Source organism: Mesorhizobium sp. M0518 (assembly GCF_040321125.1).
Taxonomy (GTDB): Bacteria; Pseudomonadota; Alphaproteobacteria; order Rhizobiales; family Rhizobiaceae; genus Mesorhizobium.
Genome location: NZ_JAMYQY010000006.1, coordinates 110259 through 166593, shown reverse-complemented (window position 1 = coordinate 166593; position 56335 = coordinate 110259). Strand labels below are relative to the sequence as shown.

At 63.4% G+C, this 56335-nt stretch carries 54 protein-coding genes (2 of these 54 only partly in view); 18 read left to right on the top strand and 36 right to left on the bottom strand.

Going from position 1 to position 56335, the window contains the following annotated elements; genetic code table 11:
• The 3 genes from NKI66_RS11075 to NKI66_RS11065 form a co-directional block, all read left to right on the top strand.
• Positions 1-1117 carry the 3' portion of a GMC family oxidoreductase gene (locus tag NKI66_RS11075; RefSeq protein WP_023810092.1) on the top strand. The gene continues 512 nt to the left of window position 1, outside the view, so the window shows 1117 of its 1629 coding nt (coding positions 513-1629); its start codon lies off the left edge, out of view; its stop codon occupies positions 1115-1117.
• Positions 1118-1134: 17 nt separating this feature from the next.
• A complete protein-coding gene (locus NKI66_RS11070) occupies positions 1135-1443 on the top strand; it encodes a Dabb family protein (protein WP_023810093.1) in 309 nt (102 codons plus the stop codon).
• 152 nt (positions 1444-1595) lie between these two features.
• Positions 1596-2831, top strand: a complete 1236-nt coding sequence (locus NKI66_RS11065) for an MFS transporter (RefSeq protein WP_128303140.1) — start codon at positions 1596-1598, stop codon at positions 2829-2831.
• Positions 2832-2838: 7 nt separating this feature from the next.
• Here NKI66_RS11065 and NKI66_RS11060 read toward each other — a convergent pair whose 3' ends face one another.
• The 12 genes from NKI66_RS11060 to NKI66_RS11005 all read right to left on the bottom strand — a co-directional run bounded on the left by NKI66_RS11060 (position 2839) and on the right by NKI66_RS11005 (position 17409).
• Entirely contained in the window at positions 2839-3684 is an 846-nt protein-coding gene (locus tag NKI66_RS11060; protein WP_013529691.1) for an EamA family transporter, read from the bottom strand.
• Positions 3681-4583 carry an endonuclease/exonuclease/phosphatase family protein gene (locus tag NKI66_RS11055; protein WP_352722265.1) on the bottom strand — a complete coding sequence of 301 codons (903 nt, stop codon included), beginning with the start codon at positions 4581-4583 and terminating at the stop codon, positions 3681-3683. The genes NKI66_RS11060 and NKI66_RS11055 overlap by 4 nt, the downstream gene beginning before the upstream one ends.
• A 164-nt stretch (positions 4584-4747) precedes the next feature.
• On the bottom strand, positions 4748-6298 hold the full coding sequence (locus tag NKI66_RS11050) for a cation:proton antiporter (protein WP_352722267.1): 1551 nt from the start codon (positions 6296-6298) through the stop codon (positions 4748-4750).
• Between the two features lie 273 nt (positions 6299-6571).
• A complete protein-coding gene (locus NKI66_RS11045) occupies positions 6572-7636 on the bottom strand; it encodes an ABC transporter ATP-binding protein (protein WP_023810097.1) in 1065 nt (354 codons plus the stop codon).
• A gap of 30 nt (positions 7637-7666) precedes the next feature.
• Complete coding sequence (locus NKI66_RS11040) at positions 7667-8458, bottom strand: ABC transporter permease (RefSeq protein WP_023759707.1); 792 nt, start codon at positions 8456-8458, stop codon at positions 7667-7669.
• A complete protein-coding gene (locus tag NKI66_RS11035; protein WP_023810098.1) occupies positions 8455-9369 on the bottom strand; it encodes an ABC transporter permease in 915 nt (304 codons plus the stop codon). The genes NKI66_RS11040 and NKI66_RS11035 overlap by 4 nt, the downstream gene beginning before the upstream one ends.
• 63 nt (positions 9370-9432) lie before the next feature.
• Positions 9433-10539: an ABC transporter substrate-binding protein gene (locus NKI66_RS11030; protein ID WP_127290572.1), complete on the bottom strand. Its 1107-nt coding sequence runs from the start codon at positions 10537-10539 to the stop codon at positions 9433-9435.
• Positions 10540-10781: 242 nt separating this feature from the next.
• A complete protein-coding gene (locus tag NKI66_RS11025; protein WP_352440920.1) occupies positions 10782-11954 on the bottom strand; it encodes an iron-containing alcohol dehydrogenase in 1173 nt (390 codons plus the stop codon).
• A 17-nt stretch (positions 11955-11971) separates the two neighbouring features.
• The gene (locus NKI66_RS11020; RefSeq protein ID WP_023810101.1) at positions 11972-13360 is read right to left on the bottom strand and encodes an aldehyde dehydrogenase family protein; all 1389 of its coding nucleotides are present in this window, start codon (positions 13358-13360) and stop codon (positions 11972-11974) included.
• A gap of 191 nt (positions 13361-13551) precedes the next feature.
• The gene (locus tag NKI66_RS11015; RefSeq protein WP_023810102.1) at positions 13552-14922 is read right to left on the bottom strand and encodes a glutamine synthetase family protein; all 1371 of its coding nucleotides are present in this window, start codon (positions 14920-14922) and stop codon (positions 13552-13554) included.
• An 87-nt stretch (positions 14923-15009) separates the two neighbouring features.
• Positions 15010-16572, bottom strand: a complete 1563-nt coding sequence (locus NKI66_RS11010; RefSeq protein WP_023810103.1) for an amino acid permease — start codon at positions 16570-16572, stop codon at positions 15010-15012.
• Between the two features lie 18 nt (positions 16573-16590).
• Positions 16591-17409 carry an N-formylglutamate amidohydrolase gene (locus NKI66_RS11005; protein WP_023810104.1) on the bottom strand — a complete coding sequence of 273 codons (819 nt, stop codon included), beginning with the start codon at positions 17407-17409 and terminating at the stop codon, positions 16591-16593.
• Between the two features lie 144 nt (positions 17410-17553).
• Between NKI66_RS11005 and NKI66_RS11000 the strand changes: the two genes are divergently transcribed.
• The 3 genes from NKI66_RS11000 (at position 17554) to NKI66_RS10990 (ending at position 22865) form a co-directional block, all read left to right on the top strand.
• The gene (locus NKI66_RS11000; RefSeq protein WP_023810105.1) at positions 17554-18381 is read left to right on the top strand and encodes a MurR/RpiR family transcriptional regulator; all 828 of its coding nucleotides are present in this window, start codon (positions 17554-17556) and stop codon (positions 18379-18381) included.
• 192 nt (positions 18382-18573) lie between these two features.
• Positions 18574-19737: an efflux RND transporter periplasmic adaptor subunit gene (locus NKI66_RS10995; protein WP_023810106.1), complete on the top strand. Its 1164-nt coding sequence runs from the start codon at positions 18574-18576 to the stop codon at positions 19735-19737.
• Positions 19734-22865 carry an efflux RND transporter permease subunit gene (locus NKI66_RS10990; RefSeq protein WP_023810107.1) on the top strand — a complete coding sequence of 1044 codons (3132 nt, stop codon included), beginning with the start codon at positions 19734-19736 and terminating at the stop codon, positions 22863-22865. The genes NKI66_RS10995 and NKI66_RS10990 overlap by 4 nt, the downstream gene beginning before the upstream one ends.
• A gap of 61 nt (positions 22866-22926) precedes the next feature.
• Here NKI66_RS10990 and NKI66_RS10985 read toward each other — a convergent pair whose 3' ends face one another.
• The 6 genes from NKI66_RS10985 to NKI66_RS10960 all read right to left on the bottom strand — a co-directional run bounded on the left by NKI66_RS10985 (position 22927) and on the right by NKI66_RS10960 (position 28832).
• Positions 22927-23337: a GtrA family protein gene (locus NKI66_RS10985; RefSeq protein WP_023810108.1), complete on the bottom strand. Its 411-nt coding sequence runs from the start codon at positions 23335-23337 to the stop codon at positions 22927-22929.
• Positions 23334-24143 carry a ChbG/HpnK family deacetylase gene (locus NKI66_RS10980; RefSeq protein ID WP_023810109.1) on the bottom strand — a complete coding sequence of 270 codons (810 nt, stop codon included), beginning with the start codon at positions 24141-24143 and terminating at the stop codon, positions 23334-23336. Before NKI66_RS10980 ends, NKI66_RS10985 begins: the two co-directional genes overlap by 4 nt.
• On the bottom strand, positions 24140-25129 hold the full coding sequence (locus NKI66_RS10975) for a glycosyltransferase (RefSeq protein ID WP_023810110.1): 990 nt from the start codon (positions 25127-25129) through the stop codon (positions 24140-24142). Before NKI66_RS10975 ends, NKI66_RS10980 begins: the two co-directional genes overlap by 4 nt.
• The gene (locus tag NKI66_RS10970; RefSeq protein WP_023810111.1) at positions 25122-26285 is read right to left on the bottom strand and encodes a glycosyltransferase 87 family protein; all 1164 of its coding nucleotides are present in this window, start codon (positions 26283-26285) and stop codon (positions 25122-25124) included. The genes NKI66_RS10975 and NKI66_RS10970 overlap by 8 nt, the downstream gene beginning before the upstream one ends.
• A gap of 215 nt (positions 26286-26500) precedes the next feature.
• Positions 26501-27538: a zinc-binding dehydrogenase gene (locus tag NKI66_RS10965; RefSeq protein WP_023810112.1), complete on the bottom strand. Its 1038-nt coding sequence runs from the start codon at positions 27536-27538 to the stop codon at positions 26501-26503.
• A gap of 52 nt (positions 27539-27590) precedes the next feature.
• The gene (locus NKI66_RS10960; RefSeq protein WP_023810113.1) at positions 27591-28832 is read right to left on the bottom strand and encodes an acyl-CoA dehydrogenase family protein; all 1242 of its coding nucleotides are present in this window, start codon (positions 28830-28832) and stop codon (positions 27591-27593) included.
• 115 nt (positions 28833-28947) lie between these two features.
• On the opposite strand from NKI66_RS10960, the gene NKI66_RS10955 reads away from it, so the two are divergent.
• The 5 genes from NKI66_RS10955 (at position 28948) to NKI66_RS10935 (ending at position 32539) form a co-directional block, all read left to right on the top strand.
• Positions 28948-29763 carry an SDR family oxidoreductase gene (locus tag NKI66_RS10955; protein ID WP_023810114.1) on the top strand — a complete coding sequence of 272 codons (816 nt, stop codon included), beginning with the start codon at positions 28948-28950 and terminating at the stop codon, positions 29761-29763.
• Positions 29764-29801: 38 nt separating this feature from the next.
• The gene (locus tag NKI66_RS10950) at positions 29802-30287 is read left to right on the top strand and encodes a MaoC family dehydratase (RefSeq protein WP_023810115.1); all 486 of its coding nucleotides are present in this window, start codon (positions 29802-29804) and stop codon (positions 30285-30287) included.
• A complete protein-coding gene (locus NKI66_RS10945; protein ID WP_352722276.1) occupies positions 30284-31315 on the top strand; it encodes a phosphotransferase family protein in 1032 nt (343 codons plus the stop codon). The genes NKI66_RS10950 and NKI66_RS10945 overlap by 4 nt, the downstream gene beginning before the upstream one ends.
• Positions 31316-31479: 164 nt before the next feature.
• Positions 31480-32118, top strand: coding sequence for a TetR/AcrR family transcriptional regulator (locus NKI66_RS10940; protein ID WP_023810117.1), 639 nt, complete (start codon positions 31480-31482; stop codon positions 32116-32118).
• A 172-nt stretch (positions 32119-32290) separates the two neighbouring features.
• Complete coding sequence (locus NKI66_RS10935; protein ID WP_023810118.1) at positions 32291-32539, top strand: DUF680 domain-containing protein; 249 nt, start codon at positions 32291-32293, stop codon at positions 32537-32539.
• Between the two features lie 50 nt (positions 32540-32589).
• Here NKI66_RS10935 and NKI66_RS10930 read toward each other — a convergent pair whose 3' ends face one another.
• From NKI66_RS10930 to NKI66_RS10895, 8 genes are all read right to left on the bottom strand, one after another.
• Complete coding sequence (locus NKI66_RS10930; protein ID WP_023810119.1) at positions 32590-33639, bottom strand: Gfo/Idh/MocA family protein; 1050 nt, start codon at positions 33637-33639, stop codon at positions 32590-32592.
• A 64-nt stretch (positions 33640-33703) separates the two neighbouring features.
• Complete coding sequence (locus NKI66_RS10925) at positions 33704-34489, bottom strand: ThuA domain-containing protein (RefSeq protein WP_023810120.1); 786 nt, start codon at positions 34487-34489, stop codon at positions 33704-33706.
• Between the two features lie 76 nt (positions 34490-34565).
• Entirely contained in the window at positions 34566-34796 is a 231-nt protein-coding gene (locus NKI66_RS10920) for a hypothetical protein (RefSeq protein WP_023810121.1), read from the bottom strand.
• A 59-nt stretch (positions 34797-34855) separates the two neighbouring features.
• Positions 34856-35440 carry a sarcosine oxidase subunit gamma gene (locus tag NKI66_RS10915; RefSeq protein ID WP_023810122.1) on the bottom strand — a complete coding sequence of 195 codons (585 nt, stop codon included), beginning with the start codon at positions 35438-35440 and terminating at the stop codon, positions 34856-34858.
• Positions 35433-38426 carry a sarcosine oxidase subunit alpha gene (locus NKI66_RS10910; RefSeq protein WP_023810123.1) on the bottom strand — a complete coding sequence of 998 codons (2994 nt, stop codon included), beginning with the start codon at positions 38424-38426 and terminating at the stop codon, positions 35433-35435. Before NKI66_RS10910 ends, NKI66_RS10915 begins: the two co-directional genes overlap by 8 nt.
• Complete coding sequence (locus tag NKI66_RS10905) at positions 38423-38734, bottom strand: sarcosine oxidase subunit delta (protein ID WP_023810124.1); 312 nt, start codon at positions 38732-38734, stop codon at positions 38423-38425. Before NKI66_RS10905 ends, NKI66_RS10910 begins: the two co-directional genes overlap by 4 nt.
• 11 nt (positions 38735-38745) lie before the next feature.
• Positions 38746-39186, bottom strand: coding sequence for a hypothetical protein (locus NKI66_RS10900; protein WP_023810125.1), 441 nt, complete (start codon positions 39184-39186; stop codon positions 38746-38748).
• On the bottom strand, positions 39186-40439 hold the full coding sequence (locus NKI66_RS10895) for a sarcosine oxidase subunit beta (protein ID WP_023810126.1): 1254 nt from the start codon (positions 40437-40439) through the stop codon (positions 39186-39188). Before NKI66_RS10895 ends, NKI66_RS10900 begins: the two co-directional genes overlap by 1 nt.
• 269 nt (positions 40440-40708) lie before the next feature.
• Here NKI66_RS10895 and NKI66_RS10890 point away from each other — a divergent pair, with 269 nt between their 5' ends.
• The 7 genes from NKI66_RS10890 (at position 40709) to NKI66_RS10860 (ending at position 46297) form a co-directional block, all read left to right on the top strand.
• Positions 40709-41467 (top strand): SDR family oxidoreductase, encoded by a 759-nt coding sequence (locus NKI66_RS10890; protein WP_023810127.1) that lies wholly within the window; start codon positions 40709-40711, stop codon positions 41465-41467.
• Positions 41468-41575: 108 nt separating this feature from the next.
• Entirely contained in the window at positions 41576-41962 is a 387-nt protein-coding gene (locus NKI66_RS10885; RefSeq protein WP_023810128.1) for an SET domain-containing protein, read from the top strand.
• A gap of 177 nt (positions 41963-42139) precedes the next feature.
• The gene (gene rpsU, locus NKI66_RS10880) at positions 42140-42418 is read left to right on the top strand and encodes a 30S ribosomal protein S21 (RefSeq protein ID WP_023810129.1); all 279 of its coding nucleotides are present in this window, start codon (positions 42140-42142) and stop codon (positions 42416-42418) included.
• A gap of 138 nt (positions 42419-42556) precedes the next feature.
• A complete protein-coding gene (locus NKI66_RS10875) occupies positions 42557-43399 on the top strand; it encodes a tetratricopeptide repeat protein (RefSeq protein ID WP_023810130.1) in 843 nt (280 codons plus the stop codon).
• Positions 43400-43600: 201 nt separating this feature from the next.
• Positions 43601-44077 carry a DUF992 domain-containing protein gene (locus NKI66_RS10870; protein WP_023810131.1) on the top strand — a complete coding sequence of 159 codons (477 nt, stop codon included), beginning with the start codon at positions 43601-43603 and terminating at the stop codon, positions 44075-44077.
• Positions 44078-44170: 93 nt separating this feature from the next.
• Entirely contained in the window at positions 44171-44650 is a 480-nt protein-coding gene (locus NKI66_RS10865) for a DUF992 domain-containing protein (protein ID WP_023810132.1), read from the top strand.
• A gap of 210 nt (positions 44651-44860) precedes the next feature.
• Positions 44861-46297 carry an MFS transporter gene (locus NKI66_RS10860; RefSeq protein WP_023810133.1) on the top strand — a complete coding sequence of 479 codons (1437 nt, stop codon included), beginning with the start codon at positions 44861-44863 and terminating at the stop codon, positions 46295-46297.
• 12 nt (positions 46298-46309) lie between these two features.
• Here NKI66_RS10860 and NKI66_RS10855 read toward each other — a convergent pair whose 3' ends face one another.
• From NKI66_RS10855 to NKI66_RS10810, 10 genes are all read right to left on the bottom strand, one after another.
• Complete coding sequence (locus tag NKI66_RS10855) at positions 46310-47002, bottom strand: response regulator transcription factor (protein ID WP_023810134.1); 693 nt, start codon at positions 47000-47002, stop codon at positions 46310-46312.
• A complete protein-coding gene (locus NKI66_RS10850; protein WP_352751616.1) occupies positions 46999-49734 on the bottom strand; it encodes a DUF4118 domain-containing protein in 2736 nt (911 codons plus the stop codon). The genes NKI66_RS10855 and NKI66_RS10850 overlap by 4 nt, the downstream gene beginning before the upstream one ends.
• Before the next feature lie 54 nt (positions 49735-49788).
• The gene (kdpC, locus tag NKI66_RS10845) at positions 49789-50355 is read right to left on the bottom strand and encodes a potassium-transporting ATPase subunit KdpC (protein WP_023810136.1); all 567 of its coding nucleotides are present in this window, start codon (positions 50353-50355) and stop codon (positions 49789-49791) included.
• A 74-nt stretch (positions 50356-50429) separates the two neighbouring features.
• A complete protein-coding gene (gene kdpB, locus NKI66_RS10840; protein WP_128303165.1) occupies positions 50430-52523 on the bottom strand; it encodes a potassium-transporting ATPase subunit KdpB in 2094 nt (697 codons plus the stop codon).
• Entirely contained in the window at positions 52520-52717 is a 198-nt protein-coding gene (locus NKI66_RS10835) for a hypothetical protein (protein ID WP_352722284.1), read from the bottom strand. Before NKI66_RS10835 ends, kdpB begins: the two co-directional genes overlap by 4 nt.
• Before the next feature lie 25 nt (positions 52718-52742).
• The gene (gene kdpA / locus NKI66_RS10830) at positions 52743-54446 is read right to left on the bottom strand and encodes a potassium-transporting ATPase subunit KdpA (RefSeq protein WP_023810139.1); all 1704 of its coding nucleotides are present in this window, start codon (positions 54444-54446) and stop codon (positions 52743-52745) included.
• 21 nt (positions 54447-54467) lie between these two features.
• Positions 54468-54557, bottom strand: coding sequence for a K(+)-transporting ATPase subunit F (locus NKI66_RS10825; RefSeq protein WP_023810140.1), 90 nt, complete (start codon positions 54555-54557; stop codon positions 54468-54470).
• A 452-nt stretch (positions 54558-55009) separates the two neighbouring features.
• Positions 55010-55312 (bottom strand): DUF982 domain-containing protein, encoded by a 303-nt coding sequence (locus NKI66_RS10820; protein WP_023810142.1) that lies wholly within the window; start codon positions 55310-55312, stop codon positions 55010-55012.
• 257 nt (positions 55313-55569) lie between these two features.
• Complete coding sequence (locus NKI66_RS10815) at positions 55570-55794, bottom strand: alkylphosphonate utilization protein (protein WP_023810143.1); 225 nt, start codon at positions 55792-55794, stop codon at positions 55570-55572.
• A gap of 163 nt (positions 55795-55957) precedes the next feature.
• A protein-coding gene (locus NKI66_RS10810) for an NAD-dependent epimerase/dehydratase family protein (RefSeq protein WP_023810144.1) crosses the window boundary here: on the bottom strand, positions 55958-56335 show its 3' portion. The gene runs 435 nt beyond the window's last position; the window shows 378 of its 813 coding nt (coding positions 436-813); the start codon falls outside the window, past its right edge; it ends in the stop codon at positions 55958-55960.

The window sequence follows — 56335 nt, the reverse complement described above, 5'->3', positions numbered from 1 at the left end:
CAACGGCGCTGCCCAAGAAGGCGTCGGCTATTACCAGCTGACCCAGAAGGATGCCCGGCGCTCGTCCGCTTCAGTCGCCTATTTGAGGCCGATCCGCGCCCGCAAGAACCTGACCGTCCGAACCGATGTGCTGGTGACGCGCATCGTCGTCCAGAAGGGCCGCGCCATCGGCGTCGAAATTGTCGACAGACCGGGCGGCGAGAAGAAAATCCTGCGCGCCGAGCGCGAGGTGATCGTCTCGTCCGGCGCCATCGGCTCGCCGAAACTCTTGATGCAGTCGGGCATCGGCCCCGCCGACCATCTGAAGTCGGTCGGCGTCACGCCGGTGCACGACCTGCCCGGCGTCGGCTCCAACATGCAGGACCATCTTGATCTGTTCGTCATCGCCGAATGTACGGGCGATCACACCTATGACAACTACGCCAAGCTGCACCGCACGGCCTGGGCCGGCCTGCAGTATCTGCTGCTGAAGAAAGGGCCGGTGGCCTCCAGCCTGTTCGAGACCGGCGGCTTCTGGTACGCCGACCCGACCGCCGCCTCGCCCGACATCCAGTTTCATCTCGGCTTGGGTTCCGGCATCGAAGCCGGCGTCGAGAAGCTGAAAAACCCTGGCGTCACCCTGAACTCGGCTTTCCTGCGTCCGCGTTCGCGCGGCACGGTGCGGCTGAAGAGTGCCGACCCGGCCGACCACCCGCTGATCGATCCGAACTATTGGTCCGATCCCTATGACCGCGCCATGTCGATCAAGGGGCTGCGGCTGGCCCGCGAGATCATGCGGCAGAAGGCGCTTGCCCCTTACGTGCTGCGCGAGGTGCTGCCCGGCCCGTCACTCGCCAGCGACGACGAGCTGTTCGACTATGCCTGCCGCAGTTCCAAGACCGACCACCATCCGGTCGGCACCTGCCGCATGGGCCATGATGATATGGCTGTCGTGACGCCGGATCTGCGGCTGCGCGGCATCGAGGGCCTGCGCGTCTGCGACGCCTCGGTGATGCCGCGCGTGCCTTCATCCAACACCAATGCGCCGACCATCATGGTCGGTGAAAAGGGCGCCGACCTGGTCCTTGGCCGCGAGCCGCTGCCGCCGGCGGTGTTTTCCGGAAACCGGGCTGCTTAGCCACTGAGGAGTAAGACATGATCAGGCACTGTGTTTTCGTCAAGCTGCGCAACGATGTCGACGCCACCGAGCGCACGGCGATCCATGCCGATCTCGAGGCGCTGCGACAGGTGATCGACGGCATGGACGCAGTAAAATTCAGCGCCAATGTCAGCCCGGAGCCGTTCGCACGCGGCTTCACCCACGGCTTCACCATCGATTTCCGCGATGCTGCCGCGCGCGATGCCTATCTTGTGCATGAAGCGCACCAGCGCGCCGGCGCGCGCCTGGTCGCTGCCCTGGAAGGCGGCACGGACGGACTGCTGGTGTTTGATCTCGAAATCTAAACCTACCCTCAAGCCACGATCGAGTTCATCGACAGATGGCACCGGTCGGTCTCATCGCACCTTCCGCCATTCCTGCGGGCGTTCGATCAAATGAGCCACGCGAAAACGTGACCACCGGTCTTCCCTGAACTGGCCGATAATTCCCCCCATCGATGATGATGGAGGAAGATTTGCCCCTTAATTCGCAGCAGAAGAAGACCGTCCTTGCCTCATTCCTGGGCTGGACGCTCGATGCTTTCGATTTCTTCCTTCTGACATTCCTGCTCACCGATATCGCGACCGAATTCCACGCCGACGTGCCCGCGGTCTCCAAGGCGCTGTTCCTGACCTTGGCGACACGCTTCATCGGCGCGTTCTTCTTCGGCATGCTTGCCGACAAATACGGGCGCAAGCCGATCCTCATGCTCAACATCGTCAGCTATTCGGTGATTGGCGCGCTGGCCGCCTTCTCGCCCAATCTCGGCATGTTCCTCGCCCTGCGTGCTTTGTTCGGCATCGCCATGGGCGGCGAATGGGGGCTTGGCAGTTCGCTGGCCATGGAGTCCATTCCGCCGAGCGCACGCGGCATGGTCTCCGGCATCCTGCAATGCGGCTATCCGGCCGGCTATCTGCTGGCGGCGGTGGTCTATGGTCTGCTCTATCAGCAGACGATCGGCGGCTACACGATCGGCTGGCGTGCCATGTTCCTGCTCAGCTTCGTGCCGGCGCTGATCGTGCTCTTCATCCGCTCGCATGTGCCGGAATCGCCGGCCTTCGTCGAAGCGCAGAAGACCGCGAGACCGGGCATGTGGGAAACCCTGCAGAAACACTGGGGCGTCGCGCTCTATGCCGTCGTGCTGATGATGTTCTTCAATTTCTTCAGCCATGGCACGCAGGATCTTTATCCGACCTTCCTGAAGAAGCAGCATGGCTTCGATCCGCATACGGTGAGCTGGATCACCATTGTCGCCAATATCGGCGCCATCGTCGGCGGCCTGGCCTTCGGCGCGCTGTCGGAGAAGATCGGCCGCGTCAACGCCATCACGCTGGCATGCCTGATCGCCTTGCCGTCCATCCCGCTATGGGCCTACTCGACCACGCCGTTCATGCTCGCCATCGGCGCCTTCGTCATGCAGGTCGCGGTCCAGGGTGCCTGGGGCGTCATCCCCGTGCACCTCAACGAGCTTTCGCCCGGCGCGGTGCGGGCGACCTTGCCCGGCTTTATCTATCAGGCGGGCAATCTCGCCGCGTCCTATGGCGGCCCCTATCAAGCAGGAATCGCTGAAAGCGCCGGAGGCAGCTATGGCTATGCCCTGGCGCTGTTCGCAGGCGTGGTCGCCGTCTGCATCATCATCGTCATCCGCTTCAGCCCGGAACGACGTGGCCAGGTGATGACGGTCCTGACCTGAGCGGCGCCTAACCAAGCCTCAGCGCGACGACGCCGGCCACGATGCTGAGCGCGGCAGCACCGCGCCAGCCGGTCATTTTTTCGCCGAGAGCGAAGACCGAGATCATCATGGCAAACAGGATCGAGGTTTCACGCAGCGATGCCACCGAAGCGATCGGCGCCTTGGTCATCGCCCACATGACGATCCAGTAGGCGGCACCGCTGAGCACGCCGGTGAACAGCCCTGCCTTCCAGTCGCGCGCCAGCACCGGCAGCGCCTTCGGCCCGCGGAAGATGAGGCACAGCACCAAGGCGCCAAAAGCATCGCAGATGAACAGCCAGGCTGCATAGCTCTGCGCGGTTGCCGCCAGCCGCGCGCCGCTACCGTCGGACAGCGTGTAGCTGGCGATGAAGATAGAGGTGCCCAGCGCGAAGCCGACCGCGCGCAGATTGAGCTTCTCCAGATGCGCGCCGCCGCGAAACGACATCACCAGCGTGCCGGCCGACAACAGGAAGATGCCGAGCATGGCGAACGGGCCGGGGATTTCGGCAACGACGAACATGCCTCCAAAGGCCGAGAGCAGAGGTGCTGTGCCCCGCGCCAGCGGATAGGTCTGTGCGAAATCGCCGGCCTTGTAGGCGCCGATCAGGAACGTCCGGTAGCCCATGTGGAAAATGACCGAGGCGATGATGTAGGGCCACACTTCCGCCTTCGGCACTTCGACGAAAGGCAGCACCACGAGGGCCGCAGCGCCCATGCCGAGCGTCATCAGCGTGATCGACAGGAAGCGGTCGAGATGGACCTTGACCAGCGCGTTCCAGATCGCGTGCATGGCGGCGGCGGCAAGCACTGCGAAGAAGACGAAAAGCGTCATGTGGCAATTCCGGGCGTTTCCAGGTCGATGTCGACCCGCAGCGGAAAATGATCCGACGCAACCTCGCCGATGTCGGCACTGATCGAACGCACCCGCCCGGCGAACATGCCGCCGACGAAACAATGGTCGAGCCGGCGCTTTGCCAGCTTGCCGTCGATGGTCTTCACATGGGTGTGGAAGTCCGGAACCGGCTCCCCGGCAACGGCGGCGGCATCGACGAAACCATCAAGATAGGCGGCACCCCGATGGTAGGGCGTGCTGCCGACGATGCGGCGATATTCGGCGCTGCCCGGCTCCGTGTTGAAATCACCCATCCAGATCGCCGCCAGCGGGTTTTCCGGTTCCGCTTCGCCGCTGGTCCAGTTGCGCGTGGGCTCGTCGTCGACGCCGCTCCACGGCCCGCCATCGGACGGTGCCCGGCGATGCTCGGCCAAGAGATAGTCGATCTGCTCCAGCCGCTCCTCGGCCGCGATGTGGGCGAGATGCAGCGACAACACCCGCACCGGCCCTGCCGGCGTGCGGATCATGCATTCAAGCGCGGCGTTGCGGGTGTTGAGCGGCCGCTGCGTGCGGCGCATCGGCAGCGCATGCAGCCGCGACCAGACGATCGGCAGTTTCGACAGCACCATGGTGCCGAACTGGCGGCGCCGATTGACCAGACGGCCGTCGCGCCTTTCGCTGGCATCCATGTCGAAGGCCGGGCCGTAAACCCAGTGATGTTCGGGCAGCAGACGGGAAAGCAGCTCCGGCTGATCATCGAAATTGCTGCGCTGCCAATTCCGCTCCACCTCTTGAAGCGCAATGATGTCGGCGCCGGCAACGATGCGCGCGGCGCGCGAAAGATCGTAGCGGCCGTCGCCGCCGAACCCGTACTGGATGTTGTAGCTGACCAGCTTCATTGCTTATCCGGCTCAATTTCGTGTTGGCAGTAGCGGTTCGATGCCACGGTTGCAATGTGCAGGAGAATGGACGTGGCTTGGACCAGCCTTGCTTCACCGGGATCATGCACCGATCCCGAAGCACTTCGGTATCTTCCGTGCGCCGGAAAACGGCGTGCGATGCCTTATGTATTCAGCGGCTGGAACCGGCCGGGTGGCGACGCCGCCAGTTCGGTCCAGTCGATCTCTTCCTCAAGGCGATGATAGGCTTCGTCGCCAATCGTCCCGTTGCGGCGCAATTCCTCCAGCGCGTCGCGCTGGCTCTTGATCGCATAAAGACGCAAGCGGTCATATTCGGTCGCTGCCTGGGCATCGTCGGGATTTTTGGCGATCTTGCGTTGAGCGGCATATTGCTCGCGCACCGCGGCCGCCGCGTCCGATGTCTTGCCGCCCAATATGTCGAGCGCGGCCTGCATGACCACGACGCGTGCCTGCGCAACCTCGCGGTCGACCGTTTCGTCAGGGTCGAGATTTAGCAGGCGCAGCAGCGGCTTCAGGCTCATGCCTTGCAGCACCAGCGTGCCGAGCACGACCGTGAAGGCAGCGAGCACGATCGGGTCGCGGGCCGGGAATTCAGCCGGCAGGGCGAATGCCGCCGCAAGCGTCACCAAACCGCGCATCCCGCACCAGCCGATCAGCACGCCGCCACGAAACGACGGAGCGTCACGCTGACGATCAGCTACGCCGAAGCGGCCAAACCACCTGATGATCGCGCCGCACCCCAGCACCCAGATGAGGCGTGAAACGATGACGATGGCAAGCACTGTTCCGGCCAGGACGAACACATCGGTTTGCCCCTGCCCGGCAAGCCGGCCGACGATCGTACGCGCCTGCAGGCCCATCAGCACGAAGGCCAGCACATTGAGCACGAAGACCGCCGTTTCCCAGACCGAATAAGAGCTGATGCGGTTTCTGGCCGGCATGCGGCGCGGCGCGGTGCGGGCGATCGTCATGGCATAGACGACGATGGTGATGATGGCCGAAAGGCCGAGCCTGTCGGCCAGGATCCAGACCCCGAATGTGCCGGCAAATTGCACCACGGTGCCGCTCGCCGGGTCCTCGATCCGGCCCAGCGTTATCAGAGACACCCGGCCAAGCAGGTAGCCGGCCGCAAGACTGCCGAGCGTGGAAAGCAGGATCATCGGAACGGCGCTGCTCAGCAGAATGGAACCTGCTGCCGCCGAAATCGCCATCCGGTAAATCAGCAACGCGGTGGCGTCGTTGAGCAGGCTCTCGCCCTGCAGAATGGCAGTGATGCGGTGCGGCACCTTGAACTGGCCAAGCACGGCCGATGCCGCAACCGCATCGGGCGGCGCCACGATGGCGCCAAGCGCTATGGCTGCGGCGATCGGCAGGCCTGCCATCGCCCAGCCGGCCAGCGCAACCGTCGCTGTCGTGAAAAGGACGGCGCCAAGCGCCAGCAGCACAAGCGGCACCCTGTAGCGGTTGAGATCGCGCAGCGAGGTATCATAGGCGGCATCGAGCAGCACCGGCGCGATGAACAGGGCTAGCGCCAGTTCCGGATCGATCTCTATGGTCGGGACGCCAGGCACGAAGGCGATGGCCACCCCTGCCAGCGCCAGCAAAGAGGGATAGGGAACCTGCACGCGCCGCGACAGCGCCGTCAGCGCAACGGCGATCAACAGCAGAACGAGTGTCAGTTCGAAAAGCGCCATGGCCTGTTATAGCCGGGAAGCGAGACGCTGGCAGTGGCAAAGCGGCTGGAAACTGTTGATTGGCCAGCAAGCTCGAGCCGATGGGAATATGCCTCGAATTGCCTTCCGCCGATGCCCTGCCAAATCGACAAATGCGCCGACCGCACTGACATCGAAATCACCGATAGAGGGCTCGCTTAAACCCTGCATTGCAGCCCATGCCACGCGGACGGAAGCATCCTCCCCTCTTCGCAGACCGGGATGCAGCCATTCATTTTGAACAAGCGCATCAGCCTAGTGAAGCACCAGCATATCGCTCGACGAGAACGAGATCTCGGCCTTTTCACCGACTGCGGGGGGCGGTGTCGCCGGGCTGTTGAAGGTGTCGAGCGAGACCGTGTTGCCGCCGATGCCGACACGAACCCGGATGACCGAGCCGAGGAAATGCACCTCGGATATCTCTCCCGAAAGGCTGGAATCGCGGCCGGGCTGTCGTCCGAGCGAGATTGCCTCAGGCCGCAACGCCAGCGACAGCGTGTCGCCTGACTTGGAACCGTTGAGCTTGCCCTTAAGCGAGACCTGTTCGGAATTGACCCGCACCGTGCCTGCAGCCGCATCGGTGACGGTGCCTTCCAGCACGTTCAGGGTGCCGACGAAATTGGCGACAAACTTGGTCGCCGGGCGGTTGTAGATCTCGAACGGCGTGCCGACCTGCTCGGCCTTCCCGCCATACATGACGGCGATGCGGTCGGAGATCGACAGCGCCTCTTCCTGGTCGTGCGTCACGAAAATGGTTGTGATGCCGAGCTTCTTCTGGATCGAGCGGATTTCCTCGCGCAGCGACACACGCACCTTGGCATCGAGCGCCGACAGCGGCTCGTCGAGCAGCAAGAGCTTCGGCTTCGGCGCGATGGCGCGGGCCAGCGCGATGCGTTGCTGCTGGCCGCCCGAGAGCTGGTAGGGATAGCGATCCGCCATCTGCGGCAGCTTGATGATGCCGAGCATCTCGGCGACGCGGGCATCGATATCGGCCCTCGGCATGCCGGCGACCTTCAGGCCGAAGCCGATATTCTGCGCCACGGTCAGGTTCGGGAACAGCGCATAGGCCTGGAACACCATGCCGACATTGCGCTGGTTGGGCTTCAGCCTCGTAATGTCCTTGCCGCCGACGACGATCGTGCCCGCGCTCGGCTCCTCGAAACCGGCGACCATGCGCAACACGGTGGTCTTGCCGCAACCGGACGGACCGAGGAAGGAGACGAATTCACCACGCTCGACGTCAAGATTGAAATCCTCCACGACCGTGGTGGCGCCGAAGGATTTTCGAACGTGCTGGATGGAGAGGAAGGGGTCGGCCATGGCGTTCTTCTTTCGATCAGTACTTTTCGATCAGTTGGGACGGTTCGCGGATCTCGGCGCGAAGCGGGACAGTATCTGGATCAGCGACATGCAGCCCCAGGTGATGGCGAAGGCGATGATGGCAAGTGCCGCCGGCTCATAGGCGCGGTTGGCACCAATATTCTGCAGATAAGGGCCGAAGGCAGGCCGGTTGAGCAGGCTGGCCATGGTGAATTCGCCGATGACGATGGCGAAGGTGAGGAAGGCGCCCGAGAGCACCGCGATCAGCACGTTGGGCAGGATGACACGGGTGATGATGGTGCCCCAGCCAGCCCCAAGGATCTGGGCCGCTTCCGTCAAAGTGCGCACGTCGATTGTGCGAAGCCCGGTGTCGACGGCGCGATACATATAGGGCAGCGCCAGTGTCGCATAGCCGATGACCAACAAGGCATTGGTGCCTGTATCGGTCGCCAGAAACGGCAGCGGCGAATTCGACCCGTACATTCTGATGTAGCCGAAGACGATGACGATGGCTGGGATAACCAGCGGCAGCAGGGTAATGAACTCGACGATCGGCCGCAATTGCGGCAGCCGAAGCCGGATCCAATAAGCGGCGGGCACCACGATCAGCACACCGAGAATGATGGTGAAAACGGCGGCCAGTACCGAATAGCCGAAGGTGGCCTGGAAACGGGCGTCGCCCAACACGACCTTGTAGGCGTCGAAGGAGTACTCCCCGCGCCGCATGCGCATCGAGAACTCCACGGTCGCGATCAGCGGGATGAAAAAGTAGGCCGCGCCAAGAGCGAAGACGAGCCAGGCCCAGAACTTTCCCGACTTCATTTCAGCCACCTCTCGGAACGGGTCCGGAACCAGATGTAGAACACATTGGCAAGACCGGTGATGACGATCATGCCGAAGGCGATGGCATAGCCGAGATGGGCATTGTGCAGCACATCTCCACGGATCTGTGCATAAAGCAGGATCGGCACGATGTTGAGCGACGAGCCGGTCAGCGCATAGGCGGTGGCGATGGCGCCGAAGGCGTTGGCGAACAACAGGATCACGGTGCCGAGGAAACTCGGCCAGATCACCGGAATGACCACCATGCGCCAGTACTGGGACATGGTCGCGCCCAGCGTCGCGGCTGCCTCGCCCCATTCCTTCTTCAGCCCGTCGATGGCTGGCACGATGATCACCACCATCAGCGGTATCTGGAAATAGACATAGGTCAGTGTCAGGCCCCAGAATGACAGGATGTTGAAGCCATGCGCGTAGATGTTAAGGCCGAACACGGTGTTCAGGATCACCGTCGCAAGGCCGAGGCGGCCGAGCGTGGCGAGGAAGGCAAAGGCCAGCGGCACGCCGGCAAAATTGGAGGCCACGCCGGAAAACGTCAGTGTCGCCGAACGTATCCAGTCCGGCAGGCCACCGCGCACGATGGCAATGGCAATCGCCAGGCCCGCGAATGCGCCAATCAGCGATGAAGCAAGACTGATCTTGATAGAAATCCAGTAGGCGGCAACGATGGACGGTTGCGCCAGCGCTGCGATGTTTTCGAGAGTGAATTCGCCGGCATCGTTCTGGAATGCACCCAGCATCAGATAGAGCGTGGGCAGGATGAGGAACATGATGGCGAAGATGAAGAACGGTGCAACGCCAAGCCACTGGGTCGGCAGCCGCATGCTGCGTGCCTCGGCGGGAGGCGCGGTCTTCCCGGTAACAGCGTGGTCGGACAATGAGATATCGGTCATGCGCCGGCTACCGTCTTCGAGAGAAGGACCGGGCGGCCGCGAGGCCGCCCGGCATGGTGTGAGTTACTTGACGTTGGCGCCGACGACGGCATCCCAGTTCTTGGTGATGGCTTCCTTGGACTTGCCCTGCTCGTCAAGCGTCGGGAACACGGCGGAAGCATAGGCTTCGGCCGGCGGCAGCTTGGCGAGGATGTCAGCCGGGATCTTGCCGTTCTTGGCGAGATCGTTGAAGCGGATCGGGTGGCAATAGCCTTTCAGCCAGCCGATCTGGCCTTCGTCCGAGTAGAGGTATTCGAGCCAGAGCTTGGCTGCATTCGGATGCGGCGCGTAGGCGCTGATCGCCTGCACATAGACACCGGCGACAACACCGGTCTTCGGCACGACGACGTCGACGGGCGGATTGCCCTTCAGCGTGTCGCGGCCGGCGAGCGCGTTGTAGTCCCAGGTGACGAGGATCGGGGTCTGGCCCTGGGCTAGCGTCGCGGCCTTGCCGATGACCGGCACGAAATTGCCGGCGGCATTGAGCTTCTTGAAGAAGTCGAGGCCCGCGGTGCCGGCAGCCTCACCGGCGGCGGCGCCTGACGACAGGCCGGCGGCATAAACCGCCTGGATCGCCTGGTTCGAGGCACGCGGATCACCGGCAAGGGCTACCGAGTTGGCGAATTCCGGCTTCAGCAGGTCGGCCCAGTCGGCCGGAGCTTCCTTGACGAGGTCCTTGTTCACCTGGAAGGAAAGCACGCCGTAATAGTCGCCGGTCCAGAAGCCTTCGGCATCCTTGGCGCTGTCGGGGATCGAGTCCCAGGTCGACACCTTGTAGGGCTGGATCAGGCCATCGGCCTTGGCGGTCGGACCGAAGGACAGGCCGACGTCGATGACGTCAGGCGCCTGCGGGCCCTTGTTATCTTTGTTGGCCTTGATCGCCTCGATCTCGTCGCCGGAACCGGCATCGGGATTGAGTTCGTTGACGGTGATTTCCGGATACTTCGCCTTGAAGCCGGCGATGACGTCGCCGTAACCGCACCAGTCATGCGGCAGCGCGATGGTGGTGAGCTGGCCTTCCGCCTTGGCGGCCTTGACGAGATCGTCCAGCGAATCCGCGGACGAAATCACCGTCGACGCGAAAAGCGCCGCGGCCGAAAGGGAAAGCACTTTCCCCGTGAATTTGAACATGTATTCTCTCCGTTGAACTGACGCCGTTGGACGCCTGCGATGCGGTATCGTTTTCATGTGACAGCCAGATGAAAGCTTTGTGAAAGCGGCTGCTCGCAGTGCGAAAAAGTAAACTCTTTTTAACCTGATGTAGCAATCGCTTCGGGATTCTTTTTCCGGCTAACTAATTTCTGCCTTGCCCGTCATCCTCCCCCTTTGTTTTCATAGCCCCTTTTCAGATCACTTTGCGTGCGGAAAACGCCTCAGACCGTGCCGGCGATGGCGTTTTCGAGCAACGTCAGCGCCGCCTTTTTGGTCAGCTTGACCGGGTTGCCGCCGGCAGTCGGATCGACCACCGCCATGTCGGCGATCAGCGTCTTACGCTTCTTGTCCATGTCGAGCCCCTTGATAAGGCCGGGCAGTGCATGCGGCACCTTCAGTTCCTTGCGAAGCTTGATGATGGCTTTGGCGAAGCCGTCGAAGCCGCCCTTGATGCCGCAATAGGCGGCGAGCCGGCCAATACGCTCCTCGATGGAGTCCCGGTTGAAGGCCAGAACATAGGGCATGAACACCGCGTTGGTCATACCGTGATGGGTGTCGTAGAGCGCGCCGACAGGGTGCGAAAGCGAATGGATGGCACCGAGCCCTTTCTGGAAGGCGGTGGCGCCCATGGCAGCGGCGCTCATCATATGGGCGCGCGCAACGAGATCCCTGCCGTTGGCATAGGCCTTGGGCAGGTTCTCGAAGACCAGCCGGACACCTTCGACAGCAATGCCGTCGGCCATCGGATGGTAGCCGGGCGCGCAATAGGCTTCGAGGCAATGGGCCAGCGCATCCATGCCGGTACCGGCGGTGATGAAGCCCGGCATGCCGACCGAAAGCTCCGGATCGGCAATGACGATAGCCGGCAACAATTTGGGATGGAAGATGACCTTCTTGGTGTGCGTGGCCTCATTGGTGATGACGCCGGCGCGGCCAACCTCCGATCCGGTCCCGGCGGTGGTCGGCACGGCGATGATCGGCGCGATGGCATCCGAGTTGGCGCGCGTCCACCAGTCGTCGACATCCTCGAAATCCCACACCGGCCGCGTCTGCCCGGCCTGGAAGGCGATCAGCTTGCCAAGATCGAGCGCCGAGCCGCCGCCGAAGGCGATGACGCCGTCATGCTTGCCCTTCTTGAACACGGCGATGCCGGCGGTCAGGTTGGATTCGACCGGGTTCGGCCTGACCTCGGAGAAAACGCCGTAAGGGACCTTCGCATCGTCGAGGATCTTCAAGGTCGAGGCGACGACCGGCAGTTTCGCCAGGCCCGGATCGGTGACGAACAACGGCCGCTTGATGCCGGTGGCCGTCAATACCTCGGGCAATTCCTTGATGCGACCGGCGCCGAAGCGGACGGTGGTGGGATAGTTCCATTTGGAGATCAGCTTGGACATTTTTGTCTTTCAATAAATCAGATGGCTTCGCGCAGATGGAAAGATTTCGGCCGGGTCAGATTATCGTAGCCGATGGCCGACAAGCCCGCACCCTTGCCGGTGTCCTTGACGCCGGTCCAGACCAAGGCCGGGTCAAGATAGTCGCAGCGGTTCATGAACACCGTGCCGGTTTCGACGCGGTTGCCGATCGCCACCGCATGCTCGGTATCGCGCGTCCAGATCGAAGCGGTCAGCCCGTAGGGGCTGTCGTTCATCAGCGCGATCGCCTCTTCGTCGTTGCGCACCTTCATGATGCCGACGATCGGGCCAAAGCTTTCCTCACGCATGACGCTCATCTGATGGTCGACTTCTGTCAGCACTTCCGGCGCCAGATAGGGCGAACCCGCCTTGTCGTTAGCCACCTTCATATTGATGTGCGCCTTGGCACCCTTGCGCAGCGCTTCGGCCTTCTGTTCGCGGATCAGGTCGGCGAAGCGCGCCTGCGCCATCGGTCCCATCGTCGTCGCCTGGTCGAGCGGGTTGCCGACGACATAGTTCTTGGTCTCGGCGATGAAGCCTTCGACGAATTCGTCATAGACCTTCTCGTGCACGTAGACACGTTCGATGCCGCAGCAGCACTGGCCGGAATTGTAGAAGGCGCCGTCGACCAGATTGGCGACCGCATGGTCCATCTTGGCGTCGGGCAGCACATAGGCCGGATCCTTGCCGCCAAGTTCGAGGCCGAGCGTCATGAAGGTCCCGGCCGCGGCCTTTTCGATGGCACGGCCGCCGCCGACCGAACCGGTGAAATTGACATGGTCGATCTTGCCCGAGCCGAGCAGTTTCTCGGTCTGGGCATGGTTGAGCACGACATTCTGGAATACGCCCTTGGGCAGGCCCGCTTTGTCGAAAGCCTGCTGAAAGCGCTCGCCGACCAGCAGCGTCTGCGCCGCATGCTTGAGGACCACGGTGTTGCCGGCCATCAGCGCCGGCACGATGGTGTTGACGGCGGTGAGGTAGGGATAGTTCCACGGCGCGATCACCATGACCACGCCAAGCGGATCCTTCTTCACATAGCGACGGAAGCCGTCCTTCGGGTTGGAGGCCGGCACCGCCTTGAGCGCCGCCTCGGCGATCTCGACCATGTAGGTGGTGCGCTCCTTGACACCACCGAACTCGCCGCCATAACGCACCGGGCGCCCCATCTGCCAGGCGATCTCCGGCACGATCTCGTCGGTCATCGCGACCAGCGCTTCCAGCATGGCCAGCATAAACTTGCCGCGCTCGACGATCGGCGTCTCAGCCCACTTCTCCTGCGCCGCCTTGGCACGCTCGACCGCGGCGTTGATCGCTTGGTCGGTCGCGATCGGCCGCTCGGCATAGATCGAGCCATCGATGGGGGATATGAGTTTGACCGTTTCGGTCATTTTGGAAGTCCTCGCATTCTACAACAAAGTCTTGTGGGCTGACGCTGCCCCTAATCCGCCTGCCGGCACCCCTCCCCGCATAGTGACGGGGAGAAGGATGGAGCTCCAGCGTCTTCGCCTCCTCTCCGTCTTCTTCACACGGAGAGGAAGGGTAAGGGACGGCGCCGACGGCGCCGACGAACAGTCGATAACTAGTACCGCTCGAACCCTCTGTGCAGTTCCCAATCTGTAATGCGGCGGTCGTATTCGAACTGCTCCCACTTTGCGGTGTGGACATAGTGTTCGAGCACATCCTCGCCGAGCGCCTGCTTGAGCATCTTCGACTTCGCCAGCGTGTCGGTGGCATCGCGCAGCGTCTTCGGGATCTCCGGCAGGCGAGATGCCTGATAGGCATCGCCGACGAACGGCTTCTGCAATTCCAGCTTTTCGTGGATGCCGGCAAGGCCGGCGGCGATCAGCGCTGCGAACGCAAGATACGGATTCAGATCGGCGCCGCCGATGCGGCATTCCATGCGGATGCCCTTGGTGCCCTCGCCGCACAGGCGGAAGCCGGCGGTACGGTTGTCCTCGCTCCACATGATCTTAGTCGGCGCGAAGGTGCCGGCCTGGAAGCGCTTGTAGGAGTTGATATAGGGCGCCAGGAACCAGGTGAATTCCTTGGCGTATTTGAGCTGGCCGGCGGCCCATTGCTGGCCAAGCGTCGACAGCGTCCAGTCGGCCGTCTTGTCGAAGAACAGCGGTGTCTTGCCGTCGGCGCTCCACAGCGAATTGTGGATGTGGCTGGAATTGCCGGCGAGCCCGTAATTATACTTGGACATGAACGAAATCGCCTTGCCCTCGGACTCGGCGATTTCCTTGGCGCCGTTCTTCAGGATGACGTGGCGGTCGGCCATGTCGAGCGCCTCGGCATAGCGCACATTGATCTCTTCCTGGCCCGGACCCCACTCGCCCTTGGAATTTTCGATCGGGATGCCGGCCGCTTCCATCTCATTGCGAAGCCGGCGCATGACGCCTTCTTCCTTGGTGGTGATGCCGATCTGGTAGTCGCCGATATAGGGCGATGCGGTGTCGAGACCCTGCCAGTGCTTCTTTCGGGCAGAATCGTATGTCTCGTTGAACAGATAGAATTCGAGCTCGGAAGCGAAATAGCCGATATAGCCGCGCTCGCTCAGCCGCTTGACCTGCTTCTTGAGGATGGCGCGCGGCGAGTGCGGCAGGTCATCATGGGTGTGGTGGTCGAGCACGTCGCAGATCACGAGTGCGGTCTTTTCCAGCCAGGGAATGCGCCGCAGCGTGGCGAGATCCGGCTTCATGACGAAATCGCCATAGCCCTTCGACCAGCTCGCGGCCTTGTAGCCCGGCACCGGTTCCATATCGATGTCGGCCGCCAGCAGATAGTTGCAGCCATGCGTTTCGTCATGCGCGGAATCGATGAAGTACTGCGCCAGGAAGCGTTTTCCCGCCAACCGTCCCTGCATGTCGACGATGCAGGCCAGCACGGTGTCGATCTCACCGCTGGAGACCGCTTTCTTCAACTGATCGAACGAGAAATTTCCGGCCATTCCTTTGGCACTCCAGCACTTGTCGATTGAAAGGGATAAACGTAGCCATGGCCGGCGCGAGGCCGGCCATGGCCATATAGGGCGATATCAGGCGCCAGCTTCGCCGATAGCCACCTCGGCTGCCCTGATCGCGGCCTGGCGTTTGGCAATCTGGTCACCGATCGGCGGACCCTGGAAGCGGCGATTCTCGAAACCGAACCAAAGCACGGCGGTCAGCAAGATGAAGCCTATGGTGATGTAAAGCACCTTGTCGTTCGGCGGCTGGATGGCGATGTAGAAGATGATCACCATGCCGACAATCGACAGCGCACAGAAGAGCTTGAACAGTCCGGCGCCCAGGTTCCACGGGCCAGGATTGGGCCACTTGGCCGTGCCGAATGCGACCATGCCGAGTGCGATCGGGATGGTGAACGACAGGAACAGGAACACCAGCGTCGAATTGACGACGATGGTGTAGATGTTGGTGCCGCCGATCGAAATAAACTGGGCAAGGAACACATAAAGTATCTCGAGGATCGCGGCCGTCCAGATCGCATTGACCGGCGTGCGCCAGGTCGGGTTGACCTTGGCGAGAGCCGCGGAGCCAACAGGCATGCCGCCGTCGCGAGAGAAGGCGAACAGCATGCGCGAAGCCGAGGTCACGGTGGCGAGGCCGCAGAGGAATTGCGAGATCAGGATTGCAAAATAAAGCAGTTCCTTCAGCCACACCGGCAGGATTGCATCCATTGTCGAGAAGAATACGCTCCATCCCTGCTTGGCGCCGGCAGCCAGGTCCGGGATCGCGAGAACGATTGCGCACAGCATCACCCAGCCGATCAGCGACGACCACAGCACCGACGAAACGATCGCCCGCGGGACGGAGTGTGCTGCCTTGACGGTCTCCTCGGAGGTGTGGGCCGAGGCGTCATAGCCGGTGATGGTATAGACGGGCAGAAGCAGGCAGAGCAGGAACAGGTAGCTCATGGAGTCGGTTTGCGGAAAAACACCGCCGCCCGCATCGCCTGAATAGTTGGTGAACGTCCACAGCCGGCTGATGTCGATTGCCGGTGCGAACACCAGGCAGGCCACGATCAGCACTGCTGTTGCGCCCAGGATAAGAAAGCCCGAAGCATCGGTGAGCATTGCCGTCAGTTTGATGCCGAAATGGTTGAACAGCGCCTGCAGCACGGTGATGAAGGCGACGAACCCGACGATTTCGCCCGGCGTGCCGGTGATGCCAAACCAGCTTCCGAACGTTCCAACGAAGAAGAAAGCGGTGCCGATGTTGATGGCGCCGAGCACGGTGATCAGGCCGAACAGGTTTAGCCAGGCCGTCAGCCAGCCGGTGAAGCGGTTGCCGAGGATCGACGACCAGTGATAGAGGCCGCCGGCGGTCGGAAATGCCGAGGCGATCTGCGCCATGGCAAGGGCGAAGAAGCCCGACACGCAGCAGCCGACGATCCAGCCGATGCCCGCACCTGCGCCGCCGATCGACGATGTGGCTTGCGCGAAGGAGTTGATGCCGCCCGAAAGGATGCAGATGATCGAGAACGATATCGCGAAATTCGAGAAGCGGCTCATGCTTCGCGACAGTTCCTGGGCATAGCCCATGCCATGGAGAACCTTCAGGTCCTCCTTCTTGTCAACGTCCGTATAATCCGGTCCTGCCATTTTCATTCCCCTGTGGTTCTAATTGGCCGATTGAACTGACTTTCCGACTGAATGCGATCTGGAATATCCGGCCTCCTCTGGCTCCAGATCCGAAAAAATGCCCGTGAGCAGATCCGCCCATTTCCGCTGCCCGGTCTCGCCGGCGATTTCGTCGTTGCGGATTTCGATCATCGCGCAGGGCAGGCCGCGCGAGCGCGCATGCCGTTCCAGCGTGAAATAGACGCGGTCATCAGGCGAATAAGGCTCGTTGACGCCGACGGTGACGCCGGCAAGCCGCTTCAGCGCCGATATCAGCGGCGCCGCCAGCCGGCGATCCTCGTCGTGGATGATGCCGATATGCCAGGGCCGGCTCATGGACTTGTAGACCGGCGTGAAGGAGTGGACCGAAACCAGCCGGGTTTGCTGACCCTGTGACAGCCTGTTGTCGATGATACCGGCAATCGTGTTGTGGAACGGCTGCCATGACAGGGCAACACGCGCCGCCCGCTCGCTCTCCGACAGGCCGGCATTGCCCGGTATGGCCGTTGTCTCACTGACCGGCGGTACCAGGTCGGGCGCGTCGAGTGGCCGGTTGCAGTCGATGACAAGGCGAGAAATACGAGTTTCCACCAGCGTCGCGTCGAGCGCCTGCGCCATGCGGCGGGCAACCGGCAGCGCGCCGGGATCCCAGGCGATGTGACGGGACAGGTCCTCGGCGGCAAGGCCGAGCGTACCGAATTCGGCCGGCAGGAAGTTCGAGGCGTGATCGCAAGTCAGCACGAAAGGGCTCGATCCGCCGGGGTTCGTCACCCTTACGGTATCAGACGATGCAAGGCTGGCGGGCCGTGCTTTCTCCATACTGTGCCGTCCCCGGGGAGCGCTGTATCGTATGTTACGTATTTTGCCTCATTGCGTCCCTGTGGATGATTTCATACAGTTTGTCCGGCTTTGTCAAATGCGATCTCGGAAAAGGCCTTCGGCCGGGCCAGGGGTGGGGAAAACATGATTTCCAGCATTGCCGAACTGATCGCCGATCGCCTCGGCACGATGCCGGCCGGCGAACGGCGCGCGGCCCAGACACTGATCGCCAACTATCCGATGATCGGCCTGAAAACGGTCGCTGAATTCTCGGCCGCGGCGGGCGTCTCCTCGCCGACGATCCTGCGTTTCGTCGCCCGGCTGGGTTTTCAGAACTATCCGGAATTCCAGTCGAGCCTGCAGGACGAACTGGCGGCGCAACTGCAATCGCCGGCGACAAGGACGCTCAATCCGCCCTCGCCTGGTGGTGGGACGGTGTCGCCGATGCTGGAAGCGACGCTCGACAACATGCGCGAGACGTTCAGACACCTGTCCGACAGGCAGCTTGCCGACATCGCCGCCCGGCTAGCGGACCGGCGCGGCAAGACCTTCCTGATCGGCGGCCGCTTCACCGATCCGCTGGCGCGCTACATGGCCGCCCACCTCGCTGTCATCCAGCCGGATGTCTTTCACCTCGCCGGGCAGGAGAGCATGTGGCGCGACCGATTGATCGACATGGGCAAGCGCGACGTGCTGGTGATCTTCGACATCAGGCGCTACCAGGACAGCCTCGTCCGCTTCGCCGAAAAGGCGCATCAGCGTGGCGTCCAGATCGTGCTGTTCACCGACCAGTGGCTGTCGCCGATCGCCCGCTTTGCTCGTCATGTTATCGCCGGACGAACCGCGGTGCCGTCGGCATGGGACTCTTCGGCTGCCCTTTTCGTCGTCGCCGAAACGCTGATCGGCGCCGTCACCAGGCAACTGGAAGCAGAAGGCGCCAAACGCATTCGCGAGATGGAAAGTCTGCGTTAGTGCCTGTGTGATGATCCAAAGCGTTATGCATATTTTCTCAACGTTACATATATTTAATGTGCGCAGCCCCCGGAGAATTGTCATAAAGACGCGATATCGAGGCGGCTTCTTTGCCTTACAATAGCCTCGCTGCGTCTGCTTCATTTCGGGAAACCGGTAGACGGAAGGATTGTTTTACCAACCGGAGTGCCGATGGCCGCCTGGAAACAGATACTTTTTGCACTTGTGGTGCTGGTGGTGGCGGCAGCCGCCTGGCTGCGCTTTTATCCCGGCGCGCCGGACGTGCTGGCACGCTGGGGCATCGACTGGGCCTCCGCGGCAACGCCCCCGGCTGAGACCGGCGCCGCCAACGCGAAGCAGTCAAACGGCCGCAATAGCGGCAACCAGCGGGTGAACGTGGTCGCCCTTGCGGCCACTTCGGCTGTTATCAACGACCGCCTGCAGGCAATCGGCACCGGCCGTGCCAACGCCTCGGTGGCCGTCAATCCCTACAGCTCCGGCCGCCTCGCCGAACTGCTGGTCGAATCCGGCAGCCATGTCGATAAGGGACAGATTCTCGCCACCCTGGATTCCGAGACCGAAGTGATCTCTCAGGACCGCGCCAAGCTCGCCTTGCAGGATGCGCAGGCCAAACTCGACCGTGTCAGGTCGCTTCGTGCCTCCAATGCCGCGACACCAGTCGCAGTGGCTGACGCCGAGGTGGTGCTGGCGGGCGCCAAGCTGGCGCTTCAGGATGCGGAACTCGCACTGCAGCGCCGGTCGATTCTGGCGCCGATCGCCGGCACCGTCGGCATCCTGCCGATCTCGGCCGGCAATTATGTCACCAACCAGTCGGCCATCGCCACGCTCGACGACCGGTCCTCGATCCTGGTCGACTTCCTGGTGCCCGAGCGCTTCGCTGCCGCCGTCAAGATCGGTGCACAATTGACGGCGACGCCGATCGCCAATCCCAGCAATGCTTATAGCGGCACCGTTTCGGCCATTGACAACCACATCGATGAAAAGAGCCGCACCCTGCTGGTCAAGGCCAAGATCGCCAACCCGGCGGATTCACTGCGCGCCGGCATGTCGTTCGGCATCACCATGAAATTTCCGGGGCAAACCTATCCGGCCGTCAGCCCGCTGGCGATCCTGTGGGGGGCGGACGGCGCCTATGTCTGGCAGATCGAGGACGGCAAGGCCAGGCGGGTCCCGGTGCGCATCGTACAGCGCAACACCGAGACCGTGCTGATCGACGCCGAGATCGACAATGGCGACATGGTGGTCACAGAAGGCACCCAGAGCGTCAGCGAGGGCGGCGCGGTCCGCCTCGCCGGCGAAGAGCAGCGCGCCGCGGACGCCGCCGCAGGCACATGACCAGCCCCGCCAACACTGCCAGCGAGACCGGCTTCACCGCCCTGTTCATCCGCAGGCCGGTGATGGCCTTCGTGCTGAACACACTGATTGCGGTCGCCGGCCTGGCCGCCTTCTACGGCGTCGAGATCCGCGAACTGCCGGACGTCGATCGCGCGGTGGTCACCGTTTCCACCACCTTCGAGGGCGCGGCGGCCGAGACCGTCGATCGCGAACTGACCGACACCATCGAGGGCGCCGTCGCCCGCGTCTCCGGCGTCAAGTCGATCTCGTCGTCTTCCTCATTCGGCTCGAGCCGCGTCACCATCGAGTTCAACGATGGCGTCGATCTGAATGTCGCCGCCTCGGACGTGCGTGATGCCGTCGGCCGCGTCGCCAACCAGATGCCGGACACCGCCGATCCGCCGCGCATCGTCAAGGCCGACGCCAATTCCGACGCGGTGATGCGACTGGCGGTGACCTCGGACAACATGTCGATCCAGGACATGACCGTGGTGGTCCAGGACCAGATCGAGGACGAGCTGGCCGCCGTGCCCGGCGTTGCCGACGTTCAGGTCTATGGCGACCGCGACAAGATCTTCCGCATCGATGTCGACCAGAACAAGCTGGCCAGCCTCGGCTTCACGGTCGCCGACCTCAGGGCCGCCCTTGCCTCGGTCGCCTTCGATTCCCCCGCCGGTTCGATCACCACGACCAACCAGGACCTGATCGTCCGCACGACTGCCGACGTGACCACGCCTGAAGAGTTCGAAAACATAATTGTCGGCGGCACGACGCGCATCCGCGATGTCGCCACCGTCACGCTCGGCCCCGACGTCGGCCAGACCACGTTGCGCTCGGACGGCAAGACCGGCATCGGCATCGGCATCATCCGCCAGGCGGAATCGAACACGCTGGACATCTCGACCGGCGTCCAGGCCGCCGTCGCCAAGCTGCAGGAAAACCTGCCCGAGGGCATGTCGATCAAGATCACCAGCGACGACGCTGTCTTCGTCAAGGGGGCGGTGCACGAGGTCGAGATCGCGCTCGGCCTGTCCGTCACCATGGTGCTGATCGTCATCTACATGTTTCTCCTCGACTGGCGTGCGACGCTGATCCCCGGCCTGTCGATGCCGGTCGCCATGATCGGCACCATCGCCGCCATCTATCTGGCCGGCTTCTCGGTCAACATCCTGACCCTGCTCGCGCTGGTGCTGGCGACCGGTCTGGTCGTCGACGACGCCATCGTCGTGCTCGAAAACATCGTGCGACGACGCAACGAAGGCATGGGGCCGCGCGCCGCCGCCGTGCTCGGCGCGCAGGAGGTGTTCTTCGCCGTCATCGCCACCACCTTGACGCTGGTCGCCGTCTTCGTGCCGATCTCGTTCCTGCCCGGCCAGACCGGCGGCTTGTTCCGCGAATTCGGCTTCGTGCTTGCCATGTCGGTGCTCTTGTCCTGCGTGGTGGCGCTGACGCTGTGCCCAATGCTCGCCTCGCGCATGCTGACCAGCGCATCGCTCCACCACGAAGGTGGCCATGGCATCGGCGCCCGCATCGGCGGCGCGCTCAATACGGCCTACAAGCGCAGCCTGCACGCCTGCCTCGACGCGCCATGGATCGTGCTTCTGGTCGCGGTGCTGTTCGCCGGCACCGCCTTCACGCTGTTCGGCACCATCCGCCAGGAGCTGACGCCGACCGAGGACCGCGCCGCCGTGCTTCTGCGCATCAGCGCCCCGCAAGGCGTCAGCCTCGACTACACAACGCAGCAGATGCAGAAGATCGAGAGACTGATCCAGCCGATGCGCGATTCCGGCGAGATCCGCAGCACTTTCGAAAATGCCGGCCAGAACGGCTCCTACAACTCCGGCTTCATGGTGATGACGCTGGCGCCGTGGAACGAGCGCAGCCGCAGCCAGCAGGAGATCATGGCCGAGATCAGCCAGCTGACCAGGCAGGTGCCGAGCGTGCGCATCTTCCCGGTGCAGCCCAACAGCCTCGGTATCCGTGGCGCCGGCAACGGCCTGCAGTTCGCGCTGGTCGGCAACGACCGCAAGGCACTCGGCGATGCCGCCGTGAAGATCATCGCCGAGATGCAGAAGGACCCGCGCTTCCAGACACCGCGCCTGTCGATCGACCCGACGCAGCCGCAGCTAGCCGTGGCCATCGACCGCGAGCGCGCCTCCGACCTCGGCATCGACATATCAGGACTGGCCAACACCTTGCAGGCCATGCTCGACGGCAACGACGTCGTCGACGTCTACATCGCCGACCGCAGCTACGGCGTGAAGCTGGTCTCGACCACCAATCCGATCAACGATCCGACGGATCTGGAAAACATCTTCCTGAAAACAGCCGACGGACGTTTCGTGCCGATGTCGACCATCGCCACGCTGACCGAACGCGCCGTGCCACCGTCGCTGTCGCGCGAACAGCAGCAGCCCTCTGTGGCGATCACCTCCAACCTCAGCGGCGACTTCGCGCTTGGCGACGCGCTCACCCGCGCCGAGCAAATCGCCACACCGCTGCTGCCGCCAGGCAGCCGCATCCTGCCCCTGGCCGAGGCGGCGACGCTAGGCGAGACCAACAGCGCCATGGTCACCATTTTCGGCTTCGCGCTGGTCATCATCCTTTTGGTGCTGGCCGCCCAGTTCGAAAGTTTTGTCAGCGCCGTCATCATCATGGCGACGGTGCCGCTCGGGCTGGCCTGTGCGATTTTCGCGCTTCTCCTCTCGGGCACCAGTCTCAACGCCTACAGCCAGATCGGCCTGGTGCTTTTGGTCGGCGTCATGGCCAAGAACGGCATCCTGATCGTCGAATTCGCCAACCAGTTGCGCGACCGCGGGCTTGGCGTGCGCGAGGCGATCGAACAGGCCTCGATCATCCGCGTGCGGCCGGTGATGATGACGATGATCTGCACCGTGCTCGGCGGCCTGCCGCTGGTGCTGGCGAGCGGCGCCGGTGCCGAGGCGCGCGTCGCGCTCGGCTGGGTCATCGTCGGCGGCCTGGGGCTGGCCACCGTCTCGACGCTGTTCCTGACGCCGGTCGCCTATCTCCTGCTTGGCCGCTTCGTCACGCCGAAGACCCACGAGGAAGCCCGGCTGAAGCGCGAGTTGGAGGAAGCCGCCTACACCAATGTGGAGCCGGCAGAATAGAAATTCCAGGAAAGTGTGTAGCGGTTTTTCGTCCGGAATTTCGTAAGAAAAATAATTCCGGCTATCTCAGCAACCGACCTTCGATCGACCAGCGCGCGGCGAGGAAATTCAGCACCGCCGCCACCACGACGCCCCCGATTTTCGCCGGCCACACCCCGATTATGCCGGCGAATAGCGCGATCGAGAGGCTGGAGACACCGAGCGAAATCAGCGCTCCAAGCGTGGCGAAACGAAGGAACGCATCATGCAGCCGGATGGCTCGATTGCGCTCGAACGACCACAAGCCGTTCGCCGCGAAGGAAAAGGTGACGGCGACGAACCAGGCAGCGATGTTGGCCGGCACCGGCGGAACCCCGAGCTTGAGCAGCAGGAAGAAGCTGGCAAGGTCGATGGCCGTGTTCGCCAGTCCGACAATGGCGAAGCGGACGATCTTGCTGCCGGCCGAACGCTGGGGCCGATCGGCTTCGCTCATCTCTTGCCGTCCAAGATCTCGACGCCGGCGCGGGCCAGACCAGCGCCGAATTCGTCCGATGCGAGGGCCGCGAATTCCACCTCGCGCACATCTTGCATGGTGTCGCGCGCGCGCAGCGTCTCGTCGACATGGCCGGGATGGCACATGAACAGCCCTCGCTCCGGCAACCCTTCGACGGCCGCCTGCAGAACCGCAGCGAACTTTTCGGGCTGTCGCCAGTCATAGATGCCGGCGAGCGGCTGGAAAACGATGAAGCCCGCGCGCTGCATCGAGCGGTTGAACCCGGCAGCCAGCGCGGCAATGGCGGCGACTTTCGACCCTGCGGCCAGCGCCGGGGCGCCGCGCAGGGCCGGCCTGTCGGCGCCTTCTGGAAACCGTGTGCGCAGCCATGTGCGCACAACGGGAAGGAAATGCACATGCTGGTGCCCGTCGACGAAATCGGGGCGGCGGCCAAGCGCCTCGACGAAGCGGCCGTACTGGGCGTCAAGCTCGGCATGGACATGGCGGTCGCCGATGCGGCCGCGCAGAACAGGCAAGGCCAGTGCGCGGAGCGGTGGCAGCCGGCCTTCCGGCGCCAAGGCCGACCGGCCGGTGGCGGCCAACTGGTCGGTCAAGGTGAGGTGCAGCCCAACCGCGGCCCGGCCGCACAGCGGTTTTATGCGCTCTGCCTCCTTTGCCCACTCGGGAAAGCCGGTCATGCAGCTGGTGCCGGTCAGGCGCCCCCGATCGAGAAGATCGAGAATCCCGGCGGAAACGCCAGGCGCCAGGCCGTAATCGTCAGCGATCAGGCGAATGCGCCGCGTCATCTGTTCGAAGTGCCCGGCTCCGGCCGGTCGGCGGGGGCCTCGCTGCGCACGACATCGCGCACGAGATAGACCGGCCGATCCTTGCTCTCGCTGAGCGTCACCCAGACATATTCGCCGATCAGGCCAAGCAGGGTCAGGTTGAGGCCGCCGAGCAGAACGACGGCAACCAGCAGGCTGGGGTAGCCCGGAACGGCAATGCCGTAGAAGATCACCTCGAAGAACACCTTGGCGCCATAGAGCGCGCCGGCCATCGCCGCGAGCAGCCCGCTAAGACTGATCAGGCGTAGCGGAATGACGGAGAACGAGGTGAACCCCTCCAGCGAGAAGGCGATGAGGTTGAGCCGGCTCCATTTCGATGTGCCGCTGGCGCGGCCTTCCGGCGAATAGGGCAACGCCTTCTGGCGAAAGCCGGCCCAGGCAAACAGGCCCTTGTTGAAGCGACGCTTGTCACGCAGGCTGGTCAGAGCGCGCGCGACAGCGCCGCGCATGACGCGAAAGTCGCCGGCATTTTCGGGAATATCGAAACGCTGGCTGCTGTTGATCAGGCTGTAGAAAAGCCGTGCAAGCTGGCTGCGCCGCCAGCTCGCCTCGCGGCGGTCGTTCTGGGCAAAGACGACGTCGATGTCCGGATGGTCCACCAGCTCGGCGATCAGCTTCAGGCTGATGTCCAGGGAATGCTGGAGGTCGGCGTCCATGATCAGCACCATGTCGCCGCGCGACTGGTCGAGGCCGGCGAGTACAGCGACTTCCTTGCCGAAATTGCGGCTGAGGCGGACGATCTCCCACGATCCCGTCAGCGCTTGCGAAAATCGTCCAGCGCCATCGTCACCGCTGCCGTCATCGACCAGGATCTTGTGCACGGTCATGCCGAAGCGCTGTGCCACGGCCGCTTCGAGCTCGCCTAGCAGGCGCGCGAAGGCCGATGCCGATGCCGCCTCGTTGAAGAATGGCGCAACGATATCGAGGCTCTGTCGCAACTCAGCCATTCGCGACTCCCGCATTCACCACCTTTTCCCGTGCCTTGGCCCAGAACCACCAGATCAGCGAACCGGCGATGAAAGTGACGGCGACCGGCCGGAACCAGGGGAAGAGGAAATCGTGCACATGGCGCTCGACGCCGCTCAGCCCGGTCACGAACAGCGTCATCGACAGCACCGAGGCGAGGACGCCGCCCCGTTCTTCGCGCCACAACAGGGCGATGGCAAGACCGGCTGGTACCGCGATCATGGCAAAGGTGTTGGGTTCGACGCGCGGGTTGAAGACGCACATGTAGAAGGTGGCCGTCAGGAAGATCGCCAGCGCCGCCTTTCCCTGTTCGAGCCTGCGGTCGAACCAGATGACGGCTGAAAGCGTAAGCAGGGCCATGACCATGCGCACGATCGTTGCGCCGAATTCCGGTATCGGCAGCCCTATCGTGGTGAACGGTGCCGTGAAATCGGTGGACACGAAATGGCTGGTGTTCTCGACGGCCATGGAGGTCAGCATCTGGGCGAAGACACGATACTGATCGTTGAGATAGCCGGCGGGAGCAAAAGCGTAAGGCAGTGCGAGCACGAACAGCACCGCCAGCACCAGCACCGGTATCAACCGAAGCCGAAGGGCTCCTACCAACAACAGCATTATGATCGCGGTCGGCTTGGCGATGATGGCGAGCGAAGCCCAGAAGAACGTCTCCGCCCGTCGTCCTTCCAGCGCCGACAATGTGAGAAGCCAGCAAGCGCCGGTCAAAAGGATCGTCGCCTGGCCGTTGCGGATCGCGCCGAGCGCCATCGGCACAGCGAGGAAGAGGCCGAAAGAAAGCAGCCACATCAACTCGTCACCACCGAGCTTGCGCACCTGCCGCATCGCGGCATAGGTCAGCACCGCAAACCCGAGGGAGTGCCACATCACGCCGCCCAGATGCGGACCGAGCTTGACTATTGGAGTGTAGAGCGCGGCGAAGGCCGGCGCGTAGAGATACCCCATCTCGGATTGGGTGTCGTAGAGTGGCAGACCGGCCAGAAGCGCCTCGCTGCCATCTATATAGGCCTTCCATACCGTCCGCGTGTACGGCGACCACAGGACCATGGCAAGAACGACCAGGAACGCTCCGATCCACAGGCCAAACCCCAAACGGTCGAAAACCGGCTTGGAAATCGTCATCAAGGCACCCCACACAATCCCGGAACAGGCTCAGTCCAGCCTGTCCCGGCATTCGATGGCGGCGGCATATCACGGACGCAGCGGCGTGGCATAGGGGGCTTGATGGACCAGGATATCGGCCTGACGGTCCCGCGTCGGCGGATAACCGGCAATCTCTGCCCGCAAAGCCCTCCGAGGCCCCTCCCGTCCAAGCTGCTCGAATCTTTCGAATTGGCCTAAGGCCGGATGAACACCTTGCCGTTCGGCTTGGCCAGTTCCGCTGGCACCCGCGCCATCGCCTCGGCAAGCGGCACCACCGCCGTCACGTCGGTCGACCAGCGCCCATCGGAAAAACGCTTCTGCGCTTCCAGGATCGCCGGGCCGCGGCGATCGCGGAACTGGCGCATCCACTCGCTCAGCCAAAACCCTTCGATATGCTTGTGCTGGAAGATCAGTTGGCCGGGCTCGCGGATAACAGTGTGTTCGGGATCGAGCCGCCCATAGATGATCCAGCGCGAACGCTTCGGCATGACGTCGAAGATGGCGGAAGCCAGCGGCCCGGTCACCGCGTCGAGGAAGATGCGCGGCTGTTCGGCCTTCATCACCTCGCGCAGCGCTGCCTTGAAATCCGGCGCCTTTTCGTTGAGGACGTGCGCCGCGCCGAGCGCTTTCAGCGCCGCGATCTGGTCGTCGCGGCGCACGGTGACGATCGGCCGGAAGCCCTCTCCGCTGGCCAGGCCAATGATCAGCTTGCAGAGCTGGCTGGCGCCGGCGGTCATGACGAAGGCCTTCTCGCCTTCCTCCTTGACGACGTCGAACATGGCGAGCGCGGTGAGCGGGTTGACGATCATCGCCGCCCCATCCTCGTCGCGGACCGTGTCGAGCAGCGGAATGCATGCAGCAGCTTCAGCGACGGCATAGTCGGCCCACGAGCCCCAGTTGGTGACGCCGGTGGCAAAGGCGACGCGCTTGCCGATCAGGCTTTGGGGATAGGTCTCGTCGCCGCTGGCGACGACGATGCCGACGCCCTCGAAGCCGGCCGGCTGTCCCTTGGCGCGCGGCTGGCCGTACTGGCCCTTGACGAAGGCGATGTCGGAGGGGTTGATCGAGGCGAGGCTGACCTTGATCAGCACCTGCGTCGGTCCGGGTGTCGGCACCGCGATGTTGCCCGGCTCGAGATACGGCTCCATCGCCTCCAGCACACTGCCGCTCGGCGTCCTGGTGTAGCCGTCGCCGACCAGCAGCAGCGCCTTCATTTCGGAGGGGACGGCCATTGGAACACTCCGTGCTTGGACTGTCGGCATCGCCAGATGACGATGCCGGCGCTCAGACCTTTTCTTGCGTGTATTTCTTCAGCTCGGTGCGCGCCACCTGACGGCGATGCACGGCGTCCGGCCCGTCGGCAAGGCGCAAGGTCCGCAGATGCGTCCACGACCGCGCCAGCGGCGTGTCCTGGCTGATGCCTTGCGCGCCGAACATCTGCACCGCCTCGTCGGTGACCTTGAGCGCGACGCGGGGTGCCACCACCTTGATCTGGCTGATCCAGGGGGCTGCGGCGCGGGCGTCGCCCTGGTCGATCATCCACGCCGCCTTGAGGCAGAGCAGCCGGGCCATCTCGATCTCCATGCGGCATTCGGCGATGATGTCGAAATTGGCGCCGAGCTTTGCCAGCTTCTGGCCGAAGGCCTCGCGGCGCAAGGAACGCTGGCACAGCATCTCGAGCGCCATCTCGGCCTGGCCGATGGCGCGCATGCAATGGTGGATGCGGCCGGGACCGAGCCGCCCTTGCGCGATCTCGAACCCCCTGCCCTCGCCGAGGATCAGGTTCGATGTCGGTACCCGCACATTGTCGAAGCGAAGATGCATGTGGCCGTGCGGCGCGTCGTCATCGCCATAAACCTGCATGGCCCGGACCTTGGTCACACCCCTTGTGCCTGATGGCACCAGGATCATCGAATGACGGCGGTGCTGCGGCTCGTCATCGCCGCCGGTCCTGACCATGACGATGTAGATGGCGCAGCGCGGATCGCCGGCGCCCGAAGCCCACCATTTCTCGCCGTTGAGCACGTAGTCGTCGCCCTGGCGTTCGCAGCGCATGGCAATGTTGGTGGCATCGGACGACGCGACATCCGGCTCGGTCATCAGATAGGCCGAGCGGATCTTGCCCTCGATCAGCGGTTCCAGCCATTCTTTCTTGTGGTCGGCCGAGCCGTACCGTTCCAGCACCTCCATATTGCCGGTGTCGGGCGCCGAACAGTTGAAGGTCTCGGCGCCAAGATGCGCCTTGCCCATCTCCTCGGCCAGATAGGCATATTCGACGGTGGAAAGGCCGTAGCCGCGTTCCGAGCCGGTCAGCCAGAAATTCCACAGGCCGCGCTCCCTTGCGGTTTTCTTCAGCCCTTCGAGGATCTCGCTCTGGCGCGCACTGTAGACCCAGCGGTTGCCTGCCTTGCCCACCTCGCTCAGGAATTCCCTGTCGAGCGGCATGATCTCGTCGCGAACCATGGCCGCGACGCGCGCGTGGATCGGCTTCAGCCGCTCGGTCATGCCGAGATTCATCTCCGTCATCGGTCGCTAACCCTTCATGCATGCCAGGCATTTTGTCAGTGGCAAGGATGACCGTACTTCGGATAGCCTTGTCAACGCGAACTGTTTGCCCGCATGCCGAGCGCGGAGGATTGTGATGAGCTATCTGGACGAGCTGTTTTCGGTGGCCGGCAAGACCGCGCTGGTGACGGGTGCCGCGACCGGCATAGGCCGCATGGCGGCGACCGGGCTGGTCAGGGCCGGCGCCAGCGTGATGATCGCGTCGCGCAAGGGCGAGGATTGCATCCAGGTCGCCGAAGAGTTGAACGAGCTTGGTGCACCGGGCCGGGCCGAGGGCTTCGCCGGGGACGTTTCTAGCGAAGCCGGCATCGCTGCACTCGTCGCCGCGGTCAAGGCGCGGACCGGGAAACTGCATATTCTGGTCAACAATGCCGGCGTCTCCTGGGGCGCGCCGCTGGAAAGCTTCCCCTATTCGGCTTGGGCCAAGGTGTTTGGCGTCAATGTCACCGCGGTCTTCCATCTGACCCGCGAATTGCTGCCACTGCTCGACGCTGCCGCCAGCGACGCCGATCCGGCCAGGGTGATCAATCTCGGTTCGGTGATGGGCACGCAGCCGCTGGCCGACGACGCCTATTCCTACACGGCGTCCAAGGCAGCCGTGCATCATCTGACCCGCACCCTTGCGCTCGAGTTCGCCGGCCGCCGCATCACCGTCAATGCCTTCGCTCCCGGCCCCTTCCAGAGCCGGATGACGGCATTCGCCACGGGCACGGATGAGCAGGCCAGGCACGTCGGCAGCCATGTTCCGATCGGCCGTATCGGCGCACCGGATGACATTGCCGGCGCAACGCTCTATTTGTGCAGCCGTGCAGGCAGCTACATCACCGGCGCCATTCTGCCGATCGACGGCGGACAGTCGGTGCAGCATGGGCTGACCTTGTTCAAGGAATGACATTTTCCGGCCACAGAAGCCGGGGGGAACTGGAGGACATGAGCGTGGAACCGATCAGTCTCGATGTGCTTCTGGCCAGTGTCGGCAAGGAGGTTGGCGTGTCGCCGTGGCGGGCGGTCACGCAACGCATGATCGATCAGTTCGCCGACGCCACCGACGACCACCAGTTCATCCACTGCGATCCGGAGCGGGCCATGCGCGAAACGCCGTTCGGCGGCACCATCGCGCACGGCTTCCTGTCGCTGTCGCTGTTGTCGGCGATGACTTTCGAGACCATGCCGCCGCTGGAAAACGGCAAGATGGGCGTCAACCACGGCTTCGATTCGCTGCGCTTCCTAGCGCCGGTGAAGACCGGCGCGCGCATCCGCACGCGGTTCGTGCTGGCCGACGTCAAGGTCAGGCCGTCGGGCTGGGTGCAGACCGCGCATGACGTGACGATCGAGATCGAGGGTTCGAAGAAGCCGGCACTGACCGCGCGCTGGTTGACGCTGACCTTGATCGAACGCCAGCCCGAGACGGCATGAGTGATCCCGTTCTCGACCAGGCAGCGCTTGCGCCTTACCTCGAGGCGAACATACCTGGCTTTTCCGGCCTTGAGGCAGTTGAGAAGTTCAAATCCGGCCAATCGAACCCGACCTACCTTTTGACGGCGGCAAGCGGCCGTTATGTGCTGCGCGCCAAGCCGCCGGGGCAATTGCTGAAATCGGCGCATCAGGTCGATCGCGAATTCAGGGTAATGAGCGCGCTTGCCGGCACCGCCGTGCCTGTGCCTGCCATGCTGCATCTGTCGGCGGAAGACTCGCCCATCGGCCGTATGTTCTACGTGATGGATTTCCTGGACGGCCGCATTTTCTGGGATCCGGCCCTGCCGGAGGCTCGCGACAACGATGAACGCGCCGCCATCTACGATGCCATGAACGACACTCTTGCCGCGCTGCACGAGGTCGATGTCGAGGCCGTGGGGCTCGGCGATTTCGGCCGACCGGGCAGTTATTTCGAGCGCCAGCTGGCGCGCTGGACCAGCCAGTACCGCGCCTCGGAGACCGGCACGGTGGCCGATATGGACCGGTTGATTGCCTGGCTGGAGACACACATACCGGAGGATGACGGCCGCGTCTCCCTGGTCCATGGCGATTACCGGCTGGACAATCTGATCTTCGCGCCCCACCGGCCAAAAGTTCTGGCGGTGCTCGACTGGGAACTGTCGACATCAGGCTACCCCTTCGCCGATATCGCCTATCAGTGCATGCAATGGCGGCTGCCGCACGCGTCGGGTTTTCGCGGCCTGGGCGGCATCAACCGCGCGGCGCTCGGGCTGCCCTCCGAAACGGACTACGTCGCCGCCTACTGCCGGCGGCGCGGGCTCACCGGTATCGGCAACTGGACGTTCTTCCTGGCCTTTTCCTTCTTCCGGCTGGCCGCGATCTGCCAAGGCGTCTACAAGCGGGCGCTGGACGGCAACGCCTCCAATCCGGAAAAAGCCCGGACCTATGGCGAGGCGGTGAAGCTGCTTTCGCGTCTTGCCGCGAAGCTGATCGACAAGGAGGCGTGATGGGCCGCTTTGACGGAGCAAAGGTGCTGATCACGGGTGCCGCCAACTTCGACAAGCGTCGGCACGATCCGAAGCATACCGCTTGGGAACCTCCCGCGCTCTTGTCCGTTTCCGTACAGCGTATATAATTTAGCCAGACACCAACCAACCAAAGGCACCAGATCTTGCCGCCGAGCGTCCCGACACGCCGCGAGAAACAAAAGGCCGAACTGCGCTCCGAACTGGTCGAGGCCGCGCACAAGCTCGTCCAGGAGGAAGGCTATGAAGGCCTGACCATCCGCAAGCTGGCCAAGCGGGTCGGCTACGCCCCGATGTCGGTCTATTCCTACTTCGCCGACAAGCAGGACATCCTGTTCGCTCTGGCCGAGGATGCATTCGAGACGCTTGCCCGCCGCATCGAGGAGCATCCGTCCGACGATCCGATCGAGGCCTTGCAGGCGGTGATGACCGAATATGCCGCTTTCGGACTCGGCAATCCCAACGAATACCGCACCGTGTTCATGACCGAAAAGACCAAGCTGCCAGAAGGCTACAACGAAATGGAAGAGAGCAACCCTGCTATGAAGGTGCTGATCAGCAGGGTCGAGGCCTGCGTCGCCGCCGGCAAATTGCAGGGCGATCCGCGCGCCATCGCCACCATGCTGTGGGCGGTCGGCCACGGCACGATCTCGCTGCTCATCACCTTTCCGTTCTACCCCTTCGGCGACCCGCAGGCCTTCGTGAAGCGGATGTGCGATTTCACGCTTGCCACGCTCAGCACGCAAAACGTGCCGCCACTGACCGAGACACCGGTCAACTGCTGAACGCCGTTTCCTTTGGTTTGTGTATCCCCTCCAGACCTGGGGGGTTTCTTGGTTAACAAAAAATTTATTGTACGCGTACGGTTTTCCTTGAACTTCGCGATCGACGGGCGTATATGTACAGTGCATCGTACATGTACGAGAGAAATTCACCCGTCGAAAACGGAGACTGACAATGAAAAAGATACTCCTCACCCTCGCCGCCGTGCTGGCACTTTCGGGCTCGGCCTTCGCCGCCAACACCACCCACCCCGTCAAGCATGCGCCGGTGGCGGCCTGCGTTGACACCAAGACCAACGTGAAGCTCGATTGCGCTTCGACCGGTTCGGTCGAGAAGAAGGGCGCCACGGAAAATACCGCTGAAGGCAAAGGTCCGCGCCTCGGCATCGACATCAATCCTTGGATCGTGCCGAGCTCGTTCTGATATTTGCAGGACATCACTTCTGGCCGGCACAAGCCGGTCAGGTGGAAACTTCAGCTGACCGAAACCGGCAGCTTCGCCGCTGAACTCTCGAAGGCCGCGTCAATCAGCTTCTGCATGTCGGCGGCACGCCGGAACGACGGATCGCCATTCCGGCCTGTATCCAGCGCATCGGCAAAGCGTCGCGCATTGCGCTTGACACTGGGCAGCGCCAGCGTTCGCCATTGCTGAAGATCGACATCGCCGCCGAGACAGGCCGACAGGTTAGATGCCTTGCCGTCGGTCTCGACCCTGATGGCGCCCTTGGTGCCGTGCAGGGCCAGCGACAAATCGTTGGCGTGGCCGGTCATGTAGCGGCTCGCCGCGATCGTGGCGAGCGCGCCGGAACTGAGCCGGGCCGTCATCGCCACGCTGTCATTGGCATCCAGCAGATAGTCGCCGATGCGCTCGCCCTCGGCCTTCGGAAACGTCACCAGATCGGCGTGGAGGCTGACGATGTCCTGATCGGCGCCATAGGTGGCGAAGTCCAGGATGTGGATGCCGACGTCGCCCAGCACGCCGGTTGAACCGTGCCGGCTGGACAAGCGCCACAGCCATTTGTCCTCGACCCGCCAGTCGCCCCATGACTGGCTGACCAGCCAGCTTTGCCGGTAGCTCGCCTCGACATGGCGCAGCTCGCCGATCTCGCCGGCCAGCACCATGCGCCGCGCTTCATGAATCGCCGGTGAGTTGCGATAGGTCAGGTTGACCATGTTGACCACCCCTGCAGCCTCGGCCGCTTCGGTCATATCAAGCGCGTCGGCGTGGTTCGGCGCCAGCGGCTTTTCGCAAAACACATGCTTTCCCTGGGCAAGCAGCGCCAGCGTCGTCGCCATATGCGCACCATCCGGCGTCGCGTTGATGGCGGCATCGAACTGACCCCAGGCGATCGCCGCCTCCAGGCTCTCGAAAGATTCGCCGATCTTGCTGACGGCGGCAAACGCTGCGGCGCGGCCGGGCACCTGGTCGACACAGGCGACGATGCTGCAGCCCGGGATCTCGGCAAACTCCTCGACATGATGCCCGGCGATACCGCCGGTGCCGAGCAGAAGAATTCGGTGCATTAGCCCCAAGCCCCAATCAACTCACGCCTTAAGCAATTCAGGCCCCGATCAGCTCAGGCCCGAATCAACTCAGGCCCTTGTCGCCGTCGGCATGCAGGCGCAGCCCCTTCTGCACGATCTTCTCCTTGGCCGCATCCGTCGGCACGTTCGGCGCGTTGGTGATGCCGGACCAGGCCGGCGCCGGGTTGTGCGCCCAATGGACGGCGTTGCGCAGCACCTGCTGCACGCCCTCATTGTGATAGATCGGATAGGTCTCGTGGCCGGGCGAGAAGTAGAAGATCCGTCCTGCACCGCGCTGGTAGGTCAGCCCGGATCGGAACACCTCACCACCCTCGTACCAGGAGACGAACACCGTCTCGAGCGGCTCCGGCACGGCGAACGGCTCGCCATACATTTCCGTCTCGCCGATCTCCAGGCACTCGCCGATGCCTTGCGCGATCGGGTGGCCGCGGTTGATCGCCCAGACGCGCTCGCGCTCGCCCGCCTCGCGCCATTTCAGCGAACAGGGCGTGCCCATCAGCCGCTTGAATATCTTCGAGTAGTGGCCGGAATGGAGCACGATCAGGCCCATCCCTTCCCAGACCCGCTTCTGCACCCGCTCGACGATATCGTCCTTGACCTCGCCATGCGCCGCGTGGCCCCACCACAAAAGCACGTCGGTGGCCGCCAGGCGCTTCTCGCTCAGGCCATGTTCGGGTTCCTGCAAGGTGGCGGTGGTCGCCTCGATGCCCTTGTCCTGGTTGAGGGCGGCGGCAATGGTGCCGTGCATCCCCAAGGGATAGAGGTCGCGCACGGCTTCATTGGTCTGCTCGTGGACGTTCTCGCCCCATACGATCGCTTTTGTCGGCATTTTCATCTCCCAAAGCGCTTTAAATAGCATGTCCAAGGGGATTGAGAAGGCCCGATGAGATCTTGCCCGATGGAAACTACGGCTTGCGCCTCTTGCGCCCGGGCACGGTCTTGGCCTTGCCTGGTTTTGCCGGAGCTCCAGGAATGGCCGTTCCAGTGATGGATATCGGATCGCTGGCCGGGAACGTGTCTTCGAGGCCTTCCTCGAGTTCGTCTTCGGCGCTCGGCGCTTCGTGCCGCTCGTGTTCGAGCGAGCGGACAGCCGATGTCTTTATGACCGGCGACTTCGGCGCGGAATTCGACGGCATCGGCATTCTCCCTCGGCGTGCGGATGCAGAACGAGCGTGCCCTGCAAAACGTTCCGAGTTCAGACCGCCGCGTCGCGCGATCCCTCGGACAGCAAAGTAAAGACATAGTCCGAGAAGGAACGCCAGCATTCGACCCGGAAGGCGTCGTTACCCGTGCGCAGCAGCACGATCTCGGTCTTGCCCAGGATGGTGCGCGACGCTGCTCCCACCGGGAAGGCGTCGAGCGACAGGTCCTGCGGGCAGCCCGCATTGATCGCCGCCGCCGCTCCGGCACCCGTCACTGATATCGCGATGTTGCGATGCGAGACGCCGACCGCCGAATGCAGCGCGGATACTTTGGCGCAATCGGCGAGCGGATCGTTGTCGGCCTCATCGATGACCAGCCATTCGTCGGGGCCGAGCCACAGAGCGGTGCGCCCGCCGTTCGCGGCAGCGGTTTTCGGCTTGTTCGGCAAGGTCACGCCGAGCGCCTTTGAAAGCGCTGCGACCGAAGCCTCCGGCGCCCGTAATGAAACGCGCTCGGCCGGCGGCAGCACCTCGACCTTGACGCTGGCGGCAGTGGTGCTGCGCCCAGCCAGCGCCGGACGGCGTTCGACCGAAGGCGATGCAGCCGGAGCCGTCTTTCTTGCAGCGGCCTTAGCCATTGAGGCGCCCTCCCGTCTCGTCGAAGAACACCATGCCGGTAACCTCCACTTCGATCACCCCGTTCGGCATCGGCACATAGAGGGTCTCGCCCATCCGGTCGCGGCCGCCGGCGACCAGCGCCAGAGCGATCGAGCGGCCGCAATTTTCCGACCAGTAGCTCGAGGTGACATGGCCGATCATCTTCATCGGGATCGCCTGCTTCGGGTCCTCGACGATCTGCGCGCCCTCTTCCAGCACCACCTTGGGATCCCTGGTCTTCAGGCCGACCAATTGCTTGCGGCCCTTGGCGACCAGATCTGGCCGCGTCAGGCCGCGGATGCCGACGAAGTCCGGCTTCTTCTTGCCGACCGCCCAATCGAGGCCGGCGTCGTTCGGCGTTACCGTGCCGTCGGTGTCCTGGCCGACGATGATGTAGCCCTTTTCGGCGCGCAGCACGTGCATCGCCTCGGTGCCATAAGCAGCCGCACCATGCTTCTGGCCTTCGGCCCACAGCGCTTCCCAGACCGCCTGGCCATAGTCGGCCGGCACGTTCACCTCGAAGCCGCGCTCGCCGGTGAACGACATGCGGAACAGCCGCGTCGGCACGCCGCAGATCTTGCCTTCGCGCACCGACATGTGCGGCAGCGCCTCGTCCGACATGTCGATGCCTTCGAGCAGCGGCGCGATGATGTCGCGCGACTTGGGTCCCTGCACCGCGATAACAGCCCATTGCTCGGTGATCGAGGTCAGCCAGACATTGAGATGCGGGAACTCGGTCTGGAGATAGTCCTCCATGTGGTTCATGACGCGCGGCGCGCCGCCGGTCGTCGTCGTCACGTGGAAACGGTCGGGGGCCAGCCTGCCGACGACGCCGTCATCATAGATGAACCCGTCCTCGCGCAGCATGATGCCGTAGCGGCAGCGGCCGGGCTCCAGCTTCTCCCATGGGTTGGTGTAGAGCAGCTCCATGAATTTGGCCGCGTCCGGCCCGACCACTTCGATCTTGCCCAGCGTCGAGGCATCGAACAGGCCAGCCGTCTTGCGCACGGCGACGCATTCGCGGTCGACCGCCGCGTGCATGTCCTCGCCCGCCTTGGGGAAATACCAGGCGCGCTTCCACTGGCCGACATCCTCGAACACGGCACCTTGCGCCTCGGCCCAGGGATGGATCGCGGTTCTGCGTGTCGGGTCGAACAGCGGACCTCGCGCATGGCTGACGATCGCGCCGAAGGTGACCGGCGTATAGGGCGCGCGGAACGTGGTCAGGCCGACCTCCGGGATCGGCTTTCCCAGCACCTCGGCGGCAATCGCCAGGCCGTGCATGTTGGAGGTCTTGCCCTGGTCGGTCGCCATGCCGTTGGTGGTGAAGCGCTTGACGTGCTCGATCGATCGCATGCCTTCGTGCACCGCCTGGCGGATATCCTTGGCGGTGACGTCGTTCTGGAAATCGACAAACGCCTTCACCGTCGTGTCCGGCCCGGCGCCGGGCGCCGCGCCCAACATACCGCGCGACCAGCTCTCCGACGCATCGACCTTCGGCTTGCTGCTCTTGGCGGCCTTGGCGCCGGCATCTTTCGCCGCCCTGACGCCCGCCGCATAGGCCTCGTCCACCGTGGCCGACAGCCCATCGGTGCCGTTGCAGGCGCCGACCGAGACGCAGTCCTGCGCATAGGTGCCCGGCACGAAGCGCTTGGTCTCGTCGTTGAAGGCGACCTTTCCGCGCGACTGCGAGAACAGATGCACCGACGGCGTCCAGCCGGCCGACATCAGGATCGCATCGACCGCGATGGTGCGTTCGCCGCCGCCATTCTTCGGCTGCACGGTCATCGACGACACCCTGAGCTTACCGCCGGCGCGGATCACCGCGCGGCCGAAATTGATCTCGATGCCGAGCGCCCTCGCCTCATCGATCACCGGTCCGGTCGGATTGTCGCGCAGATCGACGATCGCCGCCACGTTGACGCCGGCTTTCTTCAGGTCGATCGCCGCTGCATAGGCGGAATCATTGGCGGTGTAGACGCCGACATTCCTGCCGACGGCGACGCCATAGTGGTTGAGATAGGTACGCGCGGCACCCGCCAGCATGATGCCGGGCCGGTCATTGTCGGCAAACACCATGTGGCGCTCGATCGCACCGGAGGCCAGCACCACGCGCTTGGCCCGGACCTGCCAAAGCCGCTCGCGCGCCAGATCGTGGCCGGGGGTCCTCAGATGTTCGCTGACACGCTCGACCAGCCCGATAAAATTCTGCGCATAGTAGCCGAACGCCGTCGTGCGCGACAGCACGCGGACATTGTCCATCGCGGCGAGCTTCGCCACGGCAGCTTGCGCCCAGGCAAAACCGTCCTGGCCGTCGATCTTCGCGCCGCTCTCGAAACGCAGGCTGCCGCCGAACTCGGCCTGCTCGTCGGCGAGGATGACGCGCACGCCGGTCTCGGCCGCCGCAAGCGCTGCCGCGATGCCTGCCGCACCGCCGCCCAGCACCAGCACGTCGCAATGCGCATAGCGCGATGAATAATGGTCGGGATCCGGCTGGTCCGGGGAAACGCCAAGACCGGCCGCGGCGCGGATCTTTGGCTCATAGAGCGTCTTCCACGCCGCTTTCGGCCACATGAAGGTCTTGTAGTAGAAGCCGGCCGAAAGCAGCGGCGAGGCGATATCGCTGACCGCACCGAGGTCGAAGGACAGTGACGGCCAGCGGTTCTGCGACTGCGCATCAAGCCCATCATAGAGCTCCTGCACGGTCGCCCGCACGTTCGGCGTCTTGCGTGCCGCGTCGCGCCTGATTTCGACCAGGGCGTTCGGCTCCTCGGCGCCCGCCGACAGGATGCCGCGCGGACGGTGGTACTTGAACGAACGGCCGACGAGATGGACGCCATTGGCGAGCAGCGCCGAGGCCAGCGTGTCGCCCTCGATGCCGGCATAGGACTGGCCATCGAAGCTGAACCGCGCGGTCTTGGCTTGGCTGAAGCGGCCAGCGCCGGGAATGCGGAACGCGCCGCTCATTTGGCAACCACTTCGTTGGAGTTTTTCGGCAGCTTGGTGGGTTTGGGCTCGCCGGCCTTGTAGGTCATGACGAATTTGTCGGTGACGGTGTCGCGTACGGCATTGAAGAAGCGCGCACAGCCATGCATGTGCCGCCAGCGCTCATAAATGATGCCCTTGGGGTTGGAGCGGATGAAGAAGAACTTTTCAAAATCGTCGTCGCTCTCGCCGGCCATATTGGCCGAGCGCGCGATGTGCGCCTCGCCAGCGTTGCGGAACTCGAGTTCCGGACGCTCTTCCTCGCAATAGGGGCAGCGGATGAGAAGCATTGTCCTGGTTCCTACAATTCGCCGTGGCCGACGTGGGCGCCCGCCGGTTGATCGCAAAGCTTCTGTCCCAAGGTCGCGAACGGTGCGACGAGCCGGATGCGCTCTTCCACGCTTGCAGCGGGACGAAACAGATCGCGGGACGCCATGTTGCCGAGGGTGAGCTGCATCGGATCGGTGGTGACGATGACTTGACGCGGCTGGAATGTCTCGGCCTCGTCGAGTCCTTCGGGTCGTCCCTCGAAGAACATCACCACTCTCTGGCCGCCACTCCAGACGCAGGCCAGCGTGCCGTCATCGACCGAAAACGGCCAGACGGTTTCGTTGCCGGTGCGGCTGATCGGCTGCGTGCGCACTTCGTCCGGCGAGGGAAAATGGAACATGCCCCGTTCCCCCGCCAGCACTTGTTCCCCCGCCAGCATCAGCGGCATCGCGACAGCCATCTGCGCCATCATCAGTGCGCCACCGCCGCCGCCGCCGCCTCGTCGATGAGCCGTCCGGTGCGGAAGCGCTCGATGGTGAAGGGCGCGTTGATCGGATGCGGATCGTCCCTGGCGATCGTATGGGCAAAGACATGGCCCGATCCCGGCGTCGCCTTGAAGCCGCCCGTGCCCCAGCCGCAATTGACATAGAGGCCGGGCACCGGCGTCTTGGCCAGGATCGGCGAGCGGTCGGGCGTGACGTCGACGATGCCGCCCCACGAGCGCAGCATCTTCATGCGCGTGAAGATCGGGAACATCTCGCAGATGGCGTCGAGCGTATGCTGCAATATGTGCAAGCCGCCGGTCTGCGAGTAGGAGACATACTGGTCGGTGCCGGCGCCGATCACCAGCTCGCCCTTGTCGGACTGCGAGATATAGGCGTGCACCGTGTTCGACATCACCACGCAGGGAACCACCGGCTTGACCGGTTCCGACACCAGCGCTTGCAGCGGATAGCTTTCCAGCGGCATGCGCACGCCGGCCATGTTCATGATGACGGAGGAATGGCCGGCGGCAACGACGCCCACCTTCTTGGCGCCGATGAAGCCGCGCGTCGTGTCGACGCCCATCACCGCGCCATTGGCCGCCCGCTTGACCCCGGTAACCTCGCAATTCTGGATAATGTGGACGCCGCGCGCCGAGGCGCCGCGCGCATAGCCCCAGGCAACGGCGTCATGACGGGCCGTGCCGCCGCGCCGCTGCAGCGACGCACCGACCACCGGATAGCGCGCCTCCTTGGAGGTGTTGAGCGGTGGGCAGAATTCCTTCGCCTGCTCCGGCGTCAGCCACTCATTGTCGATGCCGTTCAGCCGGTTGGCGTGAACGTGACGCTTCAGCACCTGCACGTCGTGCACATTGTGCGCGAGCATCATGACGCCCCGCGCCGAATACATGACGTTGTAATTGAGCTCCTGGCTGAGCCCGTCCCACAGCTTCAGCGCGTGGTCGTAGATGCCGGCGCTCTCGTCATAGAGATAGTTGGAGCGGATGATGGTGGTGTTGCGGCCGGTGTTGCCGCCGCCGAGCCAGCCCTTTTCCAGCACCGCGACATTGGTGATGCCGTGCACCGTGGCGAGGTAATAGGCGGTGGCCAGGCCATGGCCGCCGGCGCCGACGATGATGACGTCGTATTCTTTCCTGGGCTCAGGCGAGGACCACTGTTCCTCCCAGCCCTTGTGGCCGCGCATGGCTTCCCGGGCGATGGCGAATACCGAATATTTCTTCAACGTCCCAACCTCGCCCCAAAAAGGCTTCGCGAATGGCGGCCGGCGTTCGTTCGGTCCCGGCGCGCGAGGTGTATCACTAGCGAAACAGCACTTCCACCCTTGCGCTGTTTGCGACGGCGCTTGCCGTTTTGCGCCGTGGTGAAAAAGACGCATCTGGTGCGTCGGCGCTTTCCAGCATCTTGGCACGTATCGGGTGGCTCGCCTTGCCTCGATCTGCGACCAAGCACCCCAACTGCCGGTCAGGCCGGCGCGAAGAAAAGGATGCAAAAATGTTCGCACTCGCAAACAAGATCGCCATCGTCACCGGCGCCAGTTCCGGCATCGGCCGGGCCTCGGCAAAACTCTTTGCCGAGGAAGGCGCCAAGGTCATCGTCGCCGCCCGCCGTCAGGCCGAGCTCGATACGCTCGTCGCCGAGATAGAAGACAATGATGGCGCGGCCATCGCGCTTGCCGGCGATGTCAGGGACGAAGCCTATGCAAAGGCCCTTGTCGATCTGGCGGTCGAAAAGTTCGGCGGGCTCGACATCGCCTTCAACAATGCCGGCGCCGTTGGCCGGATGGGGCCGATTTCGGACCTGCCGCTGGAGGGATGGCGCAAGACGCTCGACACCAACCTCACCAGCGCGTTTCTCGGCGCCAAATACCAGGTGCCGGCAATGATCGAGCGCGGCGGCGGTTCGCTGATCTTCACCTCCACCTTCGTTGGTCACACAGTCGGCATGCCCGGCATGACTAGTTATGCCGCGAGCAAGGCCGGCCTGATCGGACTGACACAGGTGCTGGCCGCCGAATACGGCCCGAAAGGCGTGCGGGTCAACGCGCTGCTGCCCGGCGGCACCGACACACCGGCGGCAACCTTCAAGACCCCGGAATCACGGGTTTTCGTCGAAGGCCTGCATGCTTTGAAGCGTATCGCGATGCCGGAGGAGATCGCCCGCTCGGCACTCTATCTCGCCTCCGACGCCTCGAGCTTCACCACCGGAGCGGCTCTGTTTGCCGATGGCGGCGTGTCGATCAACCGGACGTGAAGATTCCAGCGGCGGGATGCATGCTCATAACCGCCAGGCAAACGGCCGCTCTTGATTTTTCGCCGCGATTTGGCGATTCCGTTTATGTCCAAAAGCGGGTCTGGAACCATGATGCTGATCAGAACCTATGTGACTGCGAGTGCGATCGAAGGTGTCGGCGTGTTCGCCGCGGAGCCGATCAGGAAAGGCGCTTCGATCTGGCGGCTCGATCCGGATTTCGACCGGCTGATCCCCATGGACAAATACGAGACGGCACCCCCGCATCTCAGGGAGCTGCTCGACCGCTATGCCTATCCGAGCCCGGACCGGCCAGGTTTCCTGGTCTATGAAGTCGACAATGGCCGCTTCATGAACCATTCCAGCAATCCGAATACGGATTTTTCGCAATATGGCGGGGCCACCGCGACCCGCGACATCGGCGTGGGCGAGGAGATCACCTGCGACTACGGCGAGTTCTTCGAAAATTTCGAGTTGCTGCACCTCGCGACGGCCTAGTCGGCTCCTTATATCAAGGCAAACAGACGGCGGCTGGCCCCGCAAATTCATTTCCGCTGTGGACAGCGCGGCATGATTCTGCTATCAGCCGCCACAATTCGTGGTGTAAACCGCCGCGGAGGCTAGTGGCTATGGCCGCTTGCCTGTTGATATCAAACCCGAAAGACAGGATTGCCCGTGCAGGTACTCGTCCGCGACAATAACGTTGATCAGGCGCTTCGCGCTCTCAAGAAGAAGATGCAGCGCGAAGGCATTTTCCGTGAAATGAAGATGCGCGGTCACTACGAGAAGCCGTCCGAGAAGCGCGCCCGCGAAAAGGCTGAAGCCGTTCGCCGCGCCCGCAAGCTGGCCCGCAAGCGCGCCCAGCGCGAAGGCCTACTGCCGATGACGCCGCGCCCGGTCGCTGCTGGCGCCGCCGGCGGTGCAGGTGGCGCTCCGCGTCCGCCGCGGTTCTAACGCCAATTTTTCGTCCTTTTCGAAGGATATCAGAGGTGGCGCGATGTGGAATCGCCGCCACCTTTTTGTTTTGATGTGACCGGTCCGGAGGGGGAGCCGGACCTGAACGACGCGGCTTGAAGTGAGGACAGGGCAGACATGAACGCAACGAGCGTGGAGCGCGGGACCGCATTGCGTGGTTTCGCCCTGACAGCAGCCCTGCTCTCCGGACTGGCGCTTGCCGGCTGCCAAACGGCGGGCCCGACCGGTGAATTCAACAACATCGACAAGGCGCAAGGGTCGAGCGAGAACATTTCCTCGCTGTCGGCGGTCATCCAGCGCAATCCCCAGGATCCCGAAGGCTACAATGTGCGCGGCTCGGCCTATGGCCGTGGCGGTCAGTACCAGGCGGCGCTCAAGGATTTCAATCAAGCCATCCAGCTCAATCCGAATTTCTTCCAGGCCTATTCGAATCGCGCGCTCATCCAGCGCTTCCTCGGCAACCAGGAAGCCGCGCTGGCGGACTACAACCGTTCGATCCAGATCAACTCGAACTATGACGCCGCCTATATCGGCCGCGGCAATCTCTACCGCAAGGCGGGTCGCACCCAGGACGCCTTCAACGACTTTCAGAAGGCGATCCAGCTCGATACGACCGACGCGCGCGCCTACCACAATCGAGGCCTGATCTATCAGAGCCAGGGCCAGCACAAATTCGCCATCGAGGACTTCTCGACCGCCATCTCGCTGGCGCCGGACGCCGCCGAACCCTACAATGGCCGCGGCCTCTCCTATCTGGCGACCAACGACGAAGACAATGCCTTCTCCGATTTCAACATGGCGATCAAGCTCGACGGCCGGAATGCCGAGGCCTGGTCCAACCAGGCGCTGATCTATGAGCGGCGCGGCGACAAGGCGAAGGCCGCGAAATCCTATAAGGAAGCCGTTCGCCTCGACCCTACCTACCAGCCGGCCAAGGATGGCCTCGCCCGCGTCAGCTGATCTCGGTTCGGCTTCCCATACAAATCCGCATGACATCCAAGTGCTGCGGGATTCTTTGCGTGTCCGAAAGGACGCACTTCGCAACCGCGCATTAACCCCGGCAGGAGGCTTTCGGCCCCTGCCTTGATCGCGCCAAGTTTTCGGCGGAACGGTCTACCCACCCAAGCCGTTGTTGAAAGTATTTTGCGAAAGGACCCTCCCATGATCAAGAAACTCGCCTGCGCCGCTGCCCTCGCCACGACGATGTTCGCGGTGGCTCCGGCCAGCGCCGGCAAGCTGCAACTCGGCACGCTCGATTGCACCATCGACGGCGGCACCGCTTATATCGTCGCTTCCAACAAGGGCGTGTCCTGTGTCTTCCGGCCTCATCATCACGGGCCGTCCGAGATTTACACAGGCGTCATCTCCAAGATCGGCCTCGATGTCGGCCAGACGCATCAGGGCCAGCTCGTCTGGGCCGTGCTGGCTGCGACCCGGGACCGTGACGGAGGCGATCTCGCCGGCAGCTACTACGGTGTCAACGCCGAAGCGAGCGTGGTGACCGGCGGCGGCGCCAATCTGCTGGTTGGCGGCCTGGACAGCGCCTTCATGCTGGAGCCGCTCAGCGTCCAGGCGCAGACCGGCGTCAACCTTGCCGTGGCCGTGACCTCGCTCCAGCTGATCCACTCATTCAAGTGATTACATGGAGCCGTGCGCTCCATGACCCCTCACCCCGCGGCGCGGAACCAGATAGGATGGTTTCGCGCCGTTTGATTTTGGAGGGGAACCATCATGCTGAAGACAGCCATAGCTGCCGCCATGTTCACCACGCTATCCGGAGCGGTGCAGGCGCAGGACCGAGGCATGGAAGTCGGTACGCTTGACTGCGCCATAGGCGGCGGCACCGGCTTCATCTTCGGCTCAAGCAAGGATCTGAGCTGCACCTTTAACCCCGCCGACAAAAGCTTCGCGCCGGAAGCCTATTTCGGCGCTGTCAACAAATACGGCCTCGACATCGGCACGACGAAGCAGACGGTCATGCAGTGGATCGTGCTGACGCCGCTGAAGAACATCTATGCGCCGGGTGCGCTGGCCGGCGACTACATCGGCGCCAGCGCGGAGGTGACGGCCGCCGTCGGCGCCGGCGCCAATCTGCTGGTCGGCGGCTCCTCTCAGGCCTTCACCTTGCAGCCGCTCAGCTTGCAGACGCAGACCGGCATGAACCTCGCGATCGGCGTCAGCCAATTCCAGCTGCGCAGCACCGAGAACTGATCGCGCAACGAACCCGCAACCGGAAAGGCTGCCGCGCGAACGATCTTCAAAAAAACCGCTTGAGCTCAACCCCGGTTGAGGTTTTACAAGCCTGCCCCGAACGCCACAACGCCTCGATCCGGCGCTGTCGATTCGCATGGTCCTGCCGGAAACCCGTACTGGCTTCTGGCGTGCTGCGCTGGCGTCGAGATATGCAAGACAGGGGTGGAAATGACCGAGATCAGCACGAACAGGGTCGACTGGCGCTTATTGTGGGCAAGCGGCGACCTGGCGCGCTTCTGCTTCATCAGCCTCGGCATCCTGCTGCACGCCACCAACGAGACGATGGTGGCAACGGTGATGCCGGCCATGGTCGGCGAACTGGCGGGCGTACAGCTCGTCGGCTGGTCGCTGGCGATCTACGAACTCGGCGCCATCGTTGCCGGCGCAGCCGCCGGACGACTGGTGAGTTATGTCCCCTTGCGCACCAACATGGTGGTCGCCGCGCTGCTCTACGCAGCAGGCGCGCTGATATGCGCCACCTCGCCTTCCATGCCACTGTTCCTCGCCGGCCGCCTGATCGAAGGACTTGGCGGCGGTGCGCTGGTGTCGCTGGCCTTCGTCTCGGTCGAACGACTGTTCTCGCGCGCCATCTGGCCGCAGCTTTTCGGCATCATGTCGGCGATCTGGGGCGTCGCCGCCTTCAGCGGACCATTGCTCGGCGCGATCATGACCGAGCTGTTGTCATGGCGCTGGGCCTTCGGCATCTTTACTCTCGGCGGCACTGCCATGGCGCTGGCAAGCTTCATCGTGCTCGACACGCCGCAGGCGACGAAACCCAAGACGAGCACGGGCAAGGCGCCGCCCTTCCCGTTCGCGGCCCTTGGCTGCCTTGCCGTCGCCGTGGTGTTGATTGCCTCGGCCGGCGTCGACATCGCCTTGCTGCGCTCTTCGCTGCTGATGGCCTTCGGCCTGATAGGCCTGGTGCTGTTCTTCACCATCGACGCGCTGAAGCCGCGTTCGCGGCTGTTTCCGGCGCGGCTGTTCTCGTGGCGCACGCCGGTCGGCGCCGGCATGACCATGGTTGCCGCCTTTTCGGTGGCGACCTGTTCCTTCGGCGTCTACGGGCCGCTGTTGCTGACCAGTCTTCACGACATTCCGCTGCTGACCACCGGCTACATCATCGCCGCCGAATCGATCGCCTGGTCGATCCTGTCGATCCTGGTCGCCAACGCGCCGCCGCAGCGCGAGCGGCTGATCATCGTCGGCGGCGCGGTGATGATCGCGGCCGGCATCGCAGGCTTTGCGTATGCGATACCGCTGGGCTCCATTCCGCTGATCCTGATCTGCGCCCTGCTGCAAGGCGGCGGCTTCGGCGTGGCCTGGCCCTTCCTCACGCGCGTCATCGTGGCCTCCGCGCCGGAGGGCGAGCAGACCATCGCCTCGGCGGCGGTGCCGACCATGCAGCGCATCGGCTATGCCGTGGGCGCCGCACTCGCCGGCATCGTCGCCAACGCCAGCGGCTTTTCGCAAGGTCTGAACCACGACGCGGCGGCGAATGTCGCGTCGTGGTTGTTTCTTGCCTTCGTGCCGCTCGGCATTGTCGGCTGCCTCGCGGCCTTGCGGGTTTCCAGACCGCTTGGCCAGCCACGGGAAGCTATCGGCTAAAACCTGGCCTGCTCACTCGACCTCGCGCAGGCGGTAGCCGACGCCGGTCTCGGTGGTGATGTAGCGCGGCTGGTCGGGGCTCTTCTCGATCTTCTGCCTGAGCTGCCGCACATAGACCCTGAGATACTGCACGTCGGTCGAGTCGCCCCAGACCTGCTTCAACAGGAAATGATGGGTCAGCACCTTGCCGGCGTGCTGCACCAGCATGCGCAGGATGTCGTATTCCTTCGGCGAGAGCTTTACCTCCTTGCCCTCGACCTTGACGATGCGCTTGACCAGATCGACGCTGAGATCGCCGGTCTGGAAAATCGGCTTCTCGCCCTGCTGCTGGAACTTGTGGCGGAGCGCCACGCGAATGCGCGCCACCAGCTCATTCATGCCGAAAGGCTTGGTGACATAGTCGTCGGCGCCGAGTTCCAGGGCCTGGACGATGCCGGCCTCGTCGGTCCGGCTGGACAGGATGACCACTGGAATGTCGAGACCATCGTCGCGCCATTTGCGCAGCAGTTCATGGCCGCTCATGCCGGGCAGCCCAAGGTCGAGCAGGACGAGGTCCGGCTTCTCCGCCTCCATCAGCTCGATCGCCACCTTCGCGTTCGGCGCCTCGCTGACCGCATAACCTTGGCTGCCGAGCCCGACGCGCAGCAGCTTGCGGATCGGCGGCTCGTCATCGACGACCAATATTCTGACGTTCGAGTTTGTCATGCCAGGTCACCCACATCGTGGTCGTCGGTATTCGAAGCGTCGAAATTGGGCGGATTTGCCGGCCTGGGCATTTTGATGGTGAACACCGCGCCCGAACCGTCGGTCCGGTTTGCCGCCATGATCGTGCCACCCATCGCTTCGACGAAGCCGCGGCAGATCGACAGGCCGAGCCCCGTACCGGCGCGGATCTGGTCGCCCTTGCGCACTCGATAGAACGTGTCGAAAATCCGTTCCAGATCGCCGGGAGGAATGCCTGGCCCTTCATCCATGATTTGCAGCAGGACGGAGCCATTGTCGGTCCAACCCTGCATGCGAATCGTCGAGCCTGCCGGGGCATATTTCGCCGCATTGTCGAGAAGATTGAACAACGCTTGCTCGAACAGCACCGGGTCGACCTTCAACATCGGCAAATCCTTGGGGATGTCGGTCTCGATCTTGTGCTCGCCAATGATTTTCCTGGCCCTTTGCAAGGCGGAGCCGACGATGTCGCCGACATAGTGAAAGGCGTAGTTCGACTCCATCGCGCCGGACTCGATCTTGGTCATGTCGAGCAGATTGGCGATGAAGCGGTTCAACCGCTCGGATTCGTCCAGCACCGTCGACAGCAGTTCGGCCCGGTCCGGTTCGGGAAGCGCGACTGAAAAATCCCGCAGCGTGCCAGCCGCGCCCATGATGGCAGCGAGCGGCGTTTTCAGATCATGGGAAATGGAGGTGAGCAGCGCCGAGCGCAGCCTGTCCGCCTCGGCCGCGAGCTTGGCACGGTCGACGTCGGCAACCAATTGAATACGTTCGATGGCGACCGCCGCCTGGTCGGCCAGTGCGTCAAGCAGCCGCTGCTGCTCGGGCGTCAGCAGCGGACCCTGCTTGTCGTTGTCCAGGCCGACGACCCCGATGGCCGTGCGCCCCGTCCGCAAGGGCAAATAGAGGCGCTTGGCGCCTGGAAGCGTGTCGGCGCCGCGACCCGCGGCACGATTGTGCTCCCAGGCCCAGCGGGCGGCGGCGATGTCGGCTTCGGCCAGCGTGTCGTCGGGCGGATAGCCGGCCTTGACGGTGATGGTCCCGTCTTCCGGCAAAAGCAGCACCACCCGCAGCTTCAGCATCGAGGCGATCTGGAAGGCCGTGGCCCAAAGGACGTCGTCGAGCGTGCCGGCGCCGGCGAGCTTCTTTGAAAAGAGGTAGATGTCTTCCGTGGCCCGCGCCCGCGAGCGGGCGGCGACCGCCTGGCGCTGCACGCGCGCCGTCAGATTGCTGGCGATGACCGCAACGACGAGAAAGACGCCAAGCGCGACGATGCTCTCCGGATCCCGGATCGTCAGCGTATAACGAGGCTCCAGGAAGAAATAATTGAAAGCAAGGGCGCTGGCGAAACAAGCGTACAGAGCCGGCCACAGACCGCCGGTTACCGCCGATGCCAGTACGCCGATGAGAAGAATGATCGCCAGGTTGCGAACGTCGAGAAACTGGTCGAGAACGACGGCGAAGGCGAGCGAACCGATGACAAAGGCCGTGGCCTTGAGATAGGGCCAGATCTCGAACTGCCACTGCTCGTCCGCCGCCTTGACACTCCTCGACGTCACCTCGGCGTTGCGTTCGGTTCCTGAAATGACATGGACGCTGATGTCACCGGCGTTGCGGATGAGATCGTAGGTGAGCGAGCCTTCGATCAATTCCCGCCAGCGCGACCGGGTCGGCCTGCCGACCACGATATGGGTGAAATTGTTCGCCGTCGCATGGCGAACAAGGTCCTGCGCGATGTTCTGACCGGGAATGGTGGTCACCTCGGCGCCGAGCTGTTCGGCAAGCCGCAGGTTCGTAGCGAGCCGATCCTTGTCCGCTTCGGGCATGCTGGCCGAGCGAGGGCTGTCGACATGCAGCGCCGTCCACGGGGCACGGAGCCGGTCGGCCAACCTGCGCGCGTAGCGAATACGCGCCGCCCCGCCCGGACGCGCGTCGACGCAGACGAGTACCCTTTCCCCCGCAGCCCACGGTCCAGGAATGGCGTGGGCCTGCATATGGATCAGCAACTGGTCGTCGACGCGCTGCGCGGTGCGGCGCAGCGCCAGCTCCCTGAGCGCCGTCAGATTGCCCGGCGAGAAATAGTTCTCGATCGCGCGCTGCGCGGTGTTGGGGAAATAGACCTTGCCTTCCTCGAGCCGCTTGATCAGGTCGTCGGGAGTGAGATCGATGATCTCGACATCGTCGGCCTGGTCGATGATGGAATCGGGAACCGTCTCGCGAACCCTGACCTTGGTGATCTGGGCGACAACGTCGTTCAGGCTTTCGACATGCTGGATGTTGAGCGTCGTGTAGACGTCGATGCCGTGCGTCAGGATTTCCTGGACGTCGAGATAGCGCTTGGGATGGCGGCTGCCGGGCGCATTGGTGTGGGCGAGTTCGTCGACAAGAACCAGCGCCGGGCGCCGGGCGAGGATGGCGTCGATGTCCATCTCGTCGAGGATGCGCCCCTTGTAGTCGACCTTGCGGCGGGCAATGACCTCATAACCCTCGACCAGGGCCAGTGTCTCCTTGCGCCCATGCGTCTCGACGACACCGATCACCACATCCACGCCGTCGGTCAGCCTGGCGCGGCCCGACATCAGCATCTCATAGGTCTTGCCTACGCCGGGAGCGGCACCCAGGAATATCCGCAGCCGGCCGCGACCTTCCCGCTCGGCATGGTCAAGCAGTGCGTCGGGAGAAGGTCTGGCGTCGTTGTTTCTGTCGTCCGGCATCGGGACCGATCATGGATGGCGCCGGAGATACTGTCGATCCCCAGCCCGCACCATTCACTGTTTCGCGGCGTCCAGCGCAAGGTTGAGACCGAGCACATTGACCACCGGTTCGCCCATGAAGCCGAGTTCCCTGCCCTCGACCTGACTGTCGACAAGCGCCTTGACCTTGGCTTCATCGATCCCCCTGGCCTTGGCCACCCTGGCGACCTGGAAGTAGGCTGCTTTGGGACTGATATCGGGATCGAGGCCACTGCCGGACGTCGTCACCAGGTCCATCGGGACGGGCTGGTTCGGATTCTCCGCCTTCAGTCTTTCCGCATCGCCCTTGATGCGGTCGATCAGCTTGGGATTGGTCGGGCCGAGATTGCTGCCGCTCGAAGCGGCGGCGTTGTAGCCGTCGCCGGCGGCCGAGGGGCGGCCATGGAAATACTTGTCGCTGGCAAAGCCCTGGCCGATCAGTTCGGAGCCGATAACCTTGCCATCCTTCTCGATCAGGCTGCCATTGGCCTGGCGCGGGAAGATCGCCTGGGCGATGCCGGTCATGCCGATCGGATAGATCAGGCCGGTCAGGACCGTGAAGAAGACGATCATGATGATCGCGGGTCTTAGCTGGGTGAGCATGGAGATGTTCCTCAAAGCAATTCCAGGAAAAGTGTGAAGCGGTTTTCCGTCCGGAATTGCGTTAAAACAAAGAGTTAAGCGAGGCCAAGCGCGGTGACGATCATGTCGATCGCCTTGATGCCGACGAACGGCACGATGAGGCCGCCGAGGCCGTAGACGAGAAGATTGCGGCTGAGCAGCGCGCCGGCGCCAATGGCGCGGTATTTGACGCCCTTCAGCGACAGCGGGATCAGCGCGATGATGATCAGCGCGTTGAAGATGATGGCCGACAGGATGGCGCTTTGCGGCGTCGCCAGATGCATGACGTTGAGTGCCTGCAGCGGGCCGGTCGTCTGTCCCGGTGCGACGTAGAAGACGGCGAACATCGCCGGAATGATGGCGAAATACTTGGCCACATCGTTGGCGATCGAGAAGGTTGTCAGCGAACCCCGCGTCATCAAGAGCGCCTTGCCGATCTCGACGATCTCGATGAGCTTGGTCGGATCGCTGTCGAGATCGATCATGTTGCCGGCCTCGCGGGCGGCAACCGTGCCGGTGTTCATGGCGACGCCGACATCGGCTTGTGCAAGGGCGGGTGCATCGTTGGTGCCGTCGCCGCACATGGCCACCAGCTTGCCCTTGGCCTGTTCGTCGCGGATCAGCTTCAGCTTGTCCTCCGGTGTGGCCTGAGCGAGGAAGTCGTCGACGCCGGCTTCCGCGGCGATCGCCGCCGCCGTCATCGGATTGTCACCGGTGATCATCACCGTGCGGATGCCCATGCGGCGCAGTTCGGTGAAACGCTCCCTGATGCCGCCCTTGACGATGTCCTTGAGGTGGACGACGCCGAGCAGGCGCCCGTCGCGTTCGACCGCCAGCGGCGTGCCGCCGGACTTGGCGATCTCGTCGGCGATGGACTGGAGATCGCGGATGGATTCGCTGCTTGGGCGCGTGCCATGGGCGGCGGCTGCCGACTGGTTGACATGGGCAAGCACGGAATCGACGGCGCCCTTGCGCACCGATGAACCATCGATGTCGACGCCGCTCATACGGGTCTGCGCTGTGAAGGGCACGAAAGTGGCGTGCAGCGTTGCCATGTCGCGGGCGCGGATGGCGTATTTCTCCTTGGCCAGCACGACGATGGAGCGGCCTTCCGGCGTCTCGTCGGCGAGCGAGGCAAGCTGGGCCGCGTCGGCCAGTTCCTGTTCGGTGACGCCCTTGACCGGGCGAAACTGCGTCGCCTGGCGGTTGCCTAGTGTGATCGTGCCGGTCTTGTCGAGCAGCAGCGTGTCGACGTCGCCTGCGGCTTCCACGGCGCGGCCCGACATGGCCAGCACGTTGAATCGCACCAGACGGTCCATACCGGCGATGCCGATGGCCGAAAGCAGCGCGCCGATCGTGGTCGGGATCAAGGTGACGAACAGCGCCACCAGAACGGTCACCGAGATATAGCCGCCCGAGTAGGAGGCAAAACTCGGGATCGTCGCGGTGGCCAGCACGAAGATCAGCGTCATGCCGACGAGCAGGATGTTGAGCGCGATCTCGTTCGGCGTCTTCTGGCGCTCGGCACCTTCGACCAGTGAGATCATGCGGTCGAGGAAGGTATGGCCGGAGGCGGCGGTGATGCGGACGCGGACCCAGTCGGACAGCACCTGGGTGCCACCGGTGACCGCCGAACGGTCGCCACCGGATTCGCGAATGACCGGCGCGGATTCGCCCGTGATCGCAGCCTCGTTGACCGAAGCAACGCCTTCGATCACTTCGCCGTCGGACGGGATGATGTCGCCGGCCTCGACCAGCACGGCATCGCCGACCTTGAGGCTGGTGCCGGGCACGAGTTTGTATTTGGTGCGGTCTTCACCGGTCAAAAGCTTGGCCTGGGTCTCGGTGCGTGCCTTGCGCAGCGAATCCGCCTGCGCCTTGCCGCGGCCTTCTGCGACCGCTTCGGCGAAGTTGGCGAACAGCACGGTAAACCAAAGCCAGATGATGATCTGCAGCGTGAAGCCGAGATTGCCGCCTCCGGTGACCAGGTCCTTGACGAACAGCACCGTGGTGAGCGCCGAGACGACGGCAACGACGAACATCACCGGGTTCCTGGCCAGCGTGCGCGGATCGAGCTTGCGGAAGGCGCCGCCAATGGCGGGAACCAAGATGCGGGCATCCATGATGCTGGCTGATTTCGAGTTGCTCATTTTGAAGCTCCGGCTTCGGTGTTGTTGGACGGCACCCGATGATTGGATGCCGAAAGGAAATGCGGCGGCCTGTAGGCCAGCAGCCAGAGGACGAGCATGACTGCCGCAAGGCCGAGAAACGTCGACAGGGTCGGGAAAGGAGGAGGTCTCTCCTCCTTTCCGTGATCGTCCCTGTGGCCGACCTTGCGGCGCATGGCATTGAACCAGGACATGACGGTCTCAGAAGGTCTGCCCGTGAGCCATCGCCAGGTGCTCGATGATCGGCCCGACGGCGAGCGCCGGGAAGAAGGTGAGGCCACCGACGATCAGGATGACGCCGACCAGCAGCCCGACGAACAGCGGGCCATCGGTCGGGAAGGTGCCGGCGGAAGCCGGAACCGTTTTCTTCGCCACCAGCGAGCCGGCAATGGCCAGCGCCGGAATGATGACCAGGAAGCGGCCCATCAGCATGCCGATGCCGATCGTGATGTTGTACCAGGGCGTGTTGCCGCTGAGGCCGCCAAAGGCCGAACCGTTGTTGGCCGCCGCCGAAGTGTAGGCATACAGAACCTCGGAGAAGCCGTGCGGGCCGGCATTGCCCATCGACGCCACGCCGGTCGGCAGCACGACGGCGATGGCCGTGAAGATCAGCATCGCCAGCGGCAGGCATAGTATGGCCAACATAGCCATCTTGACCTCCTTGGCCTCGATCTTCTTGCCGAGATATTCGGGCGTGCGGCCGACCATCAGGCCGGCAATGAAGACGGCAACGACGATGTACATCAGGATGCCGTAGAGACCCGCGCCGACACCGCCGACGATGACTTCGCCAAGCTGCATGTTGATGATCGGGATCATGCCGCCGAGCGCGGTGAACGAGCCGTGCATGGCGTTCACCGCGCCGCAGGAAGCGGCCGTGGTGATGACGGCAAACAGCGCCGACAGGGCGGTGCCGAAACGCGTCTCCTTGCCCTCCATGTTGCCGCCGTCGATGCCCAGCGCATGCACCAGCGGGTTGCCGGCGGCTTCCGCCCAATAGCAGATGGCGACACCGGCGATGAACATGACGCCCATGGCCGAGAGGATCGCCCAGCCCTGGCGCTGGTTGCCGATCATGCGGCCGAAGACATTGGTCAAGGCGGCGCCGATGGCGAAGATCGACACCATCTGGATCAGGTTGGAGATCGCGTCGGGGTTCTCGAACGGGTGCGCGGCATTGGCGTTGAAGAAACCACCGCCATTGGTGCCGAGCATCTTGATGGCCACCTGCGAAGCGACCGGGCCGACGGCGATGGTCTGTTGCGCGCCTTCCAGCGTCGTGGCGTTGACGTAGGCGCCGAGCGTCTGCGGCATGCCGAGCCAGACATAGACCAGCGTCAGCACGATGCAGAACGGCAGAAGCAGATAGAGTGTGGAGCGGGTCATATCGACCCAGAAATTGCCGATCGACTTGCCGGAGGCCCGTGCAAAGCCGCGGATCAGCGCGATGGCGATGGCAATGCCGGTGGCCGCCGAAACGAAGTTCTGCACCGTCAGCCCGGCCATCTGCACGAGATAGGACATCGTGCTCTCGCCACCATAGTTCTGCCAGTTGGTGTTGGTCATGAAGCTGGCGGCGGTGTCGAAGGCCAGCCCTGGTTCAACCGCTGTCATGCCGGCAGGATTGTAAGGCAGGCTGCCCTGCAGACGCTGCAGGGCATAAAGCGCCAGGAAGCCGGCGAGGTTGAAGAGCAGCAGGGCGACCGCGTAGGTGGTCCAGTGCTGTTCCTCGCGTTCGCTGGTTCCGCAGATACGATAAAGCCCGCGCTCAAGCGGGCGAAGGACCGGCGAAAGCAGCGTGCGGTCGCCGTTGAAGACGCGGTGCATGTAGCCGCCGAGCGGCTTCACCAGCAATATGACGATCCCGCAATAGACCAGGATCTGTATCCAACCGTTCAGTGTCATGGCTGTGGGCTTTCCGTGCCTTCAGAAGCGTTCTGGACGAACGAGGGCGTATGTCAGGTAGGCGAGCAGGAACAGCGTAACGCCGCCACCGAGAATATAGTCGATGATCATTTTTTCAGCCTCGCTCTAGAGCGCGTCACAAGCTTTGATGTAGGCGAAACAAAAGGCGAAGAACAAAATTCCGATCCCGATAACGGCTATATCCATTGTGTTTATTCCTTTTGTTCTTTTGCACTTTGCGAATTTGACAGGAGAGTTCGCAATATATCGGAAGTGGCCCGTCGCATCTTTGGCGACGGAACCGGTTGTGTTTTCTGAAAGGAATATGGACCCGATCGCCATAAAGGTTCGAGACAGGGCGCAGTGGAAAGAAATAGGAATGTCATAAAGATTTTTGCGCGGGCTCTTCCCAACACTCCACCCAGGCATTGTCGCCCAAGGCACACGGCCAACCACAGGATTGCGATTTCCTTGCGAGCTGCCGGAAACGGGAAAGCCCGGCTGGGGGCCAGCCGGGCTTTCTATGGTGGTATGGCTTCAGCCGCCACGGGGAACATCAATCTTCAGGCGGCGTAGCCGCCATAACCACGCGCAACGGCGTGCACGCCCGCCACCGGCTCGAGGTCCGGCCACAGGATGCCCGCGGCTTGCGCGAATTCGAGCAACGCCCGGCGCGCCTGCTCGACGCTCACATAACCTGGAACGGCCAGATCACATGCCTTCACCGCATTTCGGTAGAGCGGGCCGCGGCGGGAGGTGGTCCAATTGGTGAGGAAATCGTGCATTTCGGCCAGCGAGGCAATCTCGCGCTTGAAGCCGAGGCCGACCGACAGTGCGACCGGTGAATGAAACAGCTTGTCGTGCATGAAGCGGGCTCCTGGTTTTTTCGCGCGCTTGGAGAGATATCCGGGCGGGTCCGCGAACGGGACGCCGTGAAACGCGCGGAGCGGCAGGAGGTTCCAGACTTAGGTCTTGGCGGTTTTTTGTGCCTGGTCGGCGAAATCATCAATTTTACAGCGCAACTGTCGGGTGCCGGACGCTCAATGGCTCCGCGACCCACTTGGCGACGGCAGGCTTTCCGGAATCCCGAAGGAGCCATCGAGATCGCTTGCCGCCTTGAGGCTTACGCCTTCTTCACGAACTCCGTCTTGAGCACCAGGCCTTTCACTTGCTTGGTGTTGCATTCGATCTCGCCGGGATTGCCGTTCAGCCGGATGGCCTTCACCAACGTGCCGCGCTTGATCGTCTCCGAAGTGCCTTTGACTTTGAGGTCTTTGATCAGCGTGACGGAATCGCCGTCATTCAATTGAGCGCCATTGCTGTCGCGCACGAGTACATCGTTCGGCATGCCATCTCCTGTGATTTGGATCCCACTACCAGATCAGGTGAGAATCCCAAAACCGATGACGACCGCCGACAACCTGCTCGATCTCCGCCACCATGCGTGAATCCATCGCCTGCCGCATCTCGGCTTCCGGTCTGCGCCATCTAGCGGATTGGTATTTCGATAGCTACGCCGGCTCGTCGTCCGGATGGCCAAGCTCGCAGAACCACCCGCCCAGATACTTCACCGATGGCGCCTTGGGATCCGGAATCTGCGTCTTCGCCTCGACCGCTGCGCGGAACGGCTCGGCACTATCCTGCGGAGAAAACCCCAGATGGTTGGCGCCGCTGTTGTCGACCGTTTTCACCTTGTTGTCGGAAAGGCCGAAGGAGATCGTATGGCCGACGCGCGGCGCGGTGAGAGCTGCCTCGACCAGACGCACACAGTCGGCGAAGGAGAGGTATGACCATAGCATGCGACGGTCCGCCGGTTCGGGGAAGGATGAAAAGATGCGCAGGCACGCCGTCTCGATGCCGAACTTGTCCCAGTAAAGCCGGCTCAGGCT

What these genes read in the sequence shown, in the direction of transcription:
- NKI66_RS11070 (WP_023810093.1), top strand. Translation starts at nt 1,135, where the DNA reads ATGATCAGGCACTGTGTTTTCGTCAAGCTGCGCAACGATGTCGACGCC.
- NKI66_RS11065 (WP_128303140.1), top strand. Translation starts at nt 1,596, where the DNA reads ATGATGATGGAGGAAGATTTGCCCCTTAATTCGCAGCAGAAGAAGACC.
- NKI66_RS11060 (WP_013529691.1), bottom strand. Translation starts at nt 3,684, where the DNA reads ATGACGCTTTTCGTCTTCTTCGCAGTGCTTGCCGCCGCCGCCATGCAC.
- NKI66_RS11055 (WP_352722265.1), bottom strand. Translation starts at nt 4,583, where the DNA reads ATGAAGCTGGTCAGCTACAACATCCAGTACGGGTTCGGCGGCGACGGC.
- NKI66_RS11050 (WP_352722267.1), bottom strand. Translation starts at nt 6,298, where the DNA reads ATGGCGCTTTTCGAACTGACACTCGTTCTGCTGTTGATCGCCGTTGCG.
- NKI66_RS11045 (WP_023810097.1), bottom strand. Translation starts at nt 7,636, where the DNA reads ATGGCCGACCCCTTCCTCTCCATCCAGCACGTTCGAAAATCCTTCGGC.
- NKI66_RS11040 (WP_023759707.1), bottom strand. Translation starts at nt 8,458, where the DNA reads ATGAAGTCGGGAAAGTTCTGGGCCTGGCTCGTCTTCGCTCTTGGCGCG.
- NKI66_RS11035 (WP_023810098.1), bottom strand. Translation starts at nt 9,369, where the DNA reads ATGACCGATATCTCATTGTCCGACCACGCTGTTACCGGGAAGACCGCG.
- NKI66_RS11030 (WP_127290572.1), bottom strand. Translation starts at nt 10,539, where the DNA reads ATGTTCAAATTCACGGGGAAAGTGCTTTCCCTTTCGGCCGCGGCGCTT.
- NKI66_RS11025 (WP_352440920.1), bottom strand. Translation starts at nt 11,954, where the DNA reads ATGTCCAAGCTGATCTCCAAATGGAACTATCCCACCACCGTCCGCTTC.
- NKI66_RS11020 (WP_023810101.1), bottom strand. Translation starts at nt 13,360, where the DNA reads ATGACCGAAACGGTCAAACTCATATCCCCCATCGATGGCTCGATCTAT.
- NKI66_RS11015 (WP_023810102.1), bottom strand. Translation starts at nt 14,922, where the DNA reads ATGGCCGGAAATTTCTCGTTCGATCAGTTGAAGAAAGCGGTCTCCAGC.
- NKI66_RS11010 (WP_023810103.1), bottom strand. Translation starts at nt 16,572, where the DNA reads ATGGCAGGACCGGATTATACGGACGTTGACAAGAAGGAGGACCTGAAG.
- NKI66_RS11005 (WP_023810104.1), bottom strand. Translation starts at nt 17,409, where the DNA reads ATGGAGAAAGCACGGCCCGCCAGCCTTGCATCGTCTGATACCGTAAGG.
- NKI66_RS11000 (WP_023810105.1), top strand. Translation starts at nt 17,554, where the DNA reads ATGATTTCCAGCATTGCCGAACTGATCGCCGATCGCCTCGGCACGATG.
- NKI66_RS10995 (WP_023810106.1), top strand. Translation starts at nt 18,574, where the DNA reads ATGGCCGCCTGGAAACAGATACTTTTTGCACTTGTGGTGCTGGTGGTG.
- NKI66_RS10990 (WP_023810107.1), top strand. Translation starts at nt 19,734, where the DNA reads ATGACCAGCCCCGCCAACACTGCCAGCGAGACCGGCTTCACCGCCCTG.
- NKI66_RS10985 (WP_023810108.1), bottom strand. Translation starts at nt 23,337, where the DNA reads ATGAGCGAAGCCGATCGGCCCCAGCGTTCGGCCGGCAGCAAGATCGTC.
- NKI66_RS10980 (WP_023810109.1), bottom strand. Translation starts at nt 24,143, where the DNA reads ATGACGCGGCGCATTCGCCTGATCGCTGACGATTACGGCCTGGCGCCT.
- NKI66_RS10975 (WP_023810110.1), bottom strand. Translation starts at nt 25,129, where the DNA reads ATGGCTGAGTTGCGACAGAGCCTCGATATCGTTGCGCCATTCTTCAAC.
- NKI66_RS10970 (WP_023810111.1), bottom strand. Translation starts at nt 26,285, where the DNA reads ATGACGATTTCCAAGCCGGTTTTCGACCGTTTGGGGTTTGGCCTGTGG.
- NKI66_RS10965 (WP_023810112.1), bottom strand. Translation starts at nt 27,538, where the DNA reads ATGGCCGTCCCCTCCGAAATGAAGGCGCTGCTGCTGGTCGGCGACGGC.
- NKI66_RS10960 (WP_023810113.1), bottom strand. Translation starts at nt 28,832, where the DNA reads ATGACGGAGATGAATCTCGGCATGACCGAGCGGCTGAAGCCGATCCAC.
- NKI66_RS10955 (WP_023810114.1), top strand. Translation starts at nt 28,948, where the DNA reads ATGAGCTATCTGGACGAGCTGTTTTCGGTGGCCGGCAAGACCGCGCTG.
- NKI66_RS10950 (WP_023810115.1), top strand. Translation starts at nt 29,802, where the DNA reads ATGAGCGTGGAACCGATCAGTCTCGATGTGCTTCTGGCCAGTGTCGGC.
- NKI66_RS10945 (WP_352722276.1), top strand. Translation starts at nt 30,284, where the DNA reads ATGAGTGATCCCGTTCTCGACCAGGCAGCGCTTGCGCCTTACCTCGAG.
- NKI66_RS10935 (WP_023810118.1), top strand. Translation starts at nt 32,291, where the DNA reads ATGAAAAAGATACTCCTCACCCTCGCCGCCGTGCTGGCACTTTCGGGC.
- NKI66_RS10930 (WP_023810119.1), bottom strand. Translation starts at nt 33,639, where the DNA reads ATGCACCGAATTCTTCTGCTCGGCACCGGCGGTATCGCCGGGCATCAT.
- NKI66_RS10925 (WP_023810120.1), bottom strand. Translation starts at nt 34,489, where the DNA reads ATGCCGACAAAAGCGATCGTATGGGGCGAGAACGTCCACGAGCAGACC.
- NKI66_RS10920 (WP_023810121.1), bottom strand. Translation starts at nt 34,796, where the DNA reads ATGCCGTCGAATTCCGCGCCGAAGTCGCCGGTCATAAAGACATCGGCT.
- NKI66_RS10915 (WP_023810122.1), bottom strand. Translation starts at nt 35,440, where the DNA reads ATGGCTAAGGCCGCTGCAAGAAAGACGGCTCCGGCTGCATCGCCTTCG.
- NKI66_RS10910 (WP_023810123.1), bottom strand. Translation starts at nt 38,426, where the DNA reads ATGAGCGGCGCGTTCCGCATTCCCGGCGCTGGCCGCTTCAGCCAAGCC.
- NKI66_RS10905 (WP_023810124.1), bottom strand. Translation starts at nt 38,734, where the DNA reads ATGCTTCTCATCCGCTGCCCCTATTGCGAGGAAGAGCGTCCGGAACTC.
- NKI66_RS10900 (WP_023810125.1), bottom strand. Translation starts at nt 39,186, where the DNA reads ATGATGGCGCAGATGGCTGTCGCGATGCCGCTGATGCTGGCGGGGGAA.
- NKI66_RS10890 (WP_023810127.1), top strand. Translation starts at nt 40,709, where the DNA reads ATGTTCGCACTCGCAAACAAGATCGCCATCGTCACCGGCGCCAGTTCC.
- NKI66_RS10885 (WP_023810128.1), top strand. Translation starts at nt 41,576, where the DNA reads ATGATGCTGATCAGAACCTATGTGACTGCGAGTGCGATCGAAGGTGTC.
- NKI66_RS10875 (WP_023810130.1), top strand. Translation starts at nt 42,557, where the DNA reads ATGAACGCAACGAGCGTGGAGCGCGGGACCGCATTGCGTGGTTTCGCC.
- NKI66_RS10870 (WP_023810131.1), top strand. Translation starts at nt 43,601, where the DNA reads ATGATCAAGAAACTCGCCTGCGCCGCTGCCCTCGCCACGACGATGTTC.
- NKI66_RS10865 (WP_023810132.1), top strand. Translation starts at nt 44,171, where the DNA reads ATGCTGAAGACAGCCATAGCTGCCGCCATGTTCACCACGCTATCCGGA.
- NKI66_RS10860 (WP_023810133.1), top strand. Translation starts at nt 44,861, where the DNA reads ATGACCGAGATCAGCACGAACAGGGTCGACTGGCGCTTATTGTGGGCA.
- NKI66_RS10855 (WP_023810134.1), bottom strand. Translation starts at nt 47,002, where the DNA reads ATGACAAACTCGAACGTCAGAATATTGGTCGTCGATGACGAGCCGCCG.
- NKI66_RS10850 (WP_352751616.1), bottom strand. Translation starts at nt 49,734, where the DNA reads ATGCCGGACGACAGAAACAACGACGCCAGACCTTCTCCCGACGCACTG.
- kdpC (WP_023810136.1), bottom strand. Translation starts at nt 50,355, where the DNA reads ATGCTCACCCAGCTAAGACCCGCGATCATCATGATCGTCTTCTTCACG.
- kdpB (WP_128303165.1), bottom strand. Translation starts at nt 52,523, where the DNA reads ATGAGCAACTCGAAATCAGCCAGCATCATGGATGCCCGCATCTTGGTT.
- NKI66_RS10835 (WP_352722284.1), bottom strand. Translation starts at nt 52,717, where the DNA reads ATGCGCCGCAAGGTCGGCCACAGGGACGATCACGGAAAGGAGGAGAGA.
- kdpA (WP_023810139.1), bottom strand. Translation starts at nt 54,446, where the DNA reads ATGACACTGAACGGTTGGATACAGATCCTGGTCTATTGCGGGATCGTC.
- NKI66_RS10825 (WP_023810140.1), bottom strand. Translation starts at nt 54,557, where the DNA reads ATGATCATCGACTATATTCTCGGTGGCGGCGTTACGCTGTTCCTGCTC.
- NKI66_RS10820 (WP_023810142.1), bottom strand. Translation starts at nt 55,312, where the DNA reads ATGCACGACAAGCTGTTTCATTCACCGGTCGCACTGTCGGTCGGCCTC.
- NKI66_RS10815 (WP_023810143.1), bottom strand. Translation starts at nt 55,794, where the DNA reads ATGCCGAACGATGTACTCGTGCGCGACAGCAATGGCGCTCAATTGAAT.